At 65.0% G+C, this 47,256-nt stretch carries 54 protein-coding genes and 1 pseudogene (1 of these 55 only partly in view); 20 read left to right on the top strand and 35 right to left on the bottom strand.

The features are described 5' to 3' along the window. Nucleotides 1-155 precede the first annotated feature (155 nt). From ACRCUN_RS11180 to ACRCUN_RS11170, 3 genes are all read right to left on the bottom strand, one after another. Nucleotides 156-1,211: an NAD-dependent epimerase/dehydratase family protein gene (locus ACRCUN_RS11180; protein WP_462141680.1), complete on the bottom strand. Its 1,056-nt coding sequence runs from the start codon at nt 1,209-1,211 to the stop codon at nt 156-158. A 113-nt stretch (nt 1,212-1,324) separates the two neighbouring features. Further along, complete coding sequence (katG, locus tag ACRCUN_RS11175) at nt 1,325-3,568, bottom strand: catalase/peroxidase HPI (RefSeq protein WP_462141679.1); 2,244 nt, start codon at nt 3,566-3,568, stop codon at nt 1,325-1,327. Nucleotides 3,569-3,607: 39 nt separating this feature from the next. Further along, a complete protein-coding gene (locus tag ACRCUN_RS11170) occupies nt 3,608-4,048 on the bottom strand; it encodes a Fur family transcriptional regulator (protein ID WP_462141678.1) in 441 nt (146 codons plus the stop codon). 271 nt (nt 4,049-4,319) lie between these two features. Here ACRCUN_RS11170 and ACRCUN_RS11165 point away from each other — a divergent pair, with 271 nt between their 5' ends. Continuing rightward, the gene (locus ACRCUN_RS11165; RefSeq protein ID WP_462141677.1) at nt 4,320-5,912 is read left to right on the top strand and encodes a threonine/serine exporter family protein; all 1,593 of its coding nucleotides are present in this window, start codon (nt 4,320-4,322) and stop codon (nt 5,910-5,912) included. A gap of 278 nt (nt 5,913-6,190) precedes the next feature. Continuing rightward, a complete protein-coding gene (locus tag ACRCUN_RS11160; protein WP_462141676.1) occupies nt 6,191-7,156 on the top strand; it encodes a helix-turn-helix domain-containing protein in 966 nt (321 codons plus the stop codon). A 35-nt stretch (nt 7,157-7,191) separates the two neighbouring features. Here ACRCUN_RS11160 and ACRCUN_RS11155 read toward each other — a convergent pair whose 3' ends face one another. Then, nucleotides 7,192-7,677, bottom strand: a complete 486-nt coding sequence (locus ACRCUN_RS11155; protein ID WP_462141675.1) for a carboxymuconolactone decarboxylase family protein — start codon at nt 7,675-7,677, stop codon at nt 7,192-7,194. A gap of 106 nt (nt 7,678-7,783) precedes the next feature. On the opposite strand from ACRCUN_RS11155, the gene ACRCUN_RS11150 reads away from it, so the two are divergent. Next, a complete protein-coding gene (locus tag ACRCUN_RS11150; RefSeq protein WP_462141674.1) occupies nt 7,784-9,148 on the top strand; it encodes an NAD(P)/FAD-dependent oxidoreductase in 1,365 nt (454 codons plus the stop codon). 77 nt (nt 9,149-9,225) lie between these two features. Further along, nucleotides 9,226-9,867: a dihydrofolate reductase family protein gene (locus ACRCUN_RS11145; RefSeq protein ID WP_462141673.1), complete on the top strand. Its 642-nt coding sequence runs from the start codon at nt 9,226-9,228 to the stop codon at nt 9,865-9,867. Between the two features lie 16 nt (nt 9,868-9,883). Here the strand turns inward: ACRCUN_RS11145 and ACRCUN_RS11140 are convergent, their stop codons facing one another. Further along, the gene (locus ACRCUN_RS11140; RefSeq protein ID WP_462141712.1) at nt 9,884-10,198 is read right to left on the bottom strand and encodes a cupin domain-containing protein; all 315 of its coding nucleotides are present in this window, start codon (nt 10,196-10,198) and stop codon (nt 9,884-9,886) included. Nucleotides 10,199-10,295: 97 nt separating this feature from the next. Here ACRCUN_RS11140 and ACRCUN_RS11135 point away from each other — a divergent pair, with 97 nt between their 5' ends. Then, a complete protein-coding gene (locus ACRCUN_RS11135; RefSeq protein WP_462141672.1) occupies nt 10,296-11,261 on the top strand; it encodes a GlxA family transcriptional regulator in 966 nt (321 codons plus the stop codon). A 21-nt stretch (nt 11,262-11,282) separates the two neighbouring features. Here ACRCUN_RS11135 and ACRCUN_RS11130 read toward each other — a convergent pair whose 3' ends face one another. Then, nucleotides 11,283-11,909 carry a winged helix-turn-helix transcriptional regulator gene (locus ACRCUN_RS11130; protein ID WP_462141671.1) on the bottom strand — a complete coding sequence of 209 codons (627 nt, stop codon included), beginning with the start codon at nt 11,907-11,909 and terminating at the stop codon, nt 11,283-11,285. Between the two features lie 80 nt (nt 11,910-11,989). Between ACRCUN_RS11130 and ACRCUN_RS11125 the strand changes: the two genes are divergently transcribed. Both ACRCUN_RS11125 and ACRCUN_RS11120 read left to right on the top strand, forming a co-directional pair. Next, the gene (locus tag ACRCUN_RS11125; RefSeq protein WP_462141670.1) at nt 11,990-12,889 is read left to right on the top strand and encodes an alpha/beta fold hydrolase; all 900 of its coding nucleotides are present in this window, start codon (nt 11,990-11,992) and stop codon (nt 12,887-12,889) included. Nucleotides 12,890-13,005: 116 nt separating this feature from the next. Then, nucleotides 13,006-13,404, top strand: coding sequence for a VOC family protein (locus ACRCUN_RS11120; RefSeq protein WP_462141669.1), 399 nt, complete (start codon nt 13,006-13,008; stop codon nt 13,402-13,404). A gap of 23 nt (nt 13,405-13,427) precedes the next feature. On the opposite strand, the gene ACRCUN_RS11115 is transcribed toward ACRCUN_RS11120, so the two are convergent. After that, nucleotides 13,428-14,138, bottom strand: coding sequence for a hypothetical protein (locus ACRCUN_RS11115; RefSeq protein WP_462141668.1), 711 nt, complete (start codon nt 14,136-14,138; stop codon nt 13,428-13,430). 161 nt (nt 14,139-14,299) lie between these two features. On the opposite strand from ACRCUN_RS11115, the gene ACRCUN_RS11110 reads away from it, so the two are divergent. Together ACRCUN_RS11110 and ACRCUN_RS11105 are read left to right on the top strand one after the other, a co-directional pair. Then, complete coding sequence (locus ACRCUN_RS11110) at nt 14,300-15,079, top strand: MerR family transcriptional regulator (protein WP_462141667.1); 780 nt, start codon at nt 14,300-14,302, stop codon at nt 15,077-15,079. 17 nt (nt 15,080-15,096) lie between these two features. Next, nucleotides 15,097-15,327: a F0F1 ATP synthase subunit C gene (locus ACRCUN_RS11105; RefSeq protein ID WP_462141711.1), complete on the top strand. Its 231-nt coding sequence runs from the start codon at nt 15,097-15,099 to the stop codon at nt 15,325-15,327. Nucleotides 15,328-15,359: 32 nt separating this feature from the next. Here the strand turns inward: ACRCUN_RS11105 and ACRCUN_RS11100 are convergent, their stop codons facing one another. The 4 genes from ACRCUN_RS11100 to ACRCUN_RS11085 all read right to left on the bottom strand — a co-directional run bounded on the left by ACRCUN_RS11100 (nt 15,360) and on the right by ACRCUN_RS11085 (nt 18,474). After that, nucleotides 15,360-16,577, bottom strand: a complete 1,218-nt coding sequence (locus tag ACRCUN_RS11100; protein WP_462141666.1) for an NAD(P)/FAD-dependent oxidoreductase — start codon at nt 16,575-16,577, stop codon at nt 15,360-15,362. 20 nt (nt 16,578-16,597) lie between these two features. After that, complete coding sequence (locus ACRCUN_RS11095) at nt 16,598-17,290, bottom strand: GAF and ANTAR domain-containing protein (RefSeq protein WP_462141665.1); 693 nt, start codon at nt 17,288-17,290, stop codon at nt 16,598-16,600. A 70-nt stretch (nt 17,291-17,360) separates the two neighbouring features. Further along, nucleotides 17,361-18,083 carry a 1-acyl-sn-glycerol-3-phosphate acyltransferase gene (locus ACRCUN_RS11090; protein WP_462141710.1) on the bottom strand — a complete coding sequence of 241 codons (723 nt, stop codon included), beginning with the start codon at nt 18,081-18,083 and terminating at the stop codon, nt 17,361-17,363. A 163-nt stretch (nt 18,084-18,246) separates the two neighbouring features. Further along, nucleotides 18,247-18,474: a hypothetical protein gene (locus ACRCUN_RS11085; protein ID WP_462141664.1), complete on the bottom strand. Its 228-nt coding sequence runs from the start codon at nt 18,472-18,474 to the stop codon at nt 18,247-18,249. Nucleotides 18,475-18,674: 200 nt separating this feature from the next. Between ACRCUN_RS11085 and ACRCUN_RS11080 the strand changes: the two genes are divergently transcribed. The 3 genes from ACRCUN_RS11080 (at nt 18,675) to ACRCUN_RS11070 (ending at nt 21,066) form a co-directional block, all read left to right on the top strand. Next, the gene (locus ACRCUN_RS11080) at nt 18,675-19,268 is read left to right on the top strand and encodes a hypothetical protein (protein ID WP_462141663.1); all 594 of its coding nucleotides are present in this window, start codon (nt 18,675-18,677) and stop codon (nt 19,266-19,268) included. Between the two features lie 109 nt (nt 19,269-19,377). Further along, a complete protein-coding gene (locus tag ACRCUN_RS11075) occupies nt 19,378-20,247 on the top strand; it encodes an aminoglycoside phosphotransferase family protein (protein ID WP_462141709.1) in 870 nt (289 codons plus the stop codon). A gap of 36 nt (nt 20,248-20,283) precedes the next feature. Beyond that, entirely contained in the window at nt 20,284-21,066 is a 783-nt protein-coding gene (locus ACRCUN_RS11070) for a glutaminyl-peptide cyclotransferase (protein WP_462141662.1), read from the top strand. Nucleotides 21,067-21,141: 75 nt separating this feature from the next. Here ACRCUN_RS11070 and ACRCUN_RS11065 read toward each other — a convergent pair whose 3' ends face one another. Together ACRCUN_RS11065 and ACRCUN_RS11060 are read right to left on the bottom strand one after the other, a co-directional pair. Then, nucleotides 21,142-21,750 (bottom strand): class I SAM-dependent methyltransferase, encoded by a 609-nt coding sequence (locus tag ACRCUN_RS11065; protein WP_462141661.1) that lies wholly within the window; start codon nt 21,748-21,750, stop codon nt 21,142-21,144. 57 nt (nt 21,751-21,807) lie between these two features. Next, entirely contained in the window at nt 21,808-22,416 is a 609-nt protein-coding gene (locus ACRCUN_RS11060) for an FKBP-type peptidyl-prolyl cis-trans isomerase (RefSeq protein ID WP_462141708.1), read from the bottom strand. A gap of 303 nt (nt 22,417-22,719) precedes the next feature. On the opposite strand from ACRCUN_RS11060, the pseudogene ACRCUN_RS11055 reads away from it, so the two are divergent. After that, nucleotides 22,720-23,082 (top strand): annotated as a pseudogene (locus tag ACRCUN_RS11055) (sensor domain-containing protein); the annotation flags it as partial. A gap of 201 nt (nt 23,083-23,283) precedes the next feature. On the opposite strand, the gene ACRCUN_RS11050 reads toward ACRCUN_RS11055, so the two are convergent. Further along, entirely contained in the window at nt 23,284-23,862 is a 579-nt protein-coding gene (locus tag ACRCUN_RS11050; RefSeq protein ID WP_462141707.1) for a dihydrofolate reductase family protein, read from the bottom strand. Nucleotides 23,863-23,995: 133 nt separating this feature from the next. On the opposite strand from ACRCUN_RS11050, the gene ACRCUN_RS11045 reads away from it, so the two are divergent. Continuing rightward, nucleotides 23,996-24,421: a hypothetical protein gene (locus tag ACRCUN_RS11045; RefSeq protein WP_462141660.1), complete on the top strand. Its 426-nt coding sequence runs from the start codon at nt 23,996-23,998 to the stop codon at nt 24,419-24,421. On the opposite strand, the gene ACRCUN_RS11040 is transcribed toward ACRCUN_RS11045, so the two are convergent. The 13 genes from ACRCUN_RS11040 to ACRCUN_RS10980 all read right to left on the bottom strand — a co-directional run bounded on the left by ACRCUN_RS11040 (nt 24,401) and on the right by ACRCUN_RS10980 (nt 34,238). Beyond that, nucleotides 24,401-25,492 (bottom strand): YihY/virulence factor BrkB family protein, encoded by a 1,092-nt coding sequence (locus ACRCUN_RS11040; RefSeq protein ID WP_462141659.1) that lies wholly within the window; start codon nt 25,490-25,492, stop codon nt 24,401-24,403. The genes ACRCUN_RS11045 and ACRCUN_RS11040 overlap by 21 nt on opposite strands. Nucleotides 25,493-25,547: 55 nt before the next feature. Continuing rightward, a complete protein-coding gene (locus ACRCUN_RS11035) occupies nt 25,548-26,018 on the bottom strand; it encodes a GNAT family N-acetyltransferase (RefSeq protein ID WP_462141658.1) in 471 nt (156 codons plus the stop codon). A gap of 2 nt (nt 26,019-26,020) precedes the next feature. Continuing rightward, entirely contained in the window at nt 26,021-26,746 is a 726-nt protein-coding gene (locus ACRCUN_RS11030) for a Type 1 glutamine amidotransferase-like domain-containing protein (RefSeq protein ID WP_462141657.1), read from the bottom strand. Nucleotides 26,747-26,823: 77 nt separating this feature from the next. Further along, nucleotides 26,824-27,141, bottom strand: coding sequence for a hypothetical protein (locus ACRCUN_RS11025; RefSeq protein ID WP_462141656.1), 318 nt, complete (start codon nt 27,139-27,141; stop codon nt 26,824-26,826). 230 nt (nt 27,142-27,371) lie between these two features. Further along, nucleotides 27,372-28,286 carry an MBL fold metallo-hydrolase gene (locus ACRCUN_RS11020; RefSeq protein WP_462141706.1) on the bottom strand — a complete coding sequence of 305 codons (915 nt, stop codon included), beginning with the start codon at nt 28,284-28,286 and terminating at the stop codon, nt 27,372-27,374. Between the two features lie 95 nt (nt 28,287-28,381). Further along, complete coding sequence (locus tag ACRCUN_RS11015) at nt 28,382-28,882, bottom strand: DinB family protein (RefSeq protein WP_462141655.1); 501 nt, start codon at nt 28,880-28,882, stop codon at nt 28,382-28,384. A 260-nt stretch (nt 28,883-29,142) separates the two neighbouring features. Further along, complete coding sequence (locus tag ACRCUN_RS11010; RefSeq protein WP_462141654.1) at nt 29,143-29,622, bottom strand: SRPBCC family protein; 480 nt, start codon at nt 29,620-29,622, stop codon at nt 29,143-29,145. A 64-nt stretch (nt 29,623-29,686) separates the two neighbouring features. Beyond that, nucleotides 29,687-30,076, bottom strand: a complete 390-nt coding sequence (locus ACRCUN_RS11005; RefSeq protein ID WP_462141653.1) for a hypothetical protein — start codon at nt 30,074-30,076, stop codon at nt 29,687-29,689. Between the two features lie 376 nt (nt 30,077-30,452). After that, entirely contained in the window at nt 30,453-31,271 is an 819-nt protein-coding gene (locus tag ACRCUN_RS11000; protein WP_462141652.1) for a Coq4 family protein, read from the bottom strand. 62 nt (nt 31,272-31,333) lie between these two features. After that, the gene (locus ACRCUN_RS10995; RefSeq protein ID WP_462141651.1) at nt 31,334-31,960 is read right to left on the bottom strand and encodes a TetR/AcrR family transcriptional regulator; all 627 of its coding nucleotides are present in this window, start codon (nt 31,958-31,960) and stop codon (nt 31,334-31,336) included. Between the two features lie 81 nt (nt 31,961-32,041). Further along, on the bottom strand, nt 32,042-32,623 hold the full coding sequence (locus ACRCUN_RS10990) for an HlyD family secretion protein (RefSeq protein ID WP_462141650.1): 582 nt from the start codon (nt 32,621-32,623) through the stop codon (nt 32,042-32,044). A gap of 469 nt (nt 32,624-33,092) precedes the next feature. Further along, nucleotides 33,093-33,533, bottom strand: coding sequence for a DUF998 domain-containing protein (locus tag ACRCUN_RS10985; RefSeq protein ID WP_462141649.1), 441 nt, complete (start codon nt 33,531-33,533; stop codon nt 33,093-33,095). A 174-nt stretch (nt 33,534-33,707) separates the two neighbouring features. Continuing rightward, nucleotides 33,708-34,238 (bottom strand): hypothetical protein, encoded by a 531-nt coding sequence (locus tag ACRCUN_RS10980; RefSeq protein WP_462141648.1) that lies wholly within the window; start codon nt 34,236-34,238, stop codon nt 33,708-33,710. Between the two features lie 87 nt (nt 34,239-34,325). On the opposite strand from ACRCUN_RS10980, the gene ACRCUN_RS10975 reads away from it, so the two are divergent. Together ACRCUN_RS10975 and ACRCUN_RS10970 are read left to right on the top strand one after the other, a co-directional pair. Further along, on the top strand, nt 34,326-35,018 hold the full coding sequence (locus ACRCUN_RS10975; protein WP_462141647.1) for a response regulator transcription factor: 693 nt from the start codon (nt 34,326-34,328) through the stop codon (nt 35,016-35,018). Further along, nucleotides 35,011-36,114: a sensor histidine kinase gene (locus ACRCUN_RS10970; protein ID WP_462141646.1), complete on the top strand. Its 1,104-nt coding sequence runs from the start codon at nt 35,011-35,013 to the stop codon at nt 36,112-36,114. The genes ACRCUN_RS10975 and ACRCUN_RS10970 overlap by 8 nt, the downstream gene beginning before the upstream one ends. Nucleotides 36,115-36,171: 57 nt before the next feature. On the opposite strand, the gene ACRCUN_RS10965 is transcribed toward ACRCUN_RS10970, so the two are convergent. The 3 genes from ACRCUN_RS10965 to ACRCUN_RS10955 all read right to left on the bottom strand — a co-directional run bounded on the left by ACRCUN_RS10965 (nt 36,172) and on the right by ACRCUN_RS10955 (nt 40,065). Continuing rightward, the gene (locus tag ACRCUN_RS10965) at nt 36,172-36,456 is read right to left on the bottom strand and encodes a DUF1905 domain-containing protein (protein WP_462141645.1); all 285 of its coding nucleotides are present in this window, start codon (nt 36,454-36,456) and stop codon (nt 36,172-36,174) included. Continuing rightward, nucleotides 36,453-36,836 (bottom strand): VOC family protein, encoded by a 384-nt coding sequence (locus ACRCUN_RS10960; protein ID WP_462141644.1) that lies wholly within the window; start codon nt 36,834-36,836, stop codon nt 36,453-36,455. Before ACRCUN_RS10960 ends, ACRCUN_RS10965 begins: the two co-directional genes overlap by 4 nt. Before the next feature lie 67 nt (nt 36,837-36,903). Beyond that, on the bottom strand, nt 36,904-40,065 hold the full coding sequence (locus ACRCUN_RS10955) for an arabinosyltransferase domain-containing protein (protein ID WP_462141705.1): 3,162 nt from the start codon (nt 40,063-40,065) through the stop codon (nt 36,904-36,906). Between the two features lie 154 nt (nt 40,066-40,219). Between ACRCUN_RS10955 and ACRCUN_RS10950 the strand changes: the two genes are divergently transcribed. The 3 genes from ACRCUN_RS10950 (at nt 40,220) to ACRCUN_RS10940 (ending at nt 42,854) form a co-directional block, all read left to right on the top strand. After that, nucleotides 40,220-40,834, top strand: coding sequence for a TetR/AcrR family transcriptional regulator (locus ACRCUN_RS10950; protein ID WP_462141643.1), 615 nt, complete (start codon nt 40,220-40,222; stop codon nt 40,832-40,834). 157 nt (nt 40,835-40,991) lie between these two features. Further along, complete coding sequence (gene mraY / locus ACRCUN_RS10945; RefSeq protein WP_462141642.1) at nt 40,992-42,071, top strand: phospho-N-acetylmuramoyl-pentapeptide-transferase; 1,080 nt, start codon at nt 40,992-40,994, stop codon at nt 42,069-42,071. A gap of 237 nt (nt 42,072-42,308) precedes the next feature. Then, on the top strand, nt 42,309-42,854 hold the full coding sequence (locus ACRCUN_RS10940) for a DUF1062 domain-containing protein (protein WP_462141641.1): 546 nt from the start codon (nt 42,309-42,311) through the stop codon (nt 42,852-42,854). A gap of 79 nt (nt 42,855-42,933) precedes the next feature. Here the strand turns inward: ACRCUN_RS10940 and ACRCUN_RS10935 are convergent, their stop codons facing one another. The 3 genes from ACRCUN_RS10935 to ACRCUN_RS10925 all read right to left on the bottom strand — a co-directional run bounded on the left by ACRCUN_RS10935 (nt 42,934) and on the right by ACRCUN_RS10925 (nt 46,001). Beyond that, nucleotides 42,934-44,334, bottom strand: a complete 1,401-nt coding sequence (locus ACRCUN_RS10935; protein ID WP_462141640.1) for an ABC1 kinase family protein — start codon at nt 44,332-44,334, stop codon at nt 42,934-42,936. 63 nt (nt 44,335-44,397) lie between these two features. Further along, nucleotides 44,398-45,483, bottom strand: a complete 1,086-nt coding sequence (locus ACRCUN_RS10930) for a serine hydrolase domain-containing protein (RefSeq protein ID WP_462141639.1) — start codon at nt 45,481-45,483, stop codon at nt 44,398-44,400. Continuing rightward, the gene (locus tag ACRCUN_RS10925) at nt 45,483-46,001 is read right to left on the bottom strand and encodes a pyridoxamine 5'-phosphate oxidase family protein (protein WP_462141638.1); all 519 of its coding nucleotides are present in this window, start codon (nt 45,999-46,001) and stop codon (nt 45,483-45,485) included. The genes ACRCUN_RS10930 and ACRCUN_RS10925 overlap by 1 nt, the downstream gene beginning before the upstream one ends. A gap of 255 nt (nt 46,002-46,256) precedes the next feature. Here ACRCUN_RS10925 and ACRCUN_RS10920 point away from each other — a divergent pair, with 255 nt between their 5' ends. Continuing rightward, nucleotides 46,257-46,628, top strand: a complete 372-nt coding sequence (locus tag ACRCUN_RS10920) for a ClpX C4-type zinc finger protein (RefSeq protein WP_462141637.1) — start codon at nt 46,257-46,259, stop codon at nt 46,626-46,628. 18 nt (nt 46,629-46,646) lie between these two features. Here the strand turns inward: ACRCUN_RS10920 and ACRCUN_RS10915 are convergent, their stop codons facing one another. Continuing rightward, nucleotides 46,647-47,048 (bottom strand): type II toxin-antitoxin system VapC family toxin, encoded by a 402-nt coding sequence (locus ACRCUN_RS10915; protein WP_462141636.1) that lies wholly within the window; start codon nt 47,046-47,048, stop codon nt 46,647-46,649. A gap of 51 nt (nt 47,049-47,099) precedes the next feature. Further along, nucleotides 47,100-47,256: the 3' end of an SRPBCC domain-containing protein gene (locus ACRCUN_RS10910; protein WP_462141635.1), read on the bottom strand. It continues 359 nt past the right edge of the window; only the last 157 of its 516 coding nucleotides appear in the window; its start codon lies off the right edge, out of view; it ends in the stop codon at nt 47,100-47,102.

Raw genomic sequence — 47,256 nt, 5'->3', positions numbered from 1 at the left:
TACCGCTTGATACACGTCCATGCCCGCCTCCCAAGGCTCCCCGTAGGCTGCCCGACGGTCCCGGGCCGCAGATTCAGCCTGAAGCCACGCCACGGATGGTGGACCCTTGAGTGTTCGTGGTCGATGAGGGCCACGGGCGCGAATGTCGGCCGCCGCTACAGCCGCGCGCGCTGCCCGACGCCGGTCGCCAACTCCTTGTACCGAAATCTGCCACCGGCTTTCGGATCGAGCGGAGGCGTGTCCATACCGCTCCCGTCACGAAGCCCCTCGAGGAACTCGCGAATGGCGTCGAGCGACGAAGTCGTCGGCGTCCAGTCGAGTTCGCGCTCAGCGCGTGCGGTGTCTATGATCGGCAGGCTCAGGGCGAGGTCGACGAGAGTAGGACTGGCCGGTACGAGGCGAAGGTTCCAGGCCGCGGCAACGGCCGCCCGGATCGGCTGCAACGGCAGTTTGACCGGCCGTGCGTCCAAGAGTTCGCCGAGCGTGCGGGCATCGAGCACTGGCCCGGCCGCGAGGTTGAATGCGCCGTGTACGGGACGCGCGAGCGCCAGGCGGTAGGCCTCCGCGGCGTCACGGGAATGCAGCGCCTGCAAGCGGAAGCCTGGCAAGTCGGGGACGACCGGCAACAGTGCCGGACGAATCAAGCTGGTGGGCAGCAACGGACCTCCGAACAACCGGCGCTGCTCGGTGGCCGCCTCGCGCTTGAAGATGAATCCCGGCCGCATGCGGACCACGCGGATATCGGCGTGCTCGCGCTCGAAGCTGTCGAGCACTCGTTCCAGGTACGACTTTTCGCGCCCGTACGCCGCAGTGGGCAGCGCATGGGTGGGCCACGACTCATCCACGCCGTGGTCGTCGGGGCCGGGGGAGTAGGCACCGACGGACGAGGCGTACACCAATACGGGGACGCCTGCCCGGGCGACCGCCTCGAACACGCGGATACTGCCGAGGACGTTGTTGCGCCACGTTGCGACCTCGTCGTGAGTCGGCTGGAAGATCCACGCCAGATGAACCACCGCGTCCGCACCCCGGAACTGGCCTTCGAGGTCGTCTCGAGAAACATCCGCTTGGATCCACGCCGTCTTCGGGGGCTGCCACGCAGGGCGACGACGAGCGATACCCACGATCGAGTCCACTTGATCGTCGGCTGCAAGAGCCTCGACCACGCTGCTGCCGACATTGCCGGTCGCACCGACCACCACTACTCGCATCTCGATCACGCTCCGTCGCCGCTGGATGGGGAGGGTGAGTACCCACTTCGTTGACCGATACGCGACAAAACGCGGCCGACACCGGGATGTCGGCCGCGTTGCCAGGGGCGTCGCTACTCGAGGTCGAAGCGGTCGTTGTTCATGACCTTGGTCCACGCCGCCACGAAGTCGGCGACGAACCGTTCGCCGGCATCCGATTGCGCGTACACCTCGGCGACGGCACGCAGCACCGAATGTGAGCCGAAGACAAGGTCATTGGCGGTCGCGGTCCACTTCGGCGCGCCCGAAACCCGGTCGAAGCCCTCGTAGACGTTCTCCGCGGTCTCCGACGCCTTCCACTCCGTGCCCATGTCGAGCAGGTTGACGAAGAAGTCGTTGGTCAAGACCCCGGGCCGATCGGTGAACACCCCGTGATTGCTGCCGCCGTGGTTGGCGCCGAGGGCACGAAGACCGCCGATGAGGACTGTCAACTGCGGACCGGTGACCCCCAGGAAGTACGCCCGCTCCAGCAGTAGCTGCTCGAGCGGCGCCTTCTCACCGGGCCGTACGTAGTTGCGGAAACCGTCGGCTCGCGGTTCGAGCACCGCGAAGGAGTCCACGTCGGTGTTCTCTTGGGTCGCGTCGGTGCGGCCCGGAGTGAACGGCACCGTGACGTCATGTCCTGCGTCTCTGGCGGCCTTCTCGACGGCGGCCGAGCCCGCGAGCACGATGAGATCGGCCAGGGAGATCTTCTTTCCGCCGGAGGCCGAGCTGTTGAAGTCCTGTTGGATCCGTTCCAGCACCGCCAGTACCTTCGCCAGCTCAGCAGGCTCGTTGACCTCCCAATTCTTCTGCGGCTCAAGGCGAAGCCGGGCCCCGTTCGCACCGCCACGTTTGTCGGTGTTGCGGTAGCTCGCCGCTGACGACCATGCGGTCTTCACCAGTTGGGGCACGGACAGACCCGCATCGAGCACCTTGGCCTTCAACGCCGCGACGTCTTGCTCGTCAACCAGCTCGTGGTCGACGGCCGGAACCGGGTCCTGCCACAGCTGAGGCTCGGGAATCCACGGACCCAGGTAACGCGATACCGGTCCCATGTCGCGGTGCAGCAGCTTGTACCAGGCTTTGGCGAACGCCTCGGACAGCTCTTCAGGGTGTTCGAGCCAGCGGCGCGTGATCTGGCCGTAGATCGGATCCACCCGCATCGATACGTCGGTGACGAGCATGGTCGGGGCACGGCCGGGCCCGTCGAACGGGTCGGGAATCGTGCCCGCGCCCGCACCATCCTTCGCGGTGAACTGCCAGGCACCGGCGGGGCTCTTCGTCAGCTCCCACTCATATCCGTACAGGGTTTCCAGGAAGCTGTTGTCCCACTTGGTCGGAGTGGGCGTCCAGACGACCTCCAGCCCGCTGGTGATCGCATCCTTGCCTTTACCGCTGCCATAGGAGCTCTTCCAGCCAAGCCCCTGTTGTTCGATGGGGGCCGCTTCGGGTTCGGGACCGACGAGGTCGGCATCTCCTGCGCCGTGGGTCTTGCCGAATGTGTGACCGCCGACGATCAGCGCTGCGGTCTCTTCGTCGTTCATCGCCATGCGGCCGAACGTCTCGCGGATGTCGTGGGCGGCCGCAAGGGGATCGGGCTCACCTTCCGGCCCCTCCGGGTTCACATAGATCAGACCCATGGTCGTCGCGCCATATGGCTCCGCGAGAGAGCGTTTGCCGCTCGAGTACCGCTTGTCGGTGCCCAGCCAGGTGTCCTCTTCGCCGAAGAGGATCTCCTCCGGCTCCCACACGTCTTCGCGGCCGAAGCCGAACCCGAACGTTTGGAAGCCCATCGACTCCAAGGCGACGTTGCCGGCGAAGACCAACAGGTCGGCCCACGAGATCTTGTTTCCGTATTTCTGCTTGACCGGCCACAGCAGGCGGCGTGCCTTATCGAGGCTCGCGTTGTCCGGCCAGCTGTTGAGTGGCGCGAACCGCTGCATACCCTGACCGCCGCCACCGCGGCCGTCGAAGATGCGATAGGTACCGGCCGCGTGCCAGCTCATCCGGATGAACAGGCCGCCGTAATGACCGTAGTCGGCCGGCCACCAATCCTGTGACTGCGTCATCAGGGCAATCAGATCGGCCTTGAGGGCGTCAACGTCAAGCTTGGCGAACTCTTTGGCGTAATCGAAGTCGTCGCCGAGTGGGTTCGATTGAGGTGCGTGCGGATGGAGCCGTGTCACGTCGATCTGATCGGGCCACCAGTCCTGGTTGGTCAGCGGAGCATGCGCCTTCGGCGTGGGCGAAGGGATCGCCGGGTTCTCGCTTTCGCTCGTGCTTGCGGTCTTGGTTTCCGGGGTCGGCGGGCGGCTGTCGGAGGTATCGGATGACACAGCAAAAATCCTTCCGGTGGTTGGTGCAGCGGGCTGCGATCAAGGGCCGGTCGCCGAACAGTCCCGGCACAGGCCCCAGTAGATGACTTCGGCCTCGTCGAGTACGAAGCCATCCAAGGCGTTGTCGTCGTTTGCGGGGGTCAGGCACGGCGCCTCTCCGACGGCGCAGTCGATGTCCGCGATGGACCCGCAACTTCGGCATACGACGTGGTGATGGTTGTCTCCGACGCGAGACTCATAGCGAGCGGTCGTCCCTGACGGCTGGATTCGCCGGATGAGCCCGGCCGAGGTCAATGCATGGAGGACGTCGTAGACGGCCTGACGCGACACCTTGGGCAGCGAGTCACGCACCGCCAGGAACAGGGTTTCGGTGTCGGCGTGCGGACGCGCGTGCACGGCCTCGAGCACAGCGACTCTGGGGCGCGTGACCCGCAGGTCGCTCGTCCGCAATTGAGCTTCGAACTCCGCCCTGGTGGGCATATCGCCAATAACACGCGCAGATTTGGACGCAGTCAAGTGTTTCTCGGAGATCGATTCGGCGACGTCGTGCGGAATGTGGCCAGCGGCTGTCCGCAGCCGACCGTTCGAGCGCGGCGTCATGGCCAGGCTGGTTACCCAATCTCGATCAAGTTATGCGCGGCCGCTGAAGTGTCGTCGAAAAATGTTGCACAACAACGCAATCGAAGCGGTTCTAGGTGATTGGGAGCGTGGCATACGAGATCGTGGCGAGCCCTCAGTATCGTGCTTGTCGATGGTGCAAGATTTATCGGGCGGTACCGCCCGCTTCCGTCGTGGTCTGCGGGTCGCGCTGCGCGGGCAGCGTGACCCGGCGCCCGTGGCCGGCCAGCGGAGCCGCAATTCGGCCGGGATGGGCGACCTTCACACCAGGAAGGTCCTCGACCTCACCATCCGGCTCGCCGAGGTCATGCTGTCATCGGGTTCGGGCACCGCGGACGTGGTCGCGACGGCCCAGGACGTGGCTCAGGCGTACCAGCTCACGGACTGCGTCGTCGACATCACCTTCACCACCATCATCGTGTCGGCATTGCCGACCGCCGACAGTCCACCGGTGACCATCATGCGGGCAGTGCGGACGCGGTCGACCGACTACACCCGCCTGGCCGAACTCGACCGTCTGGTCCGCGACATCACGACGGGTGGCGTCGCGGTCGAGCAGGCGCATGAAGCGATGGACGAGCTGACTGAGCGGCCCCATCCATACCCGCGTTGGCTGGCGACTGCCGGATGGGCGGGATTTGCGCTCGGTATCGCAATGCTCCTTGGCGGCAGCTGGCTGACGTGCCTCGTGGCCGCCGTGACATCGGCGGCCATCGACCGCGTTGGGCGGGTCCTCAACCGGATGGGTACGCCGTTCTTTTTCCAGAACGTGGTCGGCGCGGCTCTCGCGACGCTGGTGGCCGTTGCCGCGTATCTGTTCACCGGCGAGGGACTGACGGCGCTCGTCGCCACCGGGATCGTCATGCTGCTGTCGGGCCTGACGTTGGTGGGTTCGATGCAGGACGCCCTCACCGGACACATGATCACCGCCGTCGCGCGACTCAGCGACGCGGTGTTCATGACCGCGGGCATCGTCGTCGGCATCCTCGCCGGTTTGCAGATCGCGACGGTCGCAGGCATCCAGATACAGCTGCACGTCGACGCGACGGAAACCTTCGTGACGCCCCACCGGCCATTGCCAATCGTGCTCGCCGTCGTGGGGGCGGCTTTGGCCGGTGTATGTCTGACGATCGCCTGCTACGCGCCCCTGCGCTCGGTGATCCCCGCCGGGTTTGCCGCCGCGCTGGCCGAACTGGTGCTGATCGGCCTCGGCGCGGCGGGCTTCGGTCAGGTCGTCGCGACCGGTATTGCCGCGGTCGGGGTCGGTCTGCTGGCCACGCTGATCTCGATCCGCAGGCAAGCCCCTGCCCTCGTGACCTCGACTGCCGGCATCACGCCGATGCTGCCCGGTATGGCGGTGTTCCGAGCGGTGTTCTACTTCGCCGTGGACGACCGGTTCGACGACGGCCTGGCCCAGCTGCTGGCCGCAGCGGCGACTGCACTGGCTCTCGGCGCCGGGGTCGTGATGGGTGAGCTGCTCGGCTCGCCGCTGCGTTACGGTGCCGGGCGGATCGGTGACTTCTTCCGGATCGAGGGACCGCCGGGTCTGCGCCGGGCGGTGGGCCGAGTGGTGCGGCTGCGGCCCACCGAGGGTCCGCAGCCGACGGGCATCGCCAGACCCCGGTCACGAAGCGTCGCACTGGAGCCCGCACCGGATGAGGAGCCGGATACCGCAAGTGCCTCCGACCCGCCGCAAGACTCCCCGGGGCACGACGACGGTCAGTAGCGGTCTGCGACTAGCGAACATGTCGGACGACAGTTCCGGTCGTGTGGTCGGCCCGCTTGCGCGATGCGCGCGCCGATGACTGCGGTGCCGGTTGGACGCCGTGCGCGATGCCGTTGGCCGCATGGACGCCGCCGGCGATGGCGGCAATAAGCCGGAAGCCGCGTCGTTGGCGCAATCGGTTCCAGCGGGATGTGGGTCGATAAAACATGTCTCGATCGTCGCGCGGCGCGGTGGCACTCGACAGTGGCACTAGAGCCGATATTCACTAAGATAGTGACATGCACTCGGTGGCGATCCTCGCCTACGACGGGATGTCCGGCTTCGAATCCGGCCTGGCAGCCGAGATCTTCGGCATCACCGACCTGTCCGACAGGTTCTCGGCCGAGATCCCGCGGCCCTGGTACTCGGTCAAGCTGTGCGCCGAAACGCCGGAGGTGCGGATGCTCGGCGGCGCCGCGGTGCGGGCCGCGTATGGTCTGGCCGACTTGGCTGGCGCCGACACCGTGATCATCCCGAGCGTTCGGGACGTCACCGAGCCGATGTCGCCGGCCTTGATCGACGCGATCCGGTCGGCACACGACCGAGGCGCGCGGCTGGTGTCCATCTGTTCGGGCGCATTCGCACTGGCGGCCGCCGGTGTACTCGACGGGCGACACGCCACCACACACTGGATCTATGTGGACCTGCTTCAGCAGCGTTATCCCGAGATCGAGGTCGATCCAGCTCCGCTTTATGTCGACGGTGGCGGCGTACTCACGAGCGCGGGGTGTGCGGCCGGACTCGATCTGTGTCTGCACATCGTCCGGTCGGATCACGGTGTCCGCATCGCCAACGACATCGCCCGGCGATTGGTGATCTCGCCGCACCGGGCCGGCGGACAAGCTCAGTACATCGACAGTCCGGTGCCCGAGCCCGCGGCCGACGGGCGGATCGCCGCGAGCATGGAGTGGGCGTTGAGCAACTTGGACTCGCCAATCACATTGGACGACTTGGCTTCCCAATCAGCGCTGTCGCGGCGCACGTACCTGCGTCAGTTCGCGAAGGCAACGGGTACCACGCCGATCAAGTGGCTCATCGAGCAGCGCATCCAGGCGAGTCTTGCGCTCCTGGAATCGTCTTCGCTGTCGATCGAGCAGATCGCCACGCGCGTTGGCTTCGAGTCCGCGGTGACGTACCGCCACCACTTCGTCCGTCAGTTGCACACCACGCCGAGCGACTACCGCAACTGCTTCGCCGGGGCCTAGGCCGCGCTGTCGCGCGGCCGTGGCCGGCAAGTCGGTTACCGCGACATGCTCGCCAGCATCCCGGCCTCGTACGAGCCGGCGGGCGTGCGAACTATCACGTTCATCCGATTGGCGGCGTTGATGAGACCGATCTGGCAGATCAGCGCGGCGAGTTGATCGTCGTCGTAGTGCTTGCGCACCTCAGACCAGGTTTCGTCGCTCACGCCGTCAGAAGCATCGGCGATGCGGGTGGCCTCTTCGGTCAGCGCGAGCGCGGCCCGCTCGGCCTCGGTGAACACCGTGGCTTCCCGCCAGACGGCCACAAGATGTAGCCGGACAGCGCTCTCACCTGCCGCCGTCGCCTCTTTGGTGTGCATGTCGGTACACATGGCGCAACCGTTGATCTGACTGGCCCGAAGGCTCACCAACTCCCGTATGGCCTTGGGCAACCCGGATTGGTCGAGCACCAGTGCGGCACCGTGAAATCGCTTGGTGAACTGGGCGGCAACACCGGTGGCCAATAAGTTGAGCCGAGCATCCATGGTTTTCTCCTTCTGTCGTGGGATCGACGACCATGAGATGCCGCCGGATGCGGCGCTGTGACAGCGTGGCGGCGTGACGTGCGCCACGCGTACTAGCCTCGTATCGATGAGCAACGGACGCATGAAGGTGCTGATCATCGGTGGGGGATTCGGCGGTCTGTTCTGCGCCCGCCGACTGGGCGGTGTCGACGTCGACGTGACGCTGCTCGATCGGGCGGCAGGGCACTTGTTTCAGCCCCTGCTGTACCAGTGCGCAACGGGAACCCTGAGCATCGGACATATCAGCCGTCCGCTTCGCGAGGAGTTCGCACGGCTGCGCAACGTGAGAACTCTGCTCGGCGAGGCGGTCGACCTCGACCCCCAGTCGCGCACGGTCACCGCACGGCGGCCCGATGAAACGACTTTCACTCTCGACTACGACGTGCTCGTCATCGCCGCCGGAATGCAGCAGTCCTACTTCAACAACGCCCATTTCGCGGAGTGGGCGCCGGGTATGAAAACCCTTGACGACGCACTGAGCATCCGCCAGCGGTTGTTCACCGCCTTCGAGATCGCCGAGACGCTGCCGCCCGGACCCGAGCGTGACGCCTGGCTCACTTTCGTGGTCGCCGGTGGCGGCCCGACCGGGGTCGAGTTGGCCGGACAGATCCGCGAAATGGCGACTCGGACCTTGGCCAACGAATTTCACAGTATCGAGCCCGAGGAAGCCCGGGTGTTGTTGTGCGACGGCGGGGAACGCGTCCTGAAGAGCTTCGCGCCGGACCTGGCGGAAAAGGCGACCCGCACCCTGCAGAAACTCGGCGTGGAAATGCGCATGGGTGTGCATGTGACCGACGTGCGACGGGACGGGGTGACTGTTTCTCCGAAGGCGGGCGGACCTGACGAGATTCACGCAGCGCGAACCGTCCTGTGGACGGCCGGAGTCGAGGCGGTGCCGTTCGCCAGGCACATCGCCAAGGTGTTGGAAGCCAAGTCGGACCGCTCGGGTCGCATCGAGGTCGACCCGGACCTGTCGGTACCCGGACACCCGGAGATCTTCGTGGTCGGTGATCTGGTGGGGCGCGACAAACTGCCGGGGGTCGCCGAAAACGCCATGCAGGGCGGGCTGCATGTCGCCGCCTGCATCCGGCGCGAACTCGAGGGCAAGCCGCGGCGGCCGTATCGCTACCGTGATCTCGGATCGGCCGCTTACATCAGCCGGGGTAACGCACTGCTGCAGGTCGGGCCCGTACGGGTGTCAGGTTTCGCCGGGTGGCTGGCGTGGGGCTTCATTCACATCGCGTTCCTCACGGGCCTGCGCAATCGCGTCAGTACCGTCGTCACCTGGTTGGCCACGATCGCGCGGGCCAGCCGGTACCACCGGGCGTTCATGCTCGGCAGCGATACGACGCCCGAGCAGCGCTACACCTGGTCGGCGTGGGACGCGCCAACCCCACGCCCCGAGACTCAGCCTGGTCCCGGCGCCGGCTAGGCAGGCTCCGGAACGTGCGATGAGTTTCGGCGGGCTGCACGGTCTATTTGTCGTTGCCGACCAATCAGGAGGAATGCGTGGCCCAGTTGCTCAGAGTCCAGAACTTCAACGTCTCGCGGGACGGTTTCGGTGCCGGCCTCAACCAGAGTTTCGAGCGTCCCTTCGGGGATGCGGACCCGGGTGAGATGTTCGCCTGGGCAGGCGCGACGGCGAGCTGGCCGAACCGCACCGACCCCGGCGGAAGCCGCGGCATCGACGACTATTTCACGCGGGACTTCGCCCACAACATCGGAGCAGAGATCATGGGCCGCAACAAGTTCAGCCCATACCGCGGACCTTGGCGTGACCATGACTGGCAGGGCTGGTGGGGTGACGAGCCGCCGTTCCGTACCCCGGTATTCGTCATGACCCATCACGAGCGCCCGTCGTTCACGCTGTCCGACACGACATTCCACTTCGTCAGCGGTGATCCGGCCAGCGTTCTCGAACGGGCAAGGGAGGCCGCGCAGGGCAAGGATGTGCGGCTCGGCGGCGGAGCCACCACCATCCGGCAATTTCTCGACGCCGACCTCGTCGACTCGCTTCATGTGGCGGTGTCGCAGGTCGACATCGGCGCCGGGTCGCGGCTGTGGGAGTCACCCGACGACTTGAACGACCGGTTCCACCACGACGTGGTGCCGAGCCCGAGCGGCGTGACTCATCACCTGTTCTGGCGGTGACGGCGCCCGGCCGGTGTCAGCCCTGCGGATAGAAGACGAATAGCGTACAGCCGGTTACTGTTTGGGGTATGTGCCACGAGCCCGCGGGCGCGTGGATGAACGACCCTTCGGGGTAATCGCGCAAGCCGTCGTTGAATGTTCCCGAAACGACATAGACCTCTTCCGGGCCGGGCTCGTGAACGTCTTTGCCGACCCAGCTTGCACCGGGATCCATCTCGACGACGTGCGCCGACGCGCCGTGCTCGCCCGCCCACAGCGAGCGCAATCGGATTCCCGGGAACAGCTCGCGCACATCCGCATCGGATACCGAGGCCCAGACATAACCCGGCATGTCCGGGCCGTTGTTCGTCACTGTCACACCTCGATATTCGTCTGGACCGCAGGTGACGACCAGTGTCTGAAAAGACACTAACCGGTACTATCTGGCCATGGTTGATCGCCGGGAGCACCACGTGGCGGCGTTGGTGAAGCCGCCGCAGGGACCGTTCGAGCTTGCTTGCGTGACAGAGGTTTTCGGCGCGCAGCGGGATGCGGACCCGGTTCGGTACCGGCTCACCGTGTGTACCGAGAGGCCGGGGGAGGTGGCGACGTCGGCGGGTTTCGGCATGACGGTTTCAACCGGGCTGGCTGCTCTCGACAGCGCCGACACGATCGTCATTGCCGGATGGCGGCCGGTCGACGCGCCGCTGTCCGCGGCAGTGCACCGTGCGCTCACAAGGGCGCACCGGCGCGGTGCTCGGATCGCGACGATCTGCACCGGAGCATTCGCTCTTGCGCAAACCGGTCTGCTCGATGAGCGGCCGGCAACCACCCACTGGGCCAAGGCGGCCGAGCTACAGACGCGCTTTCCGCGCGTCCGGGTAGATCCGGATGTGCTGTACGTCGACGACGGGGATATCGCGACAAGCGCCGGTGCCGGTGCCGGTATCGACCTGTGCCTTCATCTGGTCCGGAAGGACCACGGGGCGGCATACGCGGCGCACGTCGCCCGCCACCTGGTGATGCCGCCACACCGGGAGGGGGGACAGGCTCAATACGCGGCCCCGCCCGCCACGGTGGTTCCGCCGCCGTCCCTTGCCGAACTCCTGGATTGGGTGAGCGGGCGGCTCGACGAACCAATCACCCTGGAGGACATGGCGAATCATCTGCACATGTCGTCCCGAACGCTGACTCGTCGGTTTGTCGAGCAACTCGGCACCAGTCCGGGGCAATGGATGCTCACCCAACGAATCAATGCCGCGCGTGCGTTGTTGGAGGAGACCGACCTGCCGGTCGACGCGATCGCAACCCGGGTCGGTCTGTCGTCGGCAACCAATCTGCGGCGCCGCTTCCAATCCGCACTGCACACGACCCCGGGCGCGTATCGGCGCGCCTTCAGGCGCCACCGACAGTGAGGACGGTGCGGGCCGAAACTGTTAGGCCGCGAAGACGGTGCGAACGACCGACTCGTCACCGTAGACCTCGACAAGTCCGAGGGCGCGGGCGTCGCTGAGGGTAATGGCGCCGGCGGCGAGACCGAGGACGGAGCCTGGGTCGGCGCGGACGGTCGCGACGAGGTCGTGGCCGTCATGCGGGAGAACCTCGAACCCGGAGCGCGTCGCTCGGAGTTGGAGGAGCGGGTCCCCGATGTCGAGACCGACGGTCGCAGAGTGGCGGACCTTGACTCGGGTGTCGAGTAGGGCGGGGACGGCGAGGGCGAGCCACTCGGGGCGGAAGGAATCGTCTCCGGGGCCACCGACCATGAGTGGGATGGACCAGCGGATCAAGCTCTCGATCGGCTGACGTAGCTCGGAACCCCACGTTGTGAGGACGTATTCGACCGTGCTGCCCTCGCCGGCCAGTCGCCGTTCGACCACGCCCGATGCCTCGAGGTCGCGGAGACGGTCGGCAAGCAGGTTGGTCGCGATACCGGGAAGACCGTCGATCAGATCGCGGTAGCGGGCGGGGGCGATGAGGAGCTGGCGGACGATGAGCAGAGTCCACCGGTCGCCAATGACCTCAAGAGCGCGGGCGAGCCCGCAGTATTGGCCGTAACTACGCATCGCGTCTCCTGGTACTTGAGTTTCTCAAGTATATATGAGAAGTTCAAGCTGTTCAGTTGGGCGAACCGCGAGAGGGCGTCATGACCGACACCAAGAGAAGCGCGCGACCCGCGTGGGTCGATGACGGCCTGTTCCCGTTCGAGAGTCGCTTCGTCGAAATCGACGGCCACAGCGTGCACTACGTCGATGAAGGATCGGGACCCGTTCTGCTTCTGCTGCACGGCAATCCGACATGGTCGTTTCTCTGGCGCGACGTGATCTCCGCCCTTCGGGATGAATTCCGGTGTATCGCATTGGACTACCCGGGTTTCGGGCTGTCCACGCCGAGGCCCGGTTACCGCTACTTGCCCGAGGAACACGCCGAGGCGGTCATCGGATTCGTCGACGCCCTCGGTCTCCGTGGAGCCACTTTGGTCGGGCAGGACTGGGGCGGGATGATTGGTCTGGCCACCGCACAGCGGCGGCCCGGTGTCTTCGATCGGCTTGTCCTCGCGAACACCTGGGCTTGGCCGGTCAACGGTATCGCGCACTTCGAGGCCTTCTCGCGCATCCTCGGCGGCCTCCCGGCCCGTTTCCTCGTCCGGCGGCTCAACCTCCTTGTCAACGCTTTCATCCCCACCGGCCACCGAAGGCGCAAGCCGACCAGGGATGAGATGACCCATTACCGCAGGGCGCTGGACACTGCCGAGCGGCGACAGGCCTCGGCTGTGCTCCCCGGCCGGGTCCTCGCCAGCAAGAGGTTCTTCGCCGAGGTGGAGGCCGGTCTTCCCGGACTTGCCCATCTGCCGACACTGATCGTGTGGGGAGACGCGGACATTGCCTTCCGCCGTGAGGAGCGCGAGGGTCTGGAAGCTGCATTCCCTGAGCACGAGACCGTCATCATCGAGGGCGCCGGCACCTATGTGGAGTCCGACGCGCCGGAGGAGTTCGTCGCCGCGATCCGCGACTGGGCAGCGATGCGGCGCGGGAACGCCAGATAATTCGTCCCGAATCGAGTAGCCGACTACTCATGCTCGGCGACGTGTGCGGTAGCTACGTTCTAGTCGTCACGTTGCCACGTTTCGAGGTGAGAGGGCGGCCCATCATGCCTCGCGACATGAGCGCAATGCCAGACCTCATGGGAATCTCACACATTGATCTGACGGTGTCCGACTGCGATCGCTCGGCGGACTGGTGGCAGGACGTGTTCGGGTTCGTTCTCGTAAATCGCACGCAATCCGACAGCTTCGAGACCCGATCGCTCGTGCACCCGTCGGGGGTCGCGATAACCGTACTGACCCACGACGTCACCGGGACTGCCGGTGCGTTCAACGAGCGTCGAACAGGGCTTGACCACTTGGCATTTCGGGTGTCGGACATCGATGAGCTGCGGCGGTGGGTGGCTCATCTCGAGGAGAAGAATGTGGTTCATAGCGGGATCATCGACGTCGGCTATGGACCGACCATCGTCATTCGCGATCCCGACAACGTGCAGCTCGAGTTGTACGTCCACTGAAGGCCTGGCGGCCGTGGGCGAGACTACGTGACGACAGAGAAGGGCAAGGTTGCGTTGCCGATCTGATTGAGCGGTTCAGGCGTGACCGCGATCGCCTCGATGCCACCGTCACCCGCGGTCATCGATGCGTCGAACGCAATCCGGTACCGCATGGTGATCGTCTTCCCTTTCGGCAACTCTTGGACATTCGAATACCCGGCCAGAAAATCCATGCCGGTGCCCGCAGTCGCGTGCGTGACCGGAACCCAGGCCGCAGCGGCTTCGTCGAAACGCTCAACGGAGCCCTTGGGAATCGACAGGGGACCGGGTGCACAGCTGCAGTGACTGAGCACCAGCACCACGCCGGCCCGGGGGTAGGAAACAGCCGAGTCGTTGCACAAGCGCACCTCGACTTCGGTCGGTGGGCCGCCGGCAGTCACCGTGCGCGACGGAATACCGTTCAGCGTCAACGAGATTCTGCCCACTTCCGGGACCGTTCCGTATGGCTCGACACTCGGCACCGGCGCGGTCGACGGATTGATATCGCAGCCGGCCGCGGGTGCGGGCGGCGATGTCGGCGCCGCCGGAGTACTCGGACTCACCGGCGTGACGGCACTCGCGGGCGCTGCACTCATCGGGGAAGCGGCGGTCGGCCCGGTATCCGGCGTGGTGGCCGAACAGCCGGCGAGATTTGTCGCCGTAATGAGGGCTGTCGAAACCAGAGCGACTCTGGCCCGGCGCGTCGTCGTGGTCATCGAGTACTCCTGGTGCGCGTGGGTTGTGCGCGGCCTCGGGGCCGCCCGTGTACCAAGTGAATCGCGTTGCGACCGCTACCGATCCCAATTCGCGCGATCAGTGCCGATGCTGCCACCGAGAGCTTGACATTGACGCCGCGTCAGCTTTTAGCGTGGTTTCCATGAGTTGGTCGATCCAGCAGGTGGCCCGGATGTCGTCGGTGTCGTCGCGGACGCTGCGGTATTACCACCAGATCGGACTGTTGGTGCCGGCACGAATCGGCACCAACGGATACCGGTACTACGAGCGGGAACAGCTACTTCGGCTACAACAGATTCTGCTGTTGCGCCATCTCGGCCTCGATCTCGCCACCATCGGTGCGGTCGTCGATGCCGAGGATGATCCGGTTGTCGCATTGCGTCGCCACCATCAACGCCTCCTGGAACAACGCGGCGAGATCGACCGGCTGGCGGCCACAGTCGCAGCCACCATCAAACATCTCGAGGAAGGAACAGACATGCCTGCCGAACGCTTCTTCGATGGGTTCGAGATCACCCCGGAGTACATAGCAGAGCTCGAAGCACGCCGGATCGAACACACCGGCGACCGGAACCAGCCCGAACTCGCCGAAGTGAAGCGCAACATCGGCGAGTGGACATCGGCAGACTTCGAAACCTTCAATCGTGAAGGAGTGCAAGTCGAACAGCGCATGGTCGAACTGCTACGCGCCGGTGTCGCGGCGAACGATCCACGCACCTTCGCGGTGCTCGACGATGACCTTGCGCTGCAACGCAAGTTGTGGTCCCCGACGAAGGCCGGCTACATCGCACTTGCGGAAGCGCTCGATGAACCATCGGAACTTCGCACCCACTACGAGGCGCAGGATGCCCGATTACCCGAATACCTGCGGGACGCGATGCTGGCCTACGCCGAAACCCACCTAGACGCGGAGGGCAACTGATGGCGACTGAAGAACTCATGGGCAACGCACTGCTGGCCGGGGCCATCACTCTGGCCGGCGGCGCGATCGGCGCCGGCATCGGTGACGGCATCGCGGGATCTCAGTTCATTGCCGGTGTCGCACGGCAACCGGAGGCGCAATCACGGCTTTTCACACCGTTTCTCATCACCGTCGGGCTCGTCGAAGCCACGTTCTTCATCAACGTCGCGTTCATGGCGCTGTTCGTCTTCGCCACTCCGGGCGGGTAACGGCGACGTGCCGCGTCTCACTGACGAATCAGCTATCGCCCACGCGCCGGCCGGGACTGCAGTTCCGGTGCGGCAGCAGCCAACAACGCTTGCCGGTCGCCGGACAACGGCGGGTAGATCCGTGCAGTGTTGATCTTCGTCTTGGTTGCCTTGGCTTCCGAGCCGGTCGCCACCACCTGACGGTCCCAACCCTCGGTGTAGACCGCCCCGGCCGGGCCGAGATCCAATACCGTGACGTACCACGGGATCCGCAGGGCAAGCATCGGCTCGCCCACGAGGTCGCTGATCACGTTGTAACCGGCGTATCGCCCCATCGGCCTGCTGTGCTGGCACGACATCACCGACATGTGCTCGTCGTCCATCATCGCCGCGGCTACGTCGCCGGCGGCGAAGACACCGGCGACACCCTCGACCCGTAGGTAGTCATCGACCGGCACCCGGCCGAGACGATCCAATGTCACCGGGAATTGCGCGGTCAACGGGTTGGCGCGCATACCCGCACACCACACCACGGTCGCCGCAGCCACCACTTCCCCAGACGACAGGGTCACGGAGTCCGCATCGACCGCGGCAACACCGACACCGGTTCGCGTTTCAACCCCGTTGTCGGACAAGGCAACCTCGATGACCGGACGCGCGTGAGCACCCATGTCCGAGCCGACGAGCGGGTTGCGGTCGACGAGCAGAACGCGGGGCTCCACCGCGCCGGCGAACGCGGCCGACAATCGCCCCGGCAGCTCACATGCGGTCTCGATGCCCGTCAACCCCGCACCGACCACCACCGCGGTGGCGACGCCCGGTCGTAACGGTTCAGCCGCCAAGTCGGCCAGGTGAGCGGCGAGCCTGGTCGCACCGGCGAAAGTGTCGACATCGAACGCGAAATCCCGCAGCCCCGGCACACCTGACCGGACCACCTGACTGCCGGCCGCCAAGACGAGCCGGTCATAGCCGTAAGTCACTGCCTGACCGGCATTTTGCGCCGTGACGGTACGGGCGTGAGGATCGATCGCGGTGACCTCGGCTACGACGTGTCCAACCCCGACCGGGTCGAGCACGGCGGACAGCGGGATTCGGCACTCGCACAGATCAGCTTCGTAATTGCGAACCCTGATGTCATGGAATGGCCGGTCGGTGAGCACCGTGATCTCGATAGCCTCAGCGCGTCGGCCGAGTTCGTCAACTCGTCGAGCCGCACCGAGCGCCGCCCACAATCCGGCGAAGCCCGACCCGACGATCAGTACGTGGGTCATCTGAAGGTTCGCCGGTCGGGTCAGCTGTCACTGCGGCTGTCGATGACCTGCTTGGCGACGTCGACGAGCTTGACGTTGCTCGACTGGGATAGCTGGCGCAGCATGTCGAACGCGCGGACGGCGTCCACGTTGTAGCGCTCCATGATCATGCCCTTGGCTTGGCCGATGAGGTCGCGGCTGCTGAGCGCCGACTGCAGTTGCTCGCCATGTCTGCCGGCCACGATCGCTGCTGCGGCGTGCGCCGCCAGCACCGAGCCGATGGCTTCCGATTCTGCGTCGAACGCCCGCGGCTCACTGGAGAAGATGTTCAATGCGCCGGCGGTGCGCCGCTGCGTGGTGTACAGCATGAAGGACAACGAGCTGCGGATGCCAAGTTCCACGATCTTCGGCGTATAGGCCGGCCAGCGCTGCTCCTGCTCGAAGTCGTCGGTCCGCACGATCAAGTCCTCCACGGCTGCTTGAACGCACGGACCCTGACCGGTGGAGATCTGGATGTGGTCCAGTTCGTACATGAGATCGTCGGTCGGCGCGAGCGTCTCGTACTTGCCCCCGGCGCCGAGTAACAGCATCCCCGCGTACTGAGCGCCGGGCACCAAGTCCAGAACCGCCTTGGTGGTGGTCCGCAAAACGTCCTCGAGGGTGGCCGGCGCCGCGACATCGCGCGCCAGTTCCGCCATGCGCGCGGCGAGGTCGTGATTTGACGCAGATGTCATGCGCTCACTGTCTCACGAAGCGTTCGGGCGAAGCCGCCGATTGCCGTGGCGACCCGGAGCCGGAGAACCGTCACCCCAGCACGGGAAGGCGCCGTTCGGCAGAGAGCCGATCGAGGGCGTCCTGCATCACGGCCCGCACGTGCCGGTCGACTTCGTCGATGTCCGGCGCTGGCCCGAACTGCCCTTCGATGTCGATCGGTTCCAGCACTTCGGCCACGATCTTGGCCGGTAACGGGAGGTTGGGCGGTATCAGCACAGTCAGACCGAACGGCAGGCCGACGCTGACGGGAAGAATCTCCATTCGAATGCGTTTGAGACCGAGCCGGCGAGCGAGCCGATGTCCGCGGCTCAGGAACAGTTGGGTCTCCTGCGCGCCGATGGACACGGCGGGAACGATCGGAACACCAGCCTCGATAGCGGTTCGGACATAGCCGGTCCGGCCGTTGAAGTCGATGGTGTTGGCCTCGAAGGTGGGCCGATAGGAGTCGTAATCGCCGCCGGGAAATACGAGGACCACCGCGCCGGCACCGAGCGCCGCCGCCGCGTTCTCCGGGCTGGCCTCGATGACGCCGAGCCGATTCATCACCCAGGACATCGGACCCATCAGGACGCCGTAGTGCGCCAGTGTGTGCAACGGTCGGTCGTAGCCGAACCGGTCATAGAAGACCGGGGCGTAGATGAGGACATCGGGCGTCATCATTCCGCCCGAGTGATTGCTCACGAGCAACGCGGGCCCATCGGCGGGTATCCGGTCGATTCCGCGGACTTCTGGCCGATACCAGCACCGCACCATCGGTCGCAGCCACGCTGTCACCTGCCGGATGAAACTTGGGTCCCACTTCGCACGTTCTGGGGTGCTCACCGGTGCCCGCCCTTCGTTGGGTGCACATCCGATGGTGCGTCATCGGTCGGTGCCCGGGCGGGCGATTCACGCTATTCGCGGCCGGATCGGACGCTCAGGTGAACGGCAGGAAATCTCCGTTGACCCACACGCCCCAGTGCCCACCAGCGGGCAGCTGCGCCCAGACCATGGGGTGGCCCTGCCAGGACTCGGCCGGCTTCTTCGGGGCCCACGGCGGAGGAACCGGGTCGGCGCTCGCGGTGGCGGTGCCCAGGCCGATGGCCGTCACAGCGAGCGCACCCGCGGCCGCAACCGTTGCCAATGCCGCCTTGGTCAAAAACATCAGTGCCCACCTCGGTGCTCGGATACTCAATCGAATAGTGAAAGCTTAGCCAATCGAAACGATCTGTAGGCACGTCGGCCCAGACAAATCCGTCGCGTGGTCAGACCCGGTCGATCTGTGCGACGATGCCACTACGCTCGGCTCGCTGGGTGTTTCCCGATGGGATACCAGCGGGCGTGACAGAGAGGACCGCCGAATTCATGGCCGAAAGGCAGCGCGCCACCTTGTCCGTCAGCGCAGCGAAGTTTGCGATCGCAGGGGTCGCCGTCGCCGGTGCGGTGCTGGCTGCGGCGGTTCCGGCGACCGCGGAGCCCGCGCCACCCGTGCCTCCACCGTCGGACCCGGCCGCTGCCGCACCCGGCCAACCAGTGGTGCTGCCGCCCGACGGAGCGGTACCGCCACCTGCGCCGCCACCCGCCGGTCCACCACCGGTACCCGCGATGGCCAATCCGGTTTACGGCTCCGGCCAATACGGATCCGGCCCGCTCGGGACGCTGAGGGACCTGTGGCACCAGGCGCAAAACCCGTACGACCTGCAAGGGCCCACCGGGCCCGCCGCGCCGCCTCCACCGGGAGCCGGTCCGCCGCCGCCGCTGCCGCCCGGCTATGTGTCGATGAATGCGCCCGGCTCGGAAACCCCGGTCACCGCACCTGACCCCAACGCCGGTCCAGGCGCTGAAGGGCCGCCGCTGCCACCCGGTTACCACTCGCTCGACGGGCCGCCACCGCCTGGGTACGAATACAACACGCCGGGTGCACCGGCGCCCGCACCGCCACCGCCGCCGGCTCCGTAACCGAACACGGCGGCGACGGCCGTCGCCGCGAGATATTGGCTTGCCGTTCGGCTGGTGGGCTCAGCAAGGTGGGGCGGTGCAGTTCCACGCCGACCAGTTGCCCCTGACCATGGCGACGGTGCGTTCGTTGGTCGATGAGCAGTTCCCCGCATGGCGCGGACTGCGTATCGTCCCGGTCGCCCAAACCGGCACGGTCAATGCGATCTACCGGATCGGCGACGGTCTCGCGGCGCGGTTCTTGCTGCAACGCGAAAACACCGAAGCGGCACGGGAACTGGTGCGCGCCGAAGCGCAGGCAGCAGCAGACCTGTTCGGACGAACCAGATTCGCGACACCTGCCCCTGTCGCAGTGGGTGAGCCTGGGCACGGATATCCGATGCCCTGGTCGGTGCAGACCTGGGTCTCGGGTGTCGACGCCATGGATCGGGATCCCGCGACCTCGGCTGGCTTTGCGGCCGATCTTGCGGAGTTCGTCGCCGGCGTACGCAGTATCGGTACCAGCGGCAGGCGATTCAGTGGCCACGGTCGAGGGGGAGAGCTGAAAGACCACGATGCCTGGATGCACACGTGTTTGGAGCGCAGCTCAGGACTGTTCGACGTGGGCGTATTGCGGCGATTGTGGGAGGAAATGCGTGAGCTGCCGCGCGGCCCGGACGCCGACATGATGAGCCACGGTGATCTGATCCCGGGCAATTTGGTGGTCTCGGTCGACCATCGCCTCGCGGGCGTACTGGATGTCGGCGGCCTGGCGCCCGCAGACCCGGCACTCGATTTGGTGAGTGGTTGGCATCTGTTGGAAGACGGCCCGCGCAGCATCTTCCGTGAACGCCTCGCGTGCGACGAACTCGTCTGGCAGCGCGGTCGCGCCTGGGCGTTCCAGCAAGCGATGGGGCTGGCGTGGTACTACGCCACATCGCATCCACCACTGAGCTGGGTGGGACGCCGGACACTGCGGCGTATCACCGCAGCCCGTGCCTGATGTGCCAATGCGCACACGACCGTATAGAACCGAGTGATGTGGCTTTACGGAGTGCTCAAGGGAATGTCGGCGACAGTTGTCTTTGCTACGGCTGCTTCGGTGGCGCCGCCGTATGCGGCTGCCGACACCGTGCCGGTCATCACGCCGAAAGTCATCGGCACCGTGCCGCACGACCCCGCCGCTTACAGCGAAGGCCTCGAGTTCGACGGACCCGCCCTGTACGAGGCCACCGGTGAGGTCGCGAAATCACAGCTGCGCCAAGTTGATCCGGAGACCGGCCGCGTGATTCGGTCGGCCGACCTGCCGCCCGAGTACTTCGGCGAAGGGATTGCCGTGGTCGGCGACCGCATCTGGCAGCTGACGTATCAGGACGGTGTTGCGATCGAATGGGACAAGGCGACTCTCAAGCCGATACGCGAGGTCCCCGTGGAGGTAGGAGGGTGGGGGCTGTGTTTTGACGGTTCCCGCCTGATCACCAGCAACGGCAGCGACCGCCTGTCGTTTCACGATCCCGCGAGCTTCGCCGAGACCGGAGGCGTCACCGTGACGCGAGACGGCCAGCCGGTCAGCGGGCTCAACGAGCTCGACTGCACCGACGGCCAGGTGTGGGCCGCGGCGTGGCCCGACGACCAATTCGTCCGTATCGACCCCGCTTCCGGCGCGGTGAATCTCGCCATGGACGTCTCCGGACTGTGGGATTCCGGCGAACGCACACCCCGGCAGGTGGTCAGCGGTATCGCCCACATCGCCGGCCAAGACTTCCTCATCAGCGGCAAGGACTGGCCGCAGAGCTACAGGGTTCGCATCGACGCCGGCTGAATCCCGTCACCGGCAATGGCTTGAACGACGTCTGCTGGTCGGTGTTCGACTGCTGAGCGCGCTCGGGGAGCAGCGTCAGAAGGCCGGGCGAAGGATCGCGACGAGGAAATCGGCGTCGTCGGTGAACGGGCGCACGTCCCAGGTGGACAGCAGCAGGTCGGGGGTGAACCCGGCCTGCGCTGCGTCGTCGAGAAACTGGTCGAACGCGTACTCGCGACCGGCACCGAACCCGATCACGGCGCGTCCGTCGCCACATAGATGAGCGCGCAGACGGGTCAGCACCTGGACGCGCGTACTCGGCGCGAGGAACGTCATGACATTGCCCGCCGACAGAATGACGTCGAACGGTTCAGCGATGCCGCGCGCGGGCAGGTCGAGCTCGGCGAGGTCGCCGACGAGCCAGCGCGGACCCGGATGGTCTTGTTCGGCCGCTTCGATGAGCGCCGGGTCGACGTCGACGCCGACGACCTCGTGACCGGCTTCGAACAGATATCCGCCGAGCCTGCCGGGGCCGCACCCGGCGTCCAGGATGCGCGCTCGCCGAGGCGCGATCGCATCGATGAGGCGCGCCTCACCTGCCAAATCCTCACCGGCACGGGCCAGCGAACGGAAGCGTTCGACATACCACTGCGAATGGCCGGGATCGGCCTCGACCTTTCGCATCCAGATGCTCTGCTCGACCATGCCTGCATTGTCCCAGTGGCGGCCCGGACGAAGCCGATCAGGCGCTTGGCAACCGGTTCAGGAAGCGCCGAGGATCTTGATCGCGAAGATGAGGGAGTCACCCTTCTGGATTCCCGCGGCGGGTTGGCCCTCGGGGTAGCCGTCGGCAGAGGTCATCGCGACAGCCACGGTCGACCCGACATTCTGTCCGGCGATGGCCTTCTGGAAACCGGGAACGACTCCATCGAGCGGGAACTCGACCGGGGCGCCGCGTTCGTAGCTGCTGTCGAACACCGACCCATCACGTCCGTTGACGCCCATGTAGCAGACCGACACCGTGGCGGTATCGGCAACGACCGGACCGGAGCCGGCTTGCAGTGTGTGCACCTGGGTCTCCGCCACGCTGAATGGTCCCTCGACCTTGACATTCGGCGCTGTCGAGTCGGTGGACCCCGTGACTGCGATGCTGCCGGTGGCCCCCGGGAGGGTCCACTCCGGTGCCACGCCGCTGTCGGGCGCTGTCGTCGGGCATGTGCTCGCGGCGGCAGGCGTTTCGGTGACGGTCGACGTCGCGACGTTGGCGACCGATGGGGTGCTCGCCGATGGGGTAGCCGGATCGGATCCGCATGCGGCGAGCGTCATGACGATCGCGGCGGTGCCGCCCAGGAGCGCGACCGAGGATGACACACGAGAAGAATTCACGGTCGCCACGCTACAGCCGCATCACACTGTCCCTGTCGCTAGGCCTCGGTGGTATGGACAGCCCTACCGAATAATCGCGGGCGCACCGGATCGGACAAAGCCGCAGACGCCTAACGTCGACGACGTGATCGCCGCCCCCGCAGCACCGCCCGCACGCGTCGGCTCCATCCGTCAGCTCGGCCTCGACACGGCGTACGTCCTCGTCGGTTTCCCACTCGCCACAGCAAGTTTGTCGTCGCCGTCATCGGCGTCTCCGCCGGGCTGGGCACACTGGTCATCGTCGTCGGCGTGCCCATCCTCGCCGCGACCCTGTTGGCCGCACGCCTCTTCGCGGATCTGGAACGGTTACGCCTTCCGGCCGTCCTGCACCGCCCGGCACGCAGGCCGGCCTACCGTACTTCCCAACCCGGCGCCGGAATCTGGAAAAGGATCGTCAACCCGCTTCGCCAGACGCAGTCCTGGCTCGACCTCGTCCGCTGCGTCGTTCACTTTCCGGTCGCTGTCTTCACCTTCAGCATCGTCGTCGCCTGGTGGGCGGCCATCCCACGCGGTCCGGACAATCACTCGTTGGCCGAACTGATCGGACTCGGCGACAGCGCCTTCGCTTGGATCGGGCTGCAGACCGCGATCGGCCTGCTTTGCCTGCTCACGTTGCCCGCTGTGGTTCGCGGTTACGCGCTCATTTCGGCAGCGTTCAGCCGCGCCCTGTTGGCGAGTCTGGCTGAGATGCGCGAGACGATAACCGTGCTGGCCGACCAGAAGGCGGCCGCGGTCTCGGCCGAGGCGACCGCGCTGCGGCGGCTGGAACGCGATATCCACGAGTTCGAGGTGACCCAGGTGGTCGGCGGCAGTTCACGCATGGAGGGTGGGTCGGTAGGTCAGCTCTTGGATGTGGCCGTCGAGGGTTCGGCTCTCGATCAGCTCGAGGTCGAAATCGGGCGCACCCTCAAAGATCGGATTCAATCCGGTCTTTGCGGTGATCACCGGGAACAATGTCACCTGGACGCGGTCGACAAGGCCCGCGGCCATCAGCGCCCGGTTCATCGACAGGCTGCCGTGCGATCGCAGCGGTACCTCGGACGCCTCCTTGAGTCGGGCGACGACGTCGACGGCGTTGCCGCTGACGACCGTCGCATCCGGCCAGTCGAGCGGTTCCTTGAGGGTGGTAGACACCACCGTCGTCGGCGTGTTTCGCATTCGCGTCACCCACGGGTCGCGCACGTCAGAGTACTCGCTGCTCGAAGCAACCATCTGCGCGAATACGCGATACGTGTTGGCGCCCAACACCATTCGGGCCGGCTCGCTGTAGAGGGAAAGGCGGCGGTCGAGCAGTTCGGGGCCCTGCTTGCCCCAGTAACCGGTCCAGTCGCCGCCCGCGGCGCCATAGCCGTCGAGGCTGGAGAACACGTCGTAGGTGTAGGTGGCCGTCATGGTGGGTTCCTCCAGGGGTGATCGCGTCTGGTGATACAGACCGGACGCTCCCGCGAAACTCATCACGCCGGTGGCCTTGTGGGCATTCACGCGGCCACCTACTATCGGTCGTAGTACATCGGTTGGGGGACCAATGCCATCGACAACAGTTCGGTCGCAGAGATTTTTCCGTATTTCGGCGTTGGCGTTCCTGGTCGGGTGGGCCCTGCATGTGGTTGATCACCTGCTGCGGGGGATGTCGGCTTCACCCACGTTCGTCATGGTCGGCGGCATGGTGCAGGGCGTCGTGGTGATCGCTGCGATCACGATGGCGCTCAGCGGGCACCGCCGAGCGCCGGAACTTGCAATCTTCACCGGGGTCGGCAGCGCGCTGATTTTCTCGTATGCGCATCTCCTGCCGAACTTCTGGCCTGGGTTTCAGGACAGCTATCTCACCGGGCCGCGCGTCAACGTCACGTGGTTCTCGTGGGTCACGGCGCTCTCCGAGATCGGCACCGGACTTCTGTTCGCCTATGCAGGCTTCCGTGCGAAGGCCCGATCAACCGCGCCCGCGGCGTAGCCGGCGTCCCAGCTTGACGTACTTCTCCTCGGCGGCCTCCTTCTTTTCCAGCACGCGGGTGTCTTTCGGGGGCAGCTGAAGATCCTTTTCGGCGGGTATGCCGGCCTGCAGCTGCCGTCCACGCTCGAGTTCTGCGTCCAGTTCGGCGCCGAACAGCAAGGCCAAATTGGTCAGCCACAGCCACAGCAGGAACACGATGACACCGGCGAGCGCACCGTAGGTCTTGTTGTAGCTGCCGAAGTTGCTGACGTAGAACCCGAAGGCGAGGGATGCCACCACCCACACCACGATCGCCACAGCTGACCCGATGCTGAGCCAGCGGAACTTCGGCTGCTGCACGTTCGGAGTGGCGTAATACAAGATGGCCACCGCGAGCATGACGAAGATCAGTATCACCGGCCACTTGGCGACCGCCCACGCTGTCTGCGCGGCGGAGCCCAAACCGATGATGTTGCCGACGGTCTCAGCGACAGGGCCGCTGACCGCGAGCATGAACGCCACCGCCGCCGCCAAGATCAACGCGACCAGGGTGAGCAGCAATTGCTGGGGTCGCAGCTTCCAGGCCGGACGGCCCTCGTCGATCTCGTAGATGCGGTTCATCGCTCGACCGAACGCGCCGACATATCCAGAGGCCGACCACAGCGCACCGAGCACGCCGACAAGCAAGGTGATCCCTGCCGATGGGCTTTCGACGACCTGCTCGATGGGCTGTCTGAGCATGTCGAGGGCAGAGTCGGGCACCACGTCACCGGCCGCCTCGAGCATGGCGTCCGTGGTGCGTTGACCTTGACCGAACACGCCCAGCAGGGACACCATCACAAGCAGGGCGGGGAACAGGGACAGCACCGCGTAATAGGTCAGGGCCGCGGCCAGATCAGTGCATTGGTCAGCGCTGAACTCACGCGCCGTTTTCCGCAAGACGAACCACCAGGATGCCTTGGTGAGGTCATCCGGAGAGTCCGGCTTGCGCGGATCGTCCGGGTGAGGAGCCCGCGCCCGTTCGTCGGTCTGCTGGACTCCGGGTTGTTTGTCGTCCCGCGGAGGTTCATCCTTCGCATCGCGTTCGGCCATACCCTGAGATTCCCGATATTGGGTGCTGCCAATCTCCCGACCCGTGGGTAGTCATCTAGATTGCAGGAGCCGTCTTCGCCGGGCCTGTCGCCAGCATGCTCAACCGGATATCGGACGCGGTGGTCTCGTGGCTGACTTCGATGAAACCGAGCCTGCGGTAGAGCTGGTAGGCGCGCCTGTTGACTCTCAGTACGTTGAGCCGGACCTGTTTGCCCCGCGCGAAGGCGTCGTCGAGCAGGGCTTGGATGAGCTGCGCACCGATACCGCGGCCTTGATGGCCCGGGGCGATTTCGATGAGGCCCAGAAATACCGCGTCGTGCTGGTCTTCCACATTGAGCCGACCGATGTCGATGCCGTCAGCAACGATCACCTGGGTGCGTTCAGGGTCTATGGTGCGTTCGAGGTGGGCGCGCTGGACCTCATCGTCCCAACCCCAGACCTCATTCACATAGGGACCAAGAGTCTGCTTGTGCAACGCGAAGAAGAACTCGAAGTCGTCCGAATTGGCGGGCCGAAGGCTGACCATCCTCACAGCCTCCGGACGTCGAGTGCGGTTTCGAGAACTGTGTTGTCGACGTTCTCGACGAAAAACGCTCCAGCACTGCCATTCTCGGCAACTGCCTCAACGAAGGAGCTGCCCCGGTACAGCACACCGGCTCCGTCGTCGGTGGCGTATGCAGCGGGCAGGATGCGTTCGCCGATCAGCTTCCGAAGCAGCGGCCGTCGTTGTTCCTCGGCGTCGTAGTGGACACCGTTGGCGTAGGGCACGAACCCGAGCCCGTTGGTGACAGGTTGGAGCTCAGGCCCGAACGAATCGGTGGTGCCGCCGGTATGCCAGCAGATCGACCCCGCTGAGATTCCGGTGAGCACGACACCCGCCTGCCATGCGACGCGAAGGGCGGTATCGACATCGTGCAAACGCCACATCGCCAGCAGTCCGGCCACACTGCCGCCGAACACCCACACCACGTCCTGTTCGAGGAGATGTGCGGTGATGTCGTCGACGTTCGGCATCGGGAACAGTGACAGGTGGGAAGCGGCAAAGCCGCGGTCCTGCGCCGCCTCGGTGAGGTAGTGCAGGACAGCCTTGTCGTCACCCATTGCCGTGGCCAATACGCACAGCCGTGGGGCCCGGCCGGTCACGCCGGACAACTCGACGGCATAGTCCGTCAGGGCAGTGAACGCGAATCGAGTGCGTCTGCCGTAGCCGATGCCGCCGCTGGTGGCCAGAATCGTCGGTGTGTCAGCGGGCATAGGCTGACCGTAGGCCTATTCTCCAACGCGCACAACTGATTTCGCCAGCGGGAGAGCGTCAGGTCGGCGCAGGTCCCTCAGATCGCGCCCGGCGTGCCAGGGGGGCTGAGGCTGCCGTCGATGTTGGGCACCATCGCGGGGGCCGGAATGCCGCCTTCTGCCGCATTGTCGCCCGGTATCCCGTCGTCCGGCGGCGTCTCGAATGCGCCTCCACCGCAGAGCGGATGCCGCCACCCCAGCCACCCGCAGGCGGGATCCTCCTGGACGGCGAGGGGACGAAGGGGCATGGGCGTGACGCCGGTGGCCGCGTTCGCCGAAGCCATCGCACCGATCACGGCTGCTCCGGCCACAGCGGCCCCGGCGGCAATCCTCAGCAGCGATCTGCCTACTCTCATCTGTCGCTCCTTCATCCGGGACCCAGAAGGTCGTTTCACCGTTCGTGAGAGTGTCACGGGATATGCTCGCAGCTCCGCCACGGATTTGGGCAGAAACACCCGGAGTTGGCGGTCAAAACCCCACGGCGACTTTGATTTTGACGCGATGGTCAAATGTGGCCGGTATGAACACGCTCGCGTGCCCGTGGCGTGTGAGCCAGGAGCACGCGAGCGCGGGGTTCGGCCGGCGGTCAGTAGTCCCACACGTCTGGTACGCACCGGAAAGCGTTGCCCGCGACCGCCACCCGGCAGACGGACGGGAACGGTAGGTGAGTGGCGACCAACGCCTCGCCGGTCGACGCGAGCTCGCGCAACAGGCGCACGCGGACTCGCGCCGCCTCCTCGGGGTCGTGTTCGAAGCCGTTGAACCAATCCGGTTCGTCGAAGCCGACCTGGAACACGGCGTCGCCGGCGAACGTCAGCCGATCGTCGCCGGATGCCAGGCGGACGATGCTGTGTCCGGGGGTATGACCGCCGGTACGAGAGACGAGTACTCCCGGCGCCACCTCGTACTCCGACTCGAACGTCCGCAGGTTTCCGCGATACTCGTTGAGGAACCGCGAGGCGGTCGACCGAAGCACGTCCGGAATCGGCTGCGGCATCGTGGTGTGAGAGAAATCAGGCGCCTCCCAGAACTCGGCCTCGGCGGTGGCGGTGTGGACCTGCAGGTCCGGACGCAGACGGTCTTTCAGCCCGTCGGCGAGCAGCCCACCGACGTGGTCCATGTGCAGGTGGGTGAGCACCACGTCGGTAACCGATCCGAGGTCGACGCCGGCGGCCTCCAACCGCCGAATCGTCTGCCCGGCCCGGGGGAATCCCGGAAACTCCAGCCCCAGCCCCGCATCGACGAGGATGGTCCGGTCACCGCTCCGCACCACGACGACATTGAGCGGCCAGTCGACCACGTCCGTCGGCATGAAGTTGTGGCCCAGCCAGGCCGCGAGGTCGGAAGAGTCGGCATTGGTGGCCAACGTCGAGGCGGTGATCGGCAGCACCCCGTCGCTGATCACGAGGACCTCGATGTCACCGATCTGTACCGCATATCGCGATGGCACCAACTCGTCGACACCCTGCGTACCGAGGTGTGAAATGTTGTCCAAGCTCATGGTGTTCTCCTCCTGTGCGGCGTTCGCTGAAGACATGGTGAAATGGCTGTCTTCCCGTAGAACGCCCACCGGTGTCAGGAGTTATCCAGCGATCGTCACTTCGGCTGCTGGAGTGTGGCGTGCTCGATCTGCTCGCGGAGGATATCGCCGTGCCCTGCGTGCCGGGCGAACTCTTCGATCATCGCGAGCAGGGTCCATCGCATGCTGACCGTGCCTTCGCGTGGGTTTTCCTTGGTATCGTCCAGGTCGAATCGCGCCGCGATCGATCGCGAGCGTTCGCTTGCCCGCTCGAATTCCGTGATGACGTCTGCCAGCGACTCGCTGTCGGTGACGGCGAAAGTACCCTCGTCGCGGCGTGCGTACCCATCACACTCGGATTCGTCGAGTCCGGCCCAGAACCGTTGGAACCAAATGCGTTCCGCCGCAGCAGCGTGCTTGAGCAACGACATCGGTGTCGTCAGCGATGCGACCAGTCGTCGGCGGGCATCCGCATCGGACAGTCCGCGCACGGTCTCGATGAGCGCCGCGCGGTTGCGGTCGAGCATGCTCTCGATGATCGCCCGCTCGGATCCGACGGTAATCACTTTGGTAGTCATTGGCTTTCACTCCATTCAGGGTGTGGTGGGACCATGGGGTTCAAGCTCGGGATTGGTGACACGCGCGGTGAGGCTCGAACCGCGGGACGAAACGTCCGGGTGTCGGAAATGGCCGAAGAATGTTCGCCGCGCGGACTACACGCGAAGCGTGGCCGGGGATTCGGCATCGATAGCGTCAGTATGTCCGACATTCCTGCTTCGGGCTACATCTCTGGCGGCGCGCCGTTGCGGGAGGCGCGGTTATGGGCGGCGTCGCGGACCTACACCCGACTCTGTGCCAGCTCGGCGAGGTGCTTGAGCGAGTTGTCGAGATGTTGCCGGTCGAACGGCGGGAATTCGATGTGTTCGCGAACTGTCGGCGACACCGCTGACCAGTCGTAGGTCAGCGTGACCTCGGTGCGATCTTCGTCGACCGTGTCGAGGTCATAGCGCCAGAACCAGCCGCCGAAGTCGAGGTTGGCGTCGTCGGTGCCTTGGCCAGGCAGCCACGCAATCGCATGCGGCGGGGAGAAGACCTCGACCCGGTTGGCCACCTCGTAGTGCATGCCCCCGTAGTTGTCGTGATACATCGCCATCCGGAAGATCTGGCCGACTTCGGTCAGCCGCTTGCCGTCGAACGGCTCCCGCACCCAACCGGTGCCGTCGATCGCCTGATGTGTGGTCGGGTCGGCGAGCACGTCGAATACGGTTTCCACCGGTGCATCGATCGTGCGTGTCGATTTCATTGTGTCGTCAGCCATGCCCGTACTGACTTACGGCCGCCTCAAAACTCATCGGTACCGGTCGATCTCGGGACTCGATGGGCTACGGCGCCGGGAGGCGCGGGTCGACCGTGTATCGACCGCCCGGATCTTGGCAGAAGAACAATCCGCAGTTGACCGGCGGCCGGGTGAGGTTCTCCAGTGGAATCTCCGCCGGCGGCAGGGCGCCCTCCCAGACGCTCTCGGCGACGTTTCCACCCGGCTCGCCGTACACCCACCAGTAGGTGTGGCACACGTTCCAATCCCAGTTGGGGCGGCCGGGCCCTGAGCCGGCGAAACCCTGATGCTGGCCGGGACACCATGTGAAGGGTCCAGTGGCTCTGCCGGGGTCGGCCTGTGCGGTCGCCGGAGTGAGTACCACGCCGGCAACTACGCCGGCGCCGGCCAGCAGCGCGGCAGTGGCGGCCCGCTTTGTTCGGGACGTGAATCTCATGACAAGTCTCTTTCTGTTGCTGTCCGACGCACCTGCCGTGCATGGAAAGTGCACCGCGACGGCAGTGCTACCGATCCCAAAAACCGGCGCCGCGGCACCGTGACATCACGCTGGGATCGTCCGCATGGGGAACCCGCCGAGTGTCAAGTCCCTTGGGGCGGTGAAGAGTTCGGCCGCGTCGGGTTCGCGGTGTTCGACGCCGGTGCTTAGATAAGAACACGATGCAGGCCTAATCGGGTAGGCGCTTCCCGGTGCCTGACTACCAACATGACAGGTCGACTCGGTTCTACGCCCGCCACCTTGGCCGGGCCGATACGGCTCCGGACTGACACGACGGATGAGCTCGAAAAGCGTTGGGGTCGCGCGCATGATGGCGCTACGCGGTCTGGGCGAGGATCTTATCGTAATCCCAGGCGGCCGGAGTGTTCATGCCCACCGGCATCCAGTCGGTGTACCAGGTGCCGTTCGGATGAGCGGCCGCTTTCGATGTGATGCCAAGGAGCTCTCTGACTTCAGCAAGGGGCTTGTCCAGCAGTTCTTCCCAGGGGGCGGCGAAGATGTTGTCTGCGCGGCGTCCCCGCTCAGTAGCTTCCCGAAAGCAGCGCAGTTTGTGGCGAAGTGACGCTCCTGGCGTGATGAGAGTGAGAGTCAGGCCTGCCAACCGAATCGGCCCAGCCGGCTCGGTTTGGCCGCAAAAGAACCCGAGGGCGAGCGCCTCACCTGCCGCGTCTGGGCCGTAACCCGTGATCGTGTGAAGGACGTCGTGAAGCGCCGTGTTTCGTAGCACGCTGTAGTAATAGTCCTCCGACCAGTTGTTCTTCTGGGCTATGGGCCGGATGACAGCTTCGCTGTACACACCGGCGTCGAGGCGGTTCGTCGTCAAGAAGGAGCGGAATGCGTGTCCGACGCTGCCCACCGGCAGGGAGGCCAGATAGTCGTCGTCATTCAAGCGCGCGAGGATATCGGGCTTATTCTCAAAGATCCTGCGGCCGTTGGGATGCGCCCTCACCCGATGGTATGTGCGTGCACCGGCTGGGGCTTGAACCGTCACCAGCATTTCGTAGAGCCTGTTCAGATCTTTGCCTGGTTCGATCAAGGTTCGCCAGCACGACAACAGTTCGCGCCAGTTGACTCGGTCGGGCACTACACCGCCCGGGTTTCTATAGGAAGCCAGTTGCGCGCTGGGTTCGGTCATCGAAAAACCTCCACTCGTAGTTGCGATCCAAACGACGTGGGTGCTTGTCCTCCGCCGCCAGGTCAGCTGCCTGGCGCCGGCGCGCCAAACAGAGAATCTTGAAAACTCTTGAGCATCTGCGGTTTTGCGACGGCCCAAAGAACATCCGGGTCGACGCTGCCGACCAAATCCGACATCGCCAATCCCCGCAATGTCGCCAAGCCGATCGTTACCGCCTCGGCAAATCCGGGGGTTGCTGCGAGTTCCGGGAAGGCGCCAACAGTTCCTTCGACAACGCGCAGCGCCTGCGAGTCGGCGACATCATTCATTGCCTCACGCAATGTCGCATCGGTGCGTGCCGCCACCCACAGCTCCAAACCCGCAGTGAACAGCGGCCCGCGATGTGCTTGCCACACCCGATCCAGAAGTTGAGCGATCCGTTCGCTCGGACTACCTGAGGCGTTCACCTCGATCATGAACTCGTCTGCCATTTGATTTCCGAGGGCCTTGACCGCTGCCGCCATCAGATCGGCCTTGCCCGAAAAATGGTGTTGTAGAGCGCCAAGCGTTACGCCAGCCCGTCTCGCGATATCGCGGGTCGAGGTGTTGGCGTACCCCCGGTCCACCAAACAGCTGATCGTCGCGGCGAGCAGGCGCGACTCCGTTTCGGCTCGACGTTCAGCCTGAGTTCTACGAAGTTCTGGAGTCACGATTGCAAGTTACATACCATTCGATCGATATGTCAATACCATTCACATGACATGTAACTGCTGCGAGTCACGACCGTACGATCAGCCGTCCGTGAGGCGGTCCAATCGCGATTGCGCTTGCGTCATAGCTGATTGAGCGGTTCGCACTCTGTTCTGCAGTTCGTTCGCCGACCGCTGCGCATCGTCGAGCTGCGCAGCGGCTGCTTCGAGGTCACGCTCCGCGGCGGCGAGGATCTCGAGCTGTTTTTCGTAGCGCCGGCGTGCTGTCGCGACCTTGTCTCCACGCTCGGTCACGGTGATGAGCGCGTCGTCGTGCGCGGCGCGTGCCTCGTTGAGCTCGGATTCGGCGACGTCGCGAGTGTGCCTGGCCTCTTCGACCGCGGCGACGTTCGGGCGGGAGTCCTTCTTCTTCGTGGACGGTTGTGGGACACTCCCCGACGCGGCGGACGGGGTGTCGGGCCGGGTCTGAGTGACCACCGTGGCGGAGGCTCCGAAGTCACCGAAGCCGGACCACTCTTCAGCTTTGGACAATCGGCCCAAACGCGCGGCGACCTCGGGATCGGCAACGGCGGCCTGCAGCGTGCCTGTGACGTCGTCGCGCAACGCCGCCGTCGGTTCGCGCAGCGGCGGCCGCAAATCCGGCGCGGGAGAGCTCTTGTACAAGTTTCCGCTGTGCCGTGGACAGTTCGCGGATCCGTTGTCCGTCCATCTCTGTGTGCGCGGTGCGTAGGGCTTCGTGCAGTTCGGTCAATCTCGGCACCACCGTCGCGTCCGTCAGTGCGAGCAGGTTCACCACCCACGCCGCGGTCGTCGGTCGACGCGCCGCGGCGATCACCTTGGCGCCCTCGGCATCGCCGCGTTTGCGTGCTGCTGCCGCGAGTTCCTTGCGCCGGGCGGTGAATTCCTCCGGCCGCAGGCGGTAAAGCGAGTCGAGGTCGTCGTCGACGGTCACCGGCACCTCACCGCGACAGGTACCGCGCGTAGGTATCCGGGCGCGACCGGCAGCCGTGGCCCTGCGGGATCGGCATGTTCAACGTTTTCCACCGAATACGATCGTAAGCCGTCTTCAACGCTGCGAAACAGCGCATTCCCGTCGTCGTGGATAGGTCAAACCCCGAGCGCATCGTGCAGGTCAGGAATTCGTTGCGGTAACCCGGCGCAAGTTGCGAAGTGACAACGAGCTCAGCCATCCGAGTCCTATCGCGATCGAGATGCGCTGCGGTATCCCACTTTTGCCGCGAAGCCTGGACCGACCTCTGATCGCGGTGCCGAAAAGAACCAAACTGCCGGCCATCGCCGTGCTCGTGCCTGCGGAGCAGCAGGCCCAGCGGTAGTCGCTGCTCCGGACAGCGGTTGCCGCACTCGCCAGACCGGCGATGGGAATGCCTGCGAATACCGGTAGCCCGAAGAGATCGTGGAGCCGTCCCGTGCCAGTCCGCCGGGGTGGGAAGTTCGCGCTGCAGGACCGATCGCGAGCGAACTGACCGGATAGCGCCGCCAGTCGTAGCCGCGACTGGCGGCACCGATCACGGTGAATGCCATGACAAAGAACGGCCCGGCGAGTACCCCGCACAGAATCTGAGCAGAACGTGTGCGCGATGAGCCACCGGCGACAGACATATGCCCAGGCTATTGCGTGAAACCGAATATCGAAGACGTACCTTGGGTCAGTTGAGCAACGCGGCGGTGTTCGATGACCAACTGCTGATCGCTACCGGCATGGGCCGTTCCGCAGCATTTACGTGTCTCAGCCCGGCTGTCCGGTTCCCAGTGGCCCTGGAAGCGCGGCCGTGAAGAAGCTGTGGCAGGCCTCCACCGCGGGCTGAAGTTCGGGAATGCTGCGGGCGCTCACATCGCCGCGCATCTTCGAGGTGTCGATGAGGGGGTCACGTGCAGTAGCCGGGTCAGGGAAGTCCGGCACCCCGTTGTCGCGCACGCATTGAGCGAATTTCAGCGCAGCGTCCTGCTGAGCGGGAGTGCGGTGTGCGTCGGTCGACCAGCCCGGCGGCTGCAGATTCGCGCACGCACCGACGGCGTTCACCCACGTCGCCTTTGACACCGAGACTCCGGCGTAAGGGATCGCGCCGTCTGCGTTCGGATTCGGGAAGTCCGCGACGCCGTTGGCCCGCATGCACTCGGAGTACTTCACTGCCTGATCTCGACTGGCAGGGTCAGCGACAGCCTGCGCGGCGATGGCCAAACCAGCCGAGCCGATCAAGGCGGTCATGGCGAGGGTGACGAGCGGTCGGTGGGTGTGTGCTGAGTTGTGTTTTGTCATGGCCGCCAGTCAACGCCCGGTCGTGTTGTCAGCGCGTATGCGATTTTCGATATGCCGACGATATAGGGCGGCTCGTAGGTTTGAAGGATGCGTGTGTTGGTGGTCGAGGATGAGCCCTACATGGCAACCGCTATCCGCGATGGTCTACGCCTGGAGGCGATCGCCGCCGACATCGCCGGTGACGGGGACACCGCGCTGGAGTTGTTGAACATCAATTCCTACGACATCGCCGTACTCGATCGCGACATTCCTGGCCCCTCAGGCGACGAGATCGCCGAACGCATCGTCGCCTCGGGTCGTGGCACCCCGATCCTGATGTTGACCGCCGCCGACCGGCTCGATGACAAGGCCTCGGGGTTCGGGCTCGGCGCCGACGACTATCTGACCAAGCCGTTCGATCTGCGTGAGCTCGTGCTGCGGCTTCGGGCACTCGACCGCAGGCGCGCGCAGAGCAGGCCGCCGGTGCGGGAGGTCGCGGGCCTGCGGGTCGATCCGTTCCGCCGCGAGGTCTACCGCGATGGCCGTTACGTCGCGCTCACCCGAAAACAGTTCGCGGTGCTCGAGGTTCTCGTCGCTGCCGACGGCGGTGTCGTCAGCGCTGAAGAGCTCCTGGAGCGTGCGTGGGATGAGAACGCGGACCCGTTCACCAACGCCGTGCGTATCACCGTTTCCGCGCTGCGCAAACGCCTCGGCGAGCCATGGATCATCGCGACCGTGCCCGGCGTCGGGTACCGCATCGACACCGCCGGAACCGGACGCGAAGGAGCCGAGCGTGGATAGAGCCCCAGGATTGAGTCTTCGCCTCAAACTCACCCTGAGCTACGCCGGGTTCCTCATGCTCGCCGGCGCCTTGATGCTCGCCGCCGTGTGGGTGTTTCTGCTGCGGTACGTGCCGGACCGGATGATGATCATCCCGGGCAGCACTGACATCGAGTTCCCAAATGATGTCTTTCCCATCCGGTCCAGGCTCCTACACGTTTTCGCGCCGAGAGCCGCCGCCGTGATGGCGTTTCTGCTCGTGTTCGGTCTCGTGGGCGGGTGGCTGCTGGCCGGCCGGATGCTCGCGCCCCTGACGCGCATCACTGCCGCGACCCGGCTGGCCTCGAAAGGCTCACTGTCGCACCGCATCCGGTTGCCCGGACGCAGAGATGAGTTACGCGAACTCGCCGACGCCTTCGACACCATGCTCGAACGGCTCGAAGCCCACGTCGCCGAACAACAGCGATTCGCAGCCAACGCCTCGCATGAACTGCGCACGCCGCTGGCCATCACGCAGACGCTGCTCGACGTGGCCCGTCAGGACCACAACCGCGATACCGGCGAACTGATCGAACGCCTCCACGTCGTAAACACCCGAGCAATCGACCTCACCGAAGCGCTGCTGCTACTCAGCCGCGTTGATCAACGATCCTTCGCCCGAGAACATGTCGACCTATCGCTCATCGCCGAAGAAGCCGCGGAAACACTGTTGCCTCTCGCGGAACGACATGGCGTCACCCTTGAGACCTCCGGCGACTTGGCCCTCACCACCGGGTCACCCGCGCTCCTCCTCCAACTTGCAACGAACCTGCTGCACAACGCGATCGTGCATAACCTGCCTAAGTCCGGTGCCGCATGTGTCACGACCGGCGTCCGCGCCAACAATGTGGTGCTCATTGTCGAGAACACCGGTGAAAAGCTTTCCCCACAACTGGTTTCGACTCTTGTGGAGCCGTTTCAGCGGGGCGCCGAGCGCATACATACCGACCATGACGGCGTCGGCCTCGGTCTGGCAATCGTCAACAGCATCACGCAGTCACATGACGGCACCCTCACCATCACGCCCCGGCCCGCCGGCGGGCTGTGCATCACGGTGGAACTACCCGCGAGGGCATAAGCGGCTCGCCGGCTATGAACCGGGTATTCCACCGAAATGCGTTGCTACGGCGTCGGATCAGTTCAACCGCTCGGTGAGGTGGACCGCCACGTCGTCACCGTCGCTTTTCCCGATGGCCTTGCGGATGGCAGCCGCGACCGGAAGTTTGTGGGTTCCGTCGCCCAGTGCCATGAACGCTCCGGTGAAGGGCTGACCCTCGATGGTGCCGGCGACCTTGACCAGACCTCGGGTGCCGAAGATCGTCGCCGAGTCAGGTAGTTGCACGCAGGTCCAGGTGTCTCCTGGACGTACTTTGCCGAGACGAGCGGTGAAGGTGATGTTCAAGGCCTGCGGTTTCGTCATGATGATCGTGGTCCTTGCGTGTCCTCCAGGTAGACCAAGCCGTTGCCGTCGGGGTCGGTGAAGGAGAACATCGCCGGAATTCCCTCGATCCGGACGAGCTCCGCGTTGTGCAGCGTGACTCCGGCTTCCCGAACTGTGTCGTGAGCTTGTTGTGCATCGGGTATGCCCATCCGGATCGCGATCGGGATCTGGCTGTCGGGTGGCAGGAGGACCAGGGAGACGTTCGTTCCCGGCGGCACGACCTCGACCATGCGCGCACCCGGCCACACCTCCACGTCGGTGCGGAGTTCGAATCCCAGCACCTCGGTGTAGAACTTCAGTGCGGCGTCCTGGTCAGACACCGGAACCGACACACTCAGCACTCTCGTTGTGATCGTCATGCTTGTTCAGACTCCGCTGCGCACCGTGACTCATCGCCTTGCTACCGAAATTGCGCAAAATCTCCGGTCAGGGGCCGATGCGGATGTGGCCGGGGCTCCACAGCCCACTGCGGGTGGCGGTGGCGAGGTCGAGGTGGGCTTCGGGAGCATCGACGATGGTGTCGAAGCGACGGAGCGATCCCCAGTCACGGCCCCAGTCGCGGTTGAGGTAGCTGGGCATGACGTGTGCGCGCAGCAGCAGGTCGGTAATGCCGATCGGTCCGCCGTTTTCACCGGATTGCCAAGTGTCGGGCATCTCGATCTTGGCCGGATAGTCCGGTGAGATGCGGTAGTGGGGGACCTGGGTGACGCCGTTGGCGTGGAGCATGGGTTGCTGGCAGGGGAACACCAGTCCGACGGCCCAGTCGAGCAGGATCGGCTGCTGACTGCCGAGGAACTCCTGAAGGGAGCGCAACTCGGGGACGCGCGGCGGGGTGAACGCGACCCAGTCACCGGGGTCGAGTGATCGGTCGTCGGCCACGATCCGCACGTACTGCGCATCACCGGGAATGTCGGCTCGGGGGAATCGTAAGTTGCGCCATGCGGGTTGGGGTCCGATGTCGTAGGGGGCGAGCCGGCCGGCGGCCTGGGGTGTGCCGTCGGGGCCCGGTGGGGCGTATTCCAGGGCGACCGTCTCGGCATCGGTGTGTCCGGACTGCGCGTTGTCTCCGGTGATGGTGCCCGCCGCGGTGATCACGACAAGTGGGTGGGCGGAGTCGGCGGGCGGCAGCTCGTACCACGCCGATACCGCGGTGGCGGTCTGCTGGGCGCCGGCGGTAAAGCTGCCGGCCACCGGCACGCGGGCGGGGTCGAGTCCATAGGGCAGCGGAACGCTTGAACCGTTGACGCCGGGCCGGTCGAGGGCGGTGGGGGTGTCCCAGTCGGAGTCGGTTCCATGTTTTGGCCTGCTCTGCCAGATCGCCTCGGCAAGCGTGTGTGCAGGGATTCCATTGGGGTGGAAACCGATCGGCCGTGTTCCGCCGAGCGGGCCGTGCGGCTCCACCGGGTTGCGCACCGCCGTGAGGAAGCCGCGGTTGGGGTCGGGCTCGACGAGGACGTCGTCGGCCAAGCTGCAACCGCCGGCCAGCGCGCGCAGGTTGGCCCATCCGTTGGAATAGGACGGGTATTGGCGGACCGCGCCGGTAAGCATGGATCCCAGGCCCACAACGACCATGAGCGCTGCCGCCCACGGAATGGGGGCGGCGGTCAGGGCACGGCTGAGTCGAGATTCGGGACGCCGGGAGGCGCTGAAGTGGAGCCATCCGGCGTATGCAGCGGTGAGCAGGCACGCGGCGAACGCGATGCCGCTTAGGGTGATGGGTCCCCAATGTGGGCTGCTGTTGTTGAACGGCACCCCATAGCTGGAGACATACCAATAACCGTTGGTGGAGGCGAAACACAGCGCCACGACGAACAATACGGTGGCCAGGAACGCGAGCCGGTTGCGTTGTGAGCGCAAAACCGTCGCACCCATCAGGACAGTGGCCAACGCGGCCATCGCAGCACCGACAGCGGCGAACAGGCCGAAGTGGTGAATCCACTTGGTGGGGGTGAAGGTGAGCAGGAAGATCGTCGCGAGGATGGTGCCCATCAATCTCCACGCCGGTCCGCGCGCGACGCCGGGTATTCGCTTGTGGCGCAACATCAGAAGCATCGACGGTACTAGGCATGCCATCGTGATCAGGATCCCGAATCGTCGCGACAGTGCGGCATCGATGGTGGGCAGGATCAGATAGAAGTAGCGCAGGTTCTCGGTGTACCAGGGTTGGCTGGGGCCGATCGCGGTACGCACCCGGGTAGCTTCCAGCACAGTGGCGAAGGTCTGGTCGGCAAAGATCACCGTCAACACCACGAACCCGGCCGCGGCTATCGGCAGCAGGATCGGCCAGATCCCCACCACCCGTGATCGTTTGACAATGACACGTAGCAGGGGACGACCGCCGGCCAGTAGGGCAGCCACGGCGATCAAACCGGTGGGTTGGATTCCCAATGTGAACGCCGCGACGACGACGGCCAACGCGGCGGGGGTGACGCGGCTGGAGATGATGGCGCGTTCGATCAACACGTAGGTGATGAGCGCACCGGTGGCGATCTGCCCTTCGGGGCGTAGCCCGTTGTTGAACGGCATCCACGCCGCAATCAGAACCAGCGCGGCCGCCCACACCGCGGCTCTGTTGTTGGTGACCGCCGGACCCAAGCGAGGCAACACTTCTCGTGACAACAGCAGCCAACAGACGAGCATGCACACCAGATCGGGTAGCCGAAGCCACACGCTCGCCTGGTCGACGTGAGTCATGGCGGCGATCAGGTGGTAGTACCAGCCGAAAGGATCTTCGGGGCTGCCGAACCATCGGAAGTAGTTCGACATGTAGCCGGCATGCCCTGAGACATTGGCCATTTCGAACTGGTAACCGTCATCGGAGGATCCGGCACCGAAGACGAACCATGCCACCGACACGACGATGACGGTCGCGTCGACGGGGGCGAACGTCCGCCAGCGCGTCGGGATCGGCCGGCGTGCGCGGCGGCCGTCGAGGCGGTCCAGGCGCCACAGTGCCAGTAAGGCCAACGCCGTGGCGGCAATCCCTACAACCATCGCGAGCAGCTTGAGCAGCGTCGGCGAACTGGTGTAGCGCGTGTCGATCGCCGCGGACACCGACAGACCCGGCGGGGCAGGACCGGTCAGATCGGTGAAGATACCGACGATCTGTGGCCGGAGGTTCGGATCGGCGAACCCGCCGCGCAGCGGAGTGTCTGCGCCGGAATCGGTGAGACCGACGACCGCGGCGAATGTGCCTGCCTCAGACGACGACACCTCGAGGCGCTGACACCCCGGCTCGGCCATACGCGACCGCGGCACGCTCAGCACGGCCACATTGCGCACGATCACGTCGACTCGTTGCTCGGTCACCGTCACGAACAGGCCGTTGAGAGTTGCCTGCTTGCCGGCCGCCGGTGCGGTGCCGGTCACCAGTCCGCCCGATCGGGGCATGGCGTCGACAACCTCACACGGGATCGACATGCTCAGCGACAACGGGGTCAACGTGATCAACGGTGCCGTCACACTTCCCAGCTGTCCCTGCTGCGGCCAGTTCAGCGTCGCGGTTGTCTGGACGACAGGCAGAACAGGGATCAACGCACTGGCGACGAAACCGGCAAGCCCTGCGACGATCGCAACCCAACGCGCCAACCGTACGCCGCGACGCTGCGCGCTGCGGACGTTGTCGTTGTCGGTCGTGGCGCCATCAGCAAGGGTGTCGCTGACTGCCGTCACCGCGCAGCCGCCTGAATTATGTTCCCTCCCATTGGACAACCAATATCTGAAGCAGATGTTACAGTCAAGCGTGCCGCGTCCGATCGACCATGCCAAACGTGAAGAACTGCTCGCCGCCGCGGGCGTCGTTCTCGCGCGCACCGGCGTCATCGACACCTCACTACGAACGCTTGCCGCTGAAATGGGCACCAGCGCACGCATGCTCGTGTACTACTTCGGAAGCAAGGAGCAGTTGATTCTCGAGGTGATGGTTCGCCAACAGCGCGCAGCGATACCCGAGACCGACGACGTGGAACTCCCGGCTTCCGTAGAAGCCCACCGTCAGTGGTGTTTCGACGACTGGCATGCCTGCACTCGTGGTGAGCGCCGCGACAACCTACGTGTTGTCCTGCAGGTATTCGGTGCCGCCTGCGGGGTCGACAGCCCCTATCGCGAATACACCTGGGACACCCTGTCGTTGCTCACCCGCAATTCGCAAGCCCGCCTCGAAGCGCTCGGCATGCCCACCCATGTGGCCGAAACTCGCTCACGCATAGCGCTCGCGGCCTTCCAGGGATTCATCATCGAGTACTTCACCGCCGACGACCCCGCACATGTCGACGACACATTCGCCAGGTTCGTCGACGAATTCCTCCTCGCCCCATTCGAGCCGGTGAGGCGGCCAAGGAAGCGGAGAGGCACGTGACGCACGACGGCGGTCTAACCGCGACGGATTCTCGGGTCATCGCTGAGAGGCCGTCGCCAGTGGGGTAGGGGACGTTACGCCATACTGGCCCGATGGGGGATCAGATGCGGCGTAGCTGCCGTCGGCCGAACTGCACGTCGGCAGGCGGCGTCGGTCTGTGACACAGATACTCATCGCCGCGGGGCTGGCCTTGGCGGTCGCGCTTGTCCTGACCCCTCTGTTGATCCTGATGTTCACCCGCTTGGGGTTCGGCCAGGAAATCCGTGACGAAGCCCCGGAGAGTCACCAGCGCAAGCGCGGAACGCCCACGATGGGCGGCCTCTCGATCCTGGCCGCGATCTGGGCGAGCTATCTCGGCACGAATCTGATCGGGCTGGCGTTCGGTGGTGCAGGCCCGTCGGCCTCTGGGCTGCTCGTCCTCGGGCTGGCCACCGCACTGGGCGCGGTCGGATTTACCGACGACTACGTCAAATTGCGGCACTCACGAAATCTCGGCTTGAACAAGAGGGCCAAGAGCGCTGGGCAACTGATCGCAGCGGTCCTCTTCGGTGTGCTCGCGCTGCAGTTCCGCAACACCGACGGTCTCTCGCCGGGCAGCGTCGAGCTTTCCTATGTCCGCGACATCGCCGTGTTCACGCTGACGCCCGTGGTGTTCGTGCTGTTCTGCATCGTCGTCGTCTCTGCTTGGTCGAATGCCGTCAACCTCACCGACGGCCTGGACGGGCTTGCCGCAGGTGCCATGTCGATGGTGACGGCTGCCTACGTGCTCATCACCTTCTGGCAGTTCCGAAACCAATGTTCGGTCACCCCAGGCTCCGGTTGCTACCTCGTCCGCGATCCGCTCGATCTGGCGCTCGTTGCGGCGGCGACCACCGGCGCCTGCATCGGATTCCTGTGGTGGAACGCCGCACCCGCCAAGATCATCATGGGCGATACCGGTTCGCTGGCCTTGGGCGGCATCATCGCGGGCCTCTCGGTGACCAGTCGCACCGAGATCCTGGCCATCATCCTCGGCGCCTTGTTCGTCGCCGAGGTGACCTCGGTCGTCATCCAGGTCGCAGCGTTCCGCACCACCGGCCGGCGGGTGTTTCGCATGACCCCGCTCCATCACCACTTCGAGCTGATGGGTTGGCCAGAGAACACACTGACCATTCGATTCTGGCTCGTCACCGCCATCACGTGCGGCCTCGGCGTCGCGCTCTTCTACAGCGACTGGTTGGCAGCCGTCGGAGCCTGAGCAACCGACTCAGCTCGAAATCACGGTCAACGACTCCGGTACGCGCGGTCCTGTGCTCCGAAAACTGTTGGCGGAAGTGCCTTCACATCGCTAGCATCCTGCCGAACCGAATCATCTAATGGGAGAGCATGCCGTTGTACACCTTGTGAGACTTGTCCGAGGCTGATCGGTCGCGCGTCGCTATCTGGCGCAGCGCAGTTCGTTGCTGCTCGTCTCTCACTTACAGGTGTGTTCCCCGTGCCCAAAATCTGGGCCATTGTGCCCATTCGCCTGCCGCTCATTGTCCGCCGCTGCCACGCGTGCCGTTCCGAGCGGTTCCGCACAACCGGCAAATTTCGCGTCAACGCCCACCACAAACGCATTGACGTCTGGCTCCTTGCGATTTGTACGGGGTGTGGTGACACTGCAAAACTCTCGGTCTTGGAGCGCGTGCACGTGCGATCGGTGCGACTGCCGCTCGACAGGTTGCATGACAACGACCTTGCGCTCGCACATGAGTTGCTCCAGATCCCGGCAATCCTTCGCCGGAACCGCATAGCACTCGATTGGGACGGCGCCTGGCGGGTGGATGTCGACGGAGCGGATCGTCCCGACGACTCCGTGATCGATGTGTCAGTTCGCCTCGCCGCGCGCATCCCGATCCGGCCCATCAAAGTGATCGCGGACGGCTTCGGCCTTCGGCAGTCCGAGGTCGCGAGATTGGTTGCCGCAGGGAGGCTTATGTTGTCAGTTCCGTTGAGAGGCGAGCGAGTCGGGGACTTTACGTTCACACTTAACCGCTGAGCGTCCCATCGCCTAAACGTGATAGTTGTTCGACGAGCGCGGTTCAGATCTGGACGCAGGGAATGCTGGGCTGCGAGCGTCAGATGATTCCCAGTGCATCGGCGATGTCCGTTGGGATTTTTGGGTTTTCGAAGTCGGGATACCAGCGGGTCACGATATCGCGCAGTGCCACCTCGGCTTCGAGTTGGCAGGCAACGGCAAGGATGCCGGCGATGGTTCGGAACATCAGCGCGTGTTCTGGGGGGATGGTGAGTACAGCGCCGCCGAGAAAGTCGGGGCCGCTCGCGAGACCCGGGACACGCGGGGCCACATCCCGCAGCCAGCGCCGGCTGAACTGAAAGCGTTGTGCAAGTAGGGGTTCGGTGAACGGTCCAAAGTACGACATGACGTCTTCCGGCTTCACCTCGGTATCTGAATCGCTGAACCCGACGGCATTGAGTGCCTTGGCGAGTTCGGAGAGCACCAGCGCCTGCAGCTCCGGGTCCGGTATGTCGGCCAGCTGTACGGATTTGGCCAGCTCAGCCAGCCGGATATCGTCCAGAAACACCAACGCCGACTTGTGGACGGTGGCTACTGCGCCGAAATCGACGACCGCGAGCCGACCGTCCGGGGTTAGTTGGTAGTTGCCGGCATGCGGATCGGCATGCAGCAGCCCGAGGCGCGACATCGATGCGCCACAGAATTCGAACAGGAGCCGAGCAGCATGGTTCTTGGTGGCCTGATCGCCGTCGCTGATCAGCTCCGAAAACGGTTGGCCGGTGACCCATTCGCTCACCAGTACTTTTGGTGCCGACGCCACGACGCGGGGCACAACGAACTGTGCGTCTTCGGCGAAGGCTGCGGCGAACGCGCGTTGAATGTCCGCCTCGTGCCGATAGTCGAGTTCTTCGGCCATTCGGGCAGACAGTTCCTCGATCACCTCTTGCACTGCCAAACCGGGAAACAACGGCTCGGCCAGCCGGCTGAACCGGCCGAGTTGACGCAAGTCGGACATCAGCGCGGTATCGGCGCCCGGGTACTGGACCTTCACGGCCACCGGCCTGCCGTCATGCCATACCGCCCGATGTACCTGTCCGATGCTGGCGGCCGCGACGGGCACGTCGTCGAACTCGCCGAACCGTGCGCGCCAGCGCGTACCCAATTGCGCCGCGAGTACGCGGTGCACTCGGGTGGCCGAAATCGGCGGAGCCTCGGCCTGCAGTCGCGTCAGCGCGTGTCGATACGGTTCCGCGTATTGCTCGGGTATCGCCGCCTCGTAGATGCTCATCGCCTGGCCGAACTTCATCGCCCCGCCCTTGAGCTCGCCAAGCACAGCGAAGATCTGTTCGGCACTGCGGGATGACCACTGCTGGCGAATCAGATCGGCGTCGGCACCGCCCAGACGCTGGCCCCATCCGACCACTGCCCGCCCGGCCGCCCCGAGCGACAACCCCGCCAATTTCGCGCCACGGCTCAGCGTTCGGCGTGGAACCTCCGCCACACGCCCACAGTGCCATACCGAGAAGCTGCAGACTGTGTCTTCGGAAGATCGCGTGCTCGCTGCTCAAGTAGTTGCGTTGAGCTGGTCTGCGACGAGGCCTGCGAGTCGTTGCGCGGTGTCGAAGTGAGGGGTCAGCCGGGTTTTGGTCATAGCGAAGGAAATTCCGGTGGCGGTGTCGGCATACACGTAGCTGCCGCCTCCGCCGACCCAGCCGAACGTGGTCGGTGCCTGCTCCGGCTGAGTGTCGATGCGTCCCAGCGGGTAGCCCAGCGCCAGCCGCGCATGGTTACCGAAGACCTCGTCAGTGCCCTCGAAGGCCACCGCCGTCATCGCTTGGAGCTGGTGTGAATCGATGAGTCGGCCGTCGAGAACCGCGGCGTTCATGGCAGCGATTCCGCGCGCGGTGAAGGTGCCGACCGACGGGATGTCGGCTTGCAGGATCGTGGGACTATTGCCCAAAGCCGCGGTCGGTTGACGTTCCCACGGCGCAAGAATCGCATCGCCGTCCGGTGGTGCGACCGGTATTGCAGTGTCTTCGAGTCGTGCCAGCCGGGCCAAATCGCTTGCGGGCACAGCGAAGTAGAGGTCGCCGTCGAGGCCGATGGGTAGGCTGACCCACTTGTGTAAGAGGTCTCGCATCGGTTTGCCGGCGGCTCGGCGTGCGAACTCTCCGACAAGGAAGCCGAAGGTGAACGCGTGATACCCCGTCTTCTCGCCGGGTGGCCACCGTGGTTCGGCGTCGGCGATCGCATCGCATACCCGCGACCAGTCAGCAAGATCGGCTGGGCCGATCACGCGAGGCATCGCCGGAACGCCGACCGAGTGTGTGAGCACGTGTCGAAGAGTCGCCGGCGCCTTGCCGTGGGTACCGAACTCCGGCCACAGTTCGGCCAGTGGGGTGTCATATCCGACTGCACCGGTCCGGACAAGCAGATGAGCGATCGTTGATGTCATGACCTTGCCGGCGGAGAAGCTGAAGAACGGAGTCCGCGGCGTCACCCTACGTCCGGTCTGGCTGTCGGCGATGCCGGCGACGGCGTCGACCACGAGGGCGCCGCGGTGGTAAACGGCCACCTGCAAACCGGTTTCGGCTCCGGTAGCAATCAACTCGTCGAGGACACTCTGGACCTTGTGCTGCAGTGAAGACATCATCGTCTCCACGTGTAGCGAGTCTGACTGGGCGTAGGTAGCTTGCCGAATGCAAATCCGACGCTCGGTGTCACGCGAAACAGCTTGACGTTGCCGGCGATGACGGCCTCGCCGAGCCGATACCAGGAACCGTCGGGGCTGGTCAGGAGGGGGCCGTACTTGCGCTCAAGGTCCGCGACGGCCTGCTGACGCTCGGAACGCTCGGCTACGACTGACGCAACTCCCTCGATCACTACGTCTACACCGGTCAGAGCATTCGTGCCCGTCGTCAGCACGCAGCGCGGGTTGTGCCCGAGGTTGTGCGCCTTGCGTTCCTCCTCGCCCGTCGTGAAACACATGCCAGCTAGACTCCACGTTGCCAGGAGCGGGGTCACGTGCGGTCGTCCATCGGGTCGTACCGTTGAAAGCCAGAACACCTCCGCCTCACCGAGGACCGCCAACGCCGATGCCCACGGCGTCGCTTTGGCGCAGGGGGAGGAGAACGGCCCCAGCACCGAGTCCGGTTCCCTGTCGAACATGGTCACTCCTCGGTTAGTGCGGCATCTCCGACCGTCGACGTCGGTGATCGGGGCCGCCTTGATTTTCCGTACGCAGTTCGTGCTGTCTCGATTACGACCTGACCTTCCCCAGAAAGTCATCGGTCTTGCGCCTTTACGCGCGTGCCTTCGTTTCACAAGACACCCCGAACGGGCCTTCAGTACCGCTGTTGTCAGGTGTAACCTGACAGGATGATGACGTCAGGACTGTCCTGACATGTCGAGGGGATTAGCAACATGGGTAAAGCGGTGTCGGCAGTGATGTACTGCTCGTTCTGCGGTCTCGAATCGCGTCAGGTCGACAAACTGATCAGCGGCCTGGGTGTGTATATCTGCGGGGACTGCGTGTCCAAATGTGTTGCAATACTGGAGGATCGGCCCGACCGGAACACGCCGCCGTTGCGGGATCGCGAGGAATACTCCGACGACGAACTGCTGGATGAGATTCCGCGGGTTGCAGCCACGACGGCCAACGTCGAAGCAGATCTTCGTGCTCGAGTGAGTGAGCTTCGACAACGCGGAGTTGCCTGGTCTCGGATAGCTGCGGCGTTAGGCGTGACCCGCCAGTCCGCATGGGAACGCTTCACTCACGACGACAAAGAGTCATGAAGAGGTTCTGTTGATGCTCTACGACCGCAAAATCTCTGCCGGTGACACAGTTTTGACGAACGTGCGCGCTGCGGCGGCAAATTTCTTGTCCGCGGTGGCGAGTGCGTCCGCCTGCAGCTGGGTCAGTGCGATGTACTCGGCCTGATAGGTGTCCGGCCAGTTCAGCTTGGCGGCGATTTGCCATGCGTGGTGCTGCATTACTCGGTCGCCGAGAAGCCGGATCCGCAGCCCGCGGATATCGTCGAGAACCGTCCGACCGGTGTGTTCATCGATCTCGCCGCGGCGCACCGATTCGTAAACGAGAGCGAGCGCCTGCGAGCGCATAAGCGTAGGAGCCGCCAGGCTGTGCGCCGGCGGAATGGTCGCTCCACGCACTGCGAGGTCGATGGCCACCGGCGCATCGACGACGAAAACTGTCATGCCGGTACCGTCACATGGATCGCAGGTGTTCCGCAACCACGGCGAATTGCCTTATCGGCTCGATGGTCTCGGCGCTGAGGGGGAGCGAGGCATGTCTTCGTGCGCGCTCTCTGCAAATCTCGCGAGTTGATCGGCGACTGTGCCCCAACCCTCGTCGAAGCCCAGTTCGACATGGAGGTTTCTGGCGGCTGGGTCGCCGTGGCGTGCG

The organism is Mycobacterium venezuelense (assembly GCF_054919535.1).
The sequence above is the reverse complement of the archived record's forward strand: the minus strand, read 5'-3'. Positions and strand labels throughout refer to the sequence as shown.

Bases quoted from the DNA above. Each gene is read 5' to 3' on its own strand.
- ACRCUN_RS11125 (WP_462141670.1), top strand. From the start codon at position 11,990: ATGACCGACACCAAGAGAAGCGCGCGACCCGCGTGGGTCGATGACGGC.
- ACRCUN_RS11120 (WP_462141669.1), top strand. From the start codon at position 13,006: ATGAGCGCAATGCCAGACCTCATGGGAATCTCACACATTGATCTGACG.
- ACRCUN_RS11115 (WP_462141668.1), bottom strand. From the start codon at position 14,138: ATGACCACGACGACGCGCCGGGCCAGAGTCGCTCTGGTTTCGACAGCC.
- ACRCUN_RS11180 (WP_462141680.1), bottom strand. From the start codon at position 1,211: ATGCGAGTAGTGGTGGTCGGTGCGACCGGCAATGTCGGCAGCAGCGTG.
- ACRCUN_RS11135 (WP_462141672.1), top strand. From the start codon at position 10,296: ATGGTTGATCGCCGGGAGCACCACGTGGCGGCGTTGGTGAAGCCGCCG.
- ACRCUN_RS10930 (WP_462141639.1), bottom strand. From the start codon at position 45,483: ATGTCTTCACTGCAGCACAAGGTCCAGAGTGTCCTCGACGAGTTGATT.
- ACRCUN_RS10915 (WP_462141636.1), bottom strand. From the start codon at position 47,048: ATGACAGTTTTCGTCGTCGATGCGCCGGTGGCCATCGACCTCGCAGTG.
- ACRCUN_RS11030 (WP_462141657.1), bottom strand. From the start codon at position 26,746: ATGCCCGCTGACACACCGACGATTCTGGCCACCAGCGGCGGCATCGGC.
- ACRCUN_RS11050 (WP_462141707.1), bottom strand. From the start codon at position 23,862: ATGACGGCCACCTACACCTACGACGTGTTCTCCAGCCTCGACGGCTAT.
- ACRCUN_RS11085 (WP_462141664.1), bottom strand. From the start codon at position 18,474: ATGTTTTTGACCAAGGCGGCATTGGCAACGGTTGCGGCCGCGGGTGCG.
- ACRCUN_RS10960 (WP_462141644.1), bottom strand. From the start codon at position 36,836: ATGACGATCACAACGAGAGTGCTGAGTGTGTCGGTTCCGGTGTCTGAC.
- ACRCUN_RS11150 (WP_462141674.1), top strand. From the start codon at position 7,784: ATGAGCAACGGACGCATGAAGGTGCTGATCATCGGTGGGGGATTCGGC.
- ACRCUN_RS11110 (WP_462141667.1), top strand. From the start codon at position 14,300: ATGAGTTGGTCGATCCAGCAGGTGGCCCGGATGTCGTCGGTGTCGTCG.
- ACRCUN_RS11035 (WP_462141658.1), bottom strand. From the start codon at position 26,018: ATGGTCAGCCTTCGGCCCGCCAATTCGGACGACTTCGAGTTCTTCTTC.
- ACRCUN_RS11065 (WP_462141661.1), bottom strand. From the start codon at position 21,750: ATGGTCGAGCAGAGCATCTGGATGCGAAAGGTCGAGGCCGATCCCGGC.
- ACRCUN_RS10965 (WP_462141645.1), bottom strand. From the start codon at position 36,456: ATGACGAAACCGCAGGCCTTGAACATCACCTTCACCGCTCGTCTCGGC.
- ACRCUN_RS11000 (WP_462141652.1), bottom strand. From the start codon at position 31,271: ATGACCGAACCCAGCGCGCAACTGGCTTCCTATAGAAACCCGGGCGGT.
- ACRCUN_RS10980 (WP_462141648.1), bottom strand. From the start codon at position 34,238: ATGACAAAACACAACTCAGCACACACCCACCGACCGCTCGTCACCCTC.
- ACRCUN_RS11010 (WP_462141654.1), bottom strand. From the start codon at position 29,622: ATGGCTGACGACACAATGAAATCGACACGCACGATCGATGCACCGGTG.
- ACRCUN_RS10920 (WP_462141637.1), top strand. From the start codon at position 46,257: ATGGGTAAAGCGGTGTCGGCAGTGATGTACTGCTCGTTCTGCGGTCTC.
- ACRCUN_RS11015 (WP_462141655.1), bottom strand. From the start codon at position 28,882: ATGACTACCAAAGTGATTACCGTCGGATCCGAGCGGGCGATCATCGAG.
- ACRCUN_RS11090 (WP_462141710.1), bottom strand. From the start codon at position 18,083: ATGGTGCGGTGCTGGTATCGGCCAGAAGTCCGCGGAATCGACCGGATA.
- ACRCUN_RS10925 (WP_462141638.1), bottom strand. From the start codon at position 46,001: ATGTTCGACAGGGAACCGGACTCGGTGCTGGGGCCGTTCTCCTCCCCC.
- ACRCUN_RS11130 (WP_462141671.1), bottom strand. From the start codon at position 11,909: ATGCGTAGTTACGGCCAATACTGCGGGCTCGCCCGCGCTCTTGAGGTC.
- ACRCUN_RS11160 (WP_462141676.1), top strand. From the start codon at position 6,191: ATGCACTCGGTGGCGATCCTCGCCTACGACGGGATGTCCGGCTTCGAA.
- ACRCUN_RS11170 (WP_462141678.1), bottom strand. From the start codon at position 4,048: ATGCCCACCAGGGCGGAGTTCGAAGCTCAATTGCGGACGAGCGACCTG.
- ACRCUN_RS11140 (WP_462141712.1), bottom strand. From the start codon at position 10,198: ATGCCGGGTTATGTCTGGGCCTCGGTATCCGATGCGGATGTGCGCGAG.
- ACRCUN_RS11020 (WP_462141706.1), bottom strand. From the start codon at position 28,286: ATGAGCTTGGACAACATTTCACACCTCGGTACGCAGGGTGTCGACGAG.
- ACRCUN_RS11165 (WP_462141677.1), top strand. From the start codon at position 4,320: ATGGTGCAAGATTTATCGGGCGGTACCGCCCGCTTCCGTCGTGGTCTG.
- ACRCUN_RS10975 (WP_462141647.1), top strand. From the start codon at position 34,326: ATGCGTGTGTTGGTGGTCGAGGATGAGCCCTACATGGCAACCGCTATC.
- ACRCUN_RS11005 (WP_462141653.1), bottom strand. From the start codon at position 30,076: ATGAGATTCACGTCCCGAACAAAGCGGGCCGCCACTGCCGCGCTGCTG.
- ACRCUN_RS11095 (WP_462141665.1), bottom strand. From the start codon at position 17,290: ATGACATCTGCGTCAAATCACGACCTCGCCGCGCGCATGGCGGAACTG.
- ACRCUN_RS11075 (WP_462141709.1), top strand. From the start codon at position 19,378: ATGGCGACGGTGCGTTCGTTGGTCGATGAGCAGTTCCCCGCATGGCGC.
- ACRCUN_RS11025 (WP_462141656.1), bottom strand. From the start codon at position 27,141: ATGAGAGTAGGCAGATCGCTGCTGAGGATTGCCGCCGGGGCCGCTGTG.
- ACRCUN_RS11105 (WP_462141711.1), top strand. From the start codon at position 15,097: ATGGGCAACGCACTGCTGGCCGGGGCCATCACTCTGGCCGGCGGCGCG.
- ACRCUN_RS11080 (WP_462141663.1), top strand. From the start codon at position 18,675: ATGGCCGAAAGGCAGCGCGCCACCTTGTCCGTCAGCGCAGCGAAGTTT.
- ACRCUN_RS11040 (WP_462141659.1), bottom strand. From the start codon at position 25,492: ATGGCCGAACGCGATGCGAAGGATGAACCTCCGCGGGACGACAAACAA.
- ACRCUN_RS11045 (WP_462141660.1), top strand. From the start codon at position 23,996: ATGCCATCGACAACAGTTCGGTCGCAGAGATTTTTCCGTATTTCGGCG.
- ACRCUN_RS11100 (WP_462141666.1), bottom strand. From the start codon at position 16,577: ATGACCCACGTACTGATCGTCGGGTCGGGCTTCGCCGGATTGTGGGCG.
- ACRCUN_RS11155 (WP_462141675.1), bottom strand. From the start codon at position 7,677: ATGGATGCTCGGCTCAACTTATTGGCCACCGGTGTTGCCGCCCAGTTC.
- ACRCUN_RS11070 (WP_462141662.1), top strand. From the start codon at position 20,284: ATGTGGCTTTACGGAGTGCTCAAGGGAATGTCGGCGACAGTTGTCTTT.